Consider the following 56994-nt stretch of genomic DNA (forward strand, 5'->3'; position numbering starts at 1 on the left):
CGCGTCGCTGGCGACGGGTCTGTCGATGATGGTGTCGAGCAGCGTGATGCTGGCGTATCACTTCGTGTTCGCGAAGCAGGTCGTGCCAGCGCGTCGCGCGTTCGGTGCAGGCGAGTCGTACGTGGGGCGCGTGATGTACAACGGTGCGTCGGAGTTTCTCGGCGCCATCGCCCCGGCGATCACGGTGTTTGCGTTCAACCGCGTGATTCTGTCTAACTTCGGCGAGTCTGGTCTGGCGGCGTATGCGATTCTCGAATACATGACGCTGGGCGCGACGGTCACGATGGTGGCGCTGGTGCAGAGCATGCAGCCGATGATCAGCTACTATCGCGGCGCTCGCGATATGGCGGCCCTGAAGGGATCGTTCAAGCTTGGCGTAATCGCGGTGATGGGCTTTTCGGTGCTGGTGGCCATTGCCATGGCGACACTCTCGCGCCCGCTCACGTTCCTGTTTCTGCCGGAAGGCGGCAATGCGTGGTCGATTCTGGAGCACGCGGTGCTGTGGTACGCGCTGGCGTTTCTACCGGCAGCGGGCAACCTGATCGTCGCGGGCTTTCTGACGGCGATCGAGGCCCCCGGCCCGTCGGCTGCGATTGCTACGTTGCGTAGCTGGGTGTTGCTGCTGGGCCTGCTGTGGTTCCTGAACGTCTGGTTCGGTGGCGCGGCCATCTGGTACACGCTGCTGATCACGGAAATACTGACGTTGGGCGTGAGCGCGTGGCTGTACTGGCGCACGGTCAACGGCGGTGAAATGCTCGCCCCGCAGATGCAGGCTTGATGCCGGATCGGTAGCATCCATTGGCAAGACAAATAAGAACGGCGTGACTTGAGTCACGCCGTTTTTTCATGCCGCGCTGGTTATCCGATGGCCTGCGTTCAGGACGGCATCTTGAGCTTGAAGGTCTGCGCAAGCGACTGCACGGTGCCCGGCTCGGTCGCCCCGGGCACGCCATCGGGCGGCACGGCCAACGGCGGCAGCCCGGTCGGGGTATCCGGCACGGTGGCGGCCCACTGCGGCTCGGGCAGTTCGTCGAACACCTGACGCAGGCGCTCGCCCCACGTGTCGTGAATCATCTTGTAGTAGACGTTCTCGTCGTTGAGCGACGCGAAGCGCGTCACGCGCAGCGAATTCTCTTCATACACGAGCAGATCGAGCGGCAGCCCCACCGACACGTTGGAGCGCAGCGTGGAATCCATGGAGATCAGCGCGCACTTGGCACCGTCGTCGAGCGACGTGGCGGGCGTGACAAGCCGGTCGATGATCGGCTTGCCGTACTTCGATTCGCCGATCTGGAAATACGGGTTCACGGACGACGCTTCGATGAAGTTGCCCGCCGAATACAGTTGAAACAGGCGGCTCGGCGCCCCGGCAATCTGGCCGCCCAGCAGGAAGCTGCAATTGAAGTCGACGCCGAACGCTTCGAGCGCCTTGGCATCTCGTTCGTACACGTCGCGAATGGCCTGCCCCACGACGCGCGCCACGTCGGTCATGGTTTTGGCATTCCAGAGGGTGTTGGCATCGCGCGCTTCGACGAGGTGCTGGCGCACGGCCTGTGTGACGGCGAGGTTACCCGCCGAGAGCAACACGAGCACGCGCTCGCCCGGGCGCTCGAACACCAGCATTTTGCGGAAGGTGCTCACGTGATCGACACCCGCGTTGGTGCGGGTATCGGAGAGAAAGACCAGCCCGGCATCGAGCTTCATGGCCACGCAATACGTCATGTCGTTCCTGTCTTGCAAAGCAGGGGCACCGTCCAATTCGGTGCCCCTGCGAGTGAATCTTGTGAGGGTACTGCCAGTGACTGATAGTGACTACTGGTCGAGCGGCGCCGCATCGACTTTCACGGACACATGCAGCGCTTCGGTCGCCCCGCCGCTGCGCATACCGCGCACCGGGGCGGCGGACTCGTAGTCGCGCCCCACGGCCAGCCGGCAATAGTTGCCGCTGGCGAAGCACGCGTGCGTGACGTCGATGCTAACCCATCCCGCCCCGTCGACCCAGACGTCGACCCATGCATGGCTTGCCGCATGGGGCACGTCGCCCGGATCGATGTAGCCGCTAACGTACCGCGCAGGCACGCCGCGCGCCCGGCAGATGGCCAGCATCAGATGCGCATGATCCTGACACACGCCCCGCCCTAGCGCCAACGCTTGCGCGGCGGTGCTGGTCACAGCGGTGATACCCGATTCGTATTCGACGTTGTTGCAGATGATCGCTGCCAGTGCCAGCAGTTCATCAGGCGTGGTGAGTCCGGTGTCTGCGGCCATGGAGTCGATGGCCTCGCTACGGGCGGTCAGCGGCGTCGGGCTGGCGAAGGATAACACCGGTACGGTGTGGGCCGTCTCGCCGAGCCGCCCGTCGACCAGCGGCGTGGTTTCGATTTCTCCTTCGGCGAGCAGGTGGATTTCGCTATGCGGCTGGTGCAGCACGAGGGTGTGCATGTCGTTGCCGTAGGCATCGCGCGCGGCGGTGAGCTTGCCGGGCGCGTTGAGCCGCCAGTGCACGACGCGCTGCACTTCCGATGACGGCGGCGTGAGCCGCAGTTGCTGGATGGTGTAACGCACCGGCGTGTCGTAGCGGTAGGTTGTCTCGTGACGAATAGTCAGGCGCATGGCATCAGGCCGCGAGCGGGATCAGGAACGTCTGGCTGATCTTGTTGCCGAGCACGGACACGCGCTCGAGAAACTCGGTCAGGACCGGGTGCAAGCCTTGCTGCTGAATCTGCTGGATATCGGTGTATTTGAGTTCGGCGTGCAGTTTGCCGGCGTATCGTTCGACGTCGCCGGATTGCGCGTTGGACAGGGTGGCGAGGTTTTCGCAAACGCCCGTGAGTGAAGCGAGCAGCGAGCGCGGCATATGAGCGTTGAGCATGAGCAATTCGACGACGCGCTCGGGGGTAATCACGTCGCGATAGACCTTCCGGTAAATTTCGAAACCGGACACGCTGCGCAGCACGGCCGACCAGTAGTAAAAATCGGTCGGATGCGACGCGTCGGGGCCCGCCCGGTCGGTGCGCACGGCCTCGTGAAAGCGCACGTCGAGGATACGGGCGGTGTTGTCGGCGCGCTCGAGAAAGAGGCCGAGCCGGGTGAAGTAAAACGCGTCGTCCTGAAACAGGGTGCCGAAGCTGACGCCGCGCGAGAGATGCGAGCGCACTTTGACCCACTCGAAGAGGTGCGCCGGGTCATGCTCGAGCAGGTCGATCATGCGGGGGAATTCGAGCCACGTGCTGTTGACGGTTTCCCACAGTTCGGTAGTGAGCGTGCCGCGCACGGCGCGGGCGTTTTCGCGGGCGGCCGCGAGGCAACACGCGATACTCGACGGGTTGTCGCGATCGCGCACAACAAAGTCGAGCACGTTGGCACGCGTGGCGCGGCTGTGTTTGCGATTGAAAGCAGGTTCGAGTTCTGAAATTCGCAACGTGGCGCGCCAGCCGGCTTCGTCGTTGAGACCGGCCAGCGAGATGGGAGCGTTGTCGTCTTCGTCGTCGATGACGTCTTGCGGGAGCAGCAGGTTCTGCAAGTTGACGTCGAGCAGACGCGCGGTATTTTCGGCCCGCTCCATGTAGCGGGCCATCCAGAACAGGTGGTCGGCGGTACGGCTGAGCATGATCTCTTCCCGAGTTTGATGACGTAGTTCTGGCTGTCGATTCGGTTACTTCTCAAGCACCCACGTGTCTTTGGTGCCACCGCCCTGCGATGAGTTGACGACGAGCGAGCCCTCGGTGAGCGCCACGCGCGTGAGGCCGCCCGGCACCATGGTGATGTTCTTGCCGGACGACAGCACGAACGGCCGCAGATCGATGTGTCTCGGGGCGATGCCGGCTTCGACGAAGGTCGGACAAGCGGACAGCGCCAGCGTGGGCTGGGCGATGTAGCCGTCGGGCTTGGCAAGCAAGCGTTGCCGGAAGGCTTCGATCTCCGCCTTGGTGGACGCGGGCCCGACGAGCATGCCGTAGCCGCCGGCGCCGTGCACTTCCTTGACGACAAGCTCGCCGAGGTTATCGAGGGTGTACGCAAGATCGTCGGCGCGCCGGCATTGGTAGGTCGGCACGTTGTTCAAAATCGGCTTTTCGCCGAGATAGAACTCGATCATGTCGGGCACGAACGGGTAGATGGACTTGTCATCGGCGACGCCAGTGCCGATGGCGTTGGCCAGCGTGACGCGGCCCGCACGGTAGACGCTCAGCAAACCCGGCACGCCCAGCGTGGAGTCGGCACGGAACGCCAGCGGATCAAGAAAGTCGTCGTCGATACGACGGTAAATGACGTCAACGCGCTTGGGACCGTTGGTGGTGCGCATGTAGACAAGATTGTCTTCGACGAACAAGTCCTGCCCTTCGACCAACTCGATGCCCATCTGCTGGGCCAGAAACGCATGCTCGAAGTACGCTGAGTTATAAATACCCGGGGTCATGACGACGACGGTCGGGTCGTCAACGCCCATCGGCGCGACGGCGCGCAGGTTGTCGAGCAACATATCGGGGTAATGCTCGACCGGTGCGATGCGGTTCCGGGCGAACAGCTCCGGGAACAGCCGCATCATCATCTTTCGGTTTTCTAGCATGTATGACACGCCGGACGGTACGCGCAGGTTGTCCTCCAGCACGTAGAACACACCATCGTCACCGGTTCCCGCTCTGACGACGTCGACCCCTGCGATATGCGCGTAGATGTTGCCGGGCACGTCGACACCCTGCATCTCCGGCCGATACTGAGCGTTCATCAACACCTGCTCAGCCGGGATGACGCCCGCGCGCAAAATGTCCTGATCGTGATAAACGTCGTGAATGAACCGGTTCAGCGCATCGACCCGCTGACGCAAACCAGTCTGCAAGGTCTGCCACTCATGCGCTGGAATGATTCTCGGGATGAGGTCGAAAGGTATGAGCCGCTCGGTACCCGCCTCGTTGCCATAGACGGCAAAGGTGATCCCCACCCGTCGGAACGCAAGGTCAGCCTCGGTCCGCTTATGGTGCAAAACATCGTCGGACTGACACTTGAGCCAATCGTCAAATCGACGGTAGTGCGAGCGAGTCGTGCCTGTGATGCTCGCCATCTCGTTATAGCTCTCGACCATACGCTTCTCCGCAGATTGCTGTGTCGAGATCGAGCAATATCCATGCCCGAGCTTTTTTGATCACTTTCGGCACGATTTCGGTGCGGTTTCCTCCACTACGCACCATGCCGGTGATTTTGAGTATAGGTCGGCGCGTTCGTTGGCACAGGATTTAGCCTTTTAGACCTCCTCGCTGGACACACCGAAACCTCCCCGCTGGACACGCCGAAACCTCCCCGCTGGACACGCCGAAACCTCCCCGCTGGACAGACCGAAGCCCCTTCCCGCTGCTCAGACAGTGTTCAACTCGCCTCGGGAAGGGGCTCCGGTCTATCCCTACCCACGTCGCTGGTCCCTCCGGCGACACCGCCCCCTCCGCTCTTCGTTTCCTCTTCCCGCCAAACAAAAACGCCAGACATCGTCTGGCGTTCTTGTTTGATTCCCTGCAAGGCTGCCTGTTATGCAGCTTTCTGCCCGCCCTGCACTTTGTCCAACTCGGCCTGCGTCAACCAATACGATCCCGGCAAATCCTGCTCGTCACAGTTGTGACCCTCACCACCCCGGTCCACCACGATGAAGTCACTCACCTCGTGCAATGCAAGTAATGGGTGATGCCACACGCCTCTCGCATAATTCACGCCCTGCCAACCATCCGAGACGAACGCTCGCATCTGGCCCACGTCCAACTCGCCCGCCGGAGCGACCACCACCAAATACGGCAAGGTCTTCAACGGGATGAACGCCTGACTGCCCAACGGGTGACGCTCCAACATCTTCACCTCGTACGGCAACGTGCGCGGTTGACCACGGAACACGTTCACCAACGTGCGGCCACCCTCGGGCCCCAGATCGACCGTCGCCAGATCGTGATACCGCTCGGTGGTCCCGCCATTGATCGCGAAATGCTTCGCCCCCGCCAACTCGATCACGTCGCCAAACGCCGCAAACGACTCACGCGTCAATCGCTCAATCTTCAATGCCGGACCCGCCATATCACGCTCTCCTTCTTGTTTTATCCACTCGCACACTCGCCGCCCGACGCTCCGGGCGGCAGTTGCACGCTGTCTTTTGCTTACTGCTTCCCGCCCAACCGACCCCACAGGCGCAGGCGCGACACGCCTCCGTCCGGGATGATGTTGAACCGGATGTGCGTGATCGCACCCAGCTTCTGAATCTGCTCTTCAAAGAAGAACTGCTTGTCCATCGCCAACTTCTGCTCAGGCAACAACACGGGCCAGAACATGGACTGCGTAATCAACGACTGCTCGGTGCCGCCCGTGACGTACGCGCCCTGAATGGAGCAGCGGTCCGGGAAGTTGCCCTTGAAGTGCGCGGTATCGACTTCGATCTTGCCGATCTCGCCCGGCTGCGCCAGCGCGATGATGGCCCAGTCGTTACCCGGCTCGCGACGACGGCGCGTCTCCCAGCCATCGCCCATGTTCACGCCACGGCCCGGCATCAACAGGTTCGAGGCCAAACCGAAGTGCTGGTTGTTGGCCGCGACGACGTAGCCGCCGTTTTCCATCGCGATCAGGTCGATCAGTTCGTCACGCGAGCGATTGTTCCAGTCGCTCTGCGGCAAGCCGTACAGGCGCAGGCGCGCCAGTCCGCCGTCCGGATACAGGTTCACGCGCACGTGCGTGGCCGGGCGCTGGCTGGTGATGTCGTGGTAATGGTGCGAGTTGCCTTGCAGCGTGGTCGAGGCGAGCAGTTCGAACCACTCGGCGTTGTCGGCCGGCGCACCGTCGGGGCTGTAGCAGCCTTCCAACGACGCGGCCGGCGGGAAGTTGCCGGTGAAGTGGCTGGTGTCGAGATCGACGCCGAACAACACGCCCGGACGCGCCAGCTTGACGATGCACCAGTCGTACCCGTTGACGCGCTTGCGGCGCGTCTCCCAACCGTCCATCCACTTGCCGTTGTCGTCGTACTTGCCGGGGATGAACACGGCAGGGTCGGGGTTGAGCATGCGCTCTTTGGCCGCGAAGAATTCGTCGCTGGCCACCAGTGCCTGTGCACCCAGACGCGGGTCAGCCAGATTGACGTAACGGCGCACGAATTCCGGTGCGTTCGGGTCTTGCGGGGCGAGGGCCATGCCAACTCCTTAATGCGCTTTAGTGTCTGAAACGGTAATGCGGATGGTGCTTAAACCTGCTGGCTGGCGGCTCAGTCGCTCACCAGATCCTGCAAGCGGAAACCCGCGATGCGGAAGATCTGACGCAGGCACTCTTCGATCTCGTCGGCACGGCTGTTTTCCAGTCGCGTCGCGAAGTTCTCGATGATGCTGCTGCGCGTATGTCCACGCACCGCCAGGATGTACGGGAAACCGAATTTGGCCTTGTAGGCGTCGTTCAACTGCGTCAGCTGCGCAAACTCTTCGGCGCTGCATTGGTCGAGACCGGCACCGGCCTGCTCACGCGTGGATTCGGCCGTCAATTCGCCACGGACTGCTGCCTTACCCGCCAATTCCGGGTGGGCACGGATGAGGTCGAGTTGCGGGCCTTCGCCGGCATCGATGACGGCCTGACACATCGCATCGCGCAAGGCGGCAACGGTGGCGAACGGACGATCTTCCCAGGCGGCTTCGGCCACCCACGGGGAATGCTCGAAAATGCCATCGAGTGCGGCGATGAATTCTGCGCGCGGCAGCGCCGACAACGCGGCAACGGTACGTTGGGTCATAGGCAACGGGGCGTTCATTTACTGCTCTCCTGGAGAACAAGGGTGGCGCCCCGCCGCGCTCCCTCGCGCAGCCCGATGACGCCTGTCGGTTTCAAGATTAGGTGATGAACTCAAGCGGCCACGAACGGGTGGCGCTCCTGCCAATGGCGTGCCACGTCGATACGTCGGCACACCCACACCCGGTCATGCTTTTCGATGTGATCGAGGAATCGCTGCAACGCCGCAAAGCGCCCCGGACGACCCAACAACCGGCAGTGCATGCCGATCGACAACATCTTCGGTGCTTCGTCACCCTCGGCGTACAAGACGTCGAACGCGTCGCGCAGGTAATGGAAGAAGTGGTCGGCGGTGTTGAAACCCTGCGGCGCGGCAAAGCGCATGTCGTTGGTATCGAGGGTGTACGGCACGACCAGATGCGGCTTCACTTCGCCACTGCTGGTTTCCACCTGCGTCCAGAACGGCAGGTCGTCGCCGTAGTTGTCGGAGTCGTAGACAAACCCGCCCTGCTCGACCACGAGCCGGCGCGTGTTGGGGCTATCGCGCCCGGTGTACCAACCCAGCGGCGCGCTGCCGGTCATTTCCTTGAAGATGTCGATGGCGATGCGCATGTGCTCGCGCTCGGTCGCCTCGTCCATGTTCTGATAGTGAATCCAGCGCCAGCCGTGACACGCAATCTCATGCCCCAGCTCCTGAAACGCGGCGGTCACTTCCGGGTGACGCTGCATGGCCATGGCCACGCCGAAGACGGTCAGCGGCAATCCACGGCGCTCGAATTCACGCAGAATTCGCCACACCCCGGCACGTGAACCGTATTCGTAAATGGACTCCATGCTCATATGACGGGCTTCGTACGCGGCCGCGCCAATGATCTCGGAGAGGAACTGCTCGGACGCACGGTCACCGTGCAGCACGCAGTTCTCGCCACCTTCTTCGTAGTTCAGAACGAACTGGACGGCGACGCGCGCGCGGCCCGGCCAATCGGCAAACGGCACGTGGCGGCCATAGCCGATCAGGTCACGGGGATAATCCTTGGAGCTTGCGGTGTTGCTGGCTGGGCTGCTGGCCATGATGTCTTGGCATCCTTGTGACGGCGAAACGATCGAAGCAGTGTAGCCAAATCCACTCCGGCAAAACATAGCCGTACACAGATATTCAAGCTGTGCCGTGACATATAGTCGCCCTTCACCGCACCCGCTCGGCAATGCTCAGGCCGCCCCATCCGGCGCACTGGCGGCCCTGAAGGCCCTGCCCGTTCTCCGGCGAACTGACAGCGATTTCCCCTGCAAATCCCCCAAAGCGCCCCGGATCTGCACGAAACCCAAAAAACAACGCCGGGCGCGAAATTCGGCCCGGCGTGGTTGTTCAAACGATGCGGCGGCGGTGATTTACGGCGTCAGACCGCCTTATAGGGATATCCCGTAAGCGTGAGCGTGACGCGCTCACCCGACGTCTGCAACCTCGCCTGACCGCCCACGGGCAAGGTCAGCTTGTCGGGGCAATGGCCGAACGGCAAACCCGTGACGATAGGAATACCGACGACTTTGCGCATGCTGGCAATCATGGTGTCCATGTCGTAGCCGTTGTCGTACTCGCTCAGCCGGTATTCGGAGAAGTCGCCCAGCACGAGCGCACGCTGCCGCCCGAGAATGCCGGTCTGATGCAACTGATACAACATGCGCTCAACCCGGTAAGGCGGTTCGTTCACATCTTCGACAAACAACACGCCACCGTCGATCTGCGGCAGATAAGGCGTGCCGATCAGGCTGCACACCATCGCCAGATTGCCGCCCCACAACGTGCCCGCGACGTCGATGTCCTTGCCGCCCCCGTCACCGGTCCATTCGGCCACGTGCTCGGGCGCGCTCAGAATCGACTGGAAATGCGAAAGCGTGAAGTCGCTCAGGGTCTCGGCCCCGAAGTCGGCGGTCAGCATCGGCCCGGAGAAGGTCGTCAGGTGCGAACGCGCCAGCAAGGCGAGTTGCAACGCGGTGAAGTCGCTATGACCGACGATCGCCGCCGGCGTGCCGGACAGGCGTCGATGCAGTCCCTCGTAATCGAGTTGGTCGAGCAGATGCACCGCGCCGTATCCGCCGCGCACGGCCAGAATGACGTCGGGCACCGGATGGTCGCGCCCGGCGAGACGGTTGATCTCGGCAATGCGCTCGGCGTCGGTGCCGGCAAAACGCAGGTATTGGCGCTCGAGGGCTTCGCGGTTGTCCACGGCATAACCAAGGCGCTCGAGCGTCTCGATGCCGCGCGCGGCGACTTCAAGACTGGCCGGATAGCCGGAAGGCGCAATCAGTTCAAGCAGCTTCGTCTGGGTCAATTGGGTTGTCCCGGGTAGGCGTTGGGGGAGTTGTTTCAGGGGGTGCCGGGCGCTTTGCCGGTGGCTTCGGCCGCAGTGGCAAGCCGTCGTGCCCGTGCAGCGGCACGACGTTCACTGAAGAACCGTTGCAGTATGCCGACGCACTCGTCGCGACGAACCCCGCCGACGACTTCGGCATGGTGATTGAGCCGCGGTTCCGCAAACAGATCGACGACGCTGCCACAAGCGCCCGTCTTGGGGTCTGCCGCGCCGTACACGACACGCTTGATGCGCGCATGCATGATCGCGCCCGCACACATCACGCACGGCTCCAACGTCACGTACAACTCGCAGTCGGGCAGCCGGTAGTTGCCTAGTGTCTGAGCGGCCGCACGCAAGGCCTGCATTTCGGCGTGAGCCGACGGGTCATGGCCACCCACCGGACAGTTGTGCCCAACGGCAACGACCTGCCCGTCGCACACGACCACGGCCCCCACGGGGACCTCGCCTTGCAACATGGCGGCGCGCGCCTGCTCAAGCGCCAGCCCCATATAGGTCGCGTCTGCGGTCGCTTCGGGAGTGCCGTGGAGGGCCGGATCGGTGTCGCCCGGCGGAACGTCGGGATGGTCGTCGGAGGCGGGTAAATCTCGATTCATGTAACGCTGACGGAAAGCCGCCACGCAACGCCCCGCCCTTTGGCGAGACGCCACGCAGCGCAATGGGCCGCTTTGGCAATGCGATATTCTCGCACGGCCGCGCCGTCAGGCCATCGCCGCCGTGGCCGCGCCGCGTTTTCGATACAGCACGAGGGTGGCGATCAGGCCGCACACGGCCGCGAAGGTCATCCACCAGCCGGGCGCAGCCTTGTTGCCGGTCAGCCCGATCAGCCCGGTCGCGACCGCAGGCGTGAAGCCGCCGAACAACGCCGTCGCCAGACTGTAGGCTAACGAGAACCCGGCCGTGCGCACGTCCACCGGCATGATCTCGGTCAGCGCGACCACCATGGCCCCGTTATAGCTGGCGTACAGGAACGAGAGCCACAGTTCGACGACGAGCATCTTGCTGAAGGTCGGCTGCACGACCAGCCACGCCATCGCCGGATACGCGGTGAGAATGGTCAGGACGGTGAACACGATCAACAACGGCCGCCGCCCGATCCGGTCGGACAACGCCCCCATGATCGGCAGCCAGATGAAGTTGGACACGCCCACGCAGAAGGTGACGACCAACGCATCGGTGGTCGACAGTTTCAGCACGGATTTGCCGAAGGTCGGCGTGTAGACGGTGATGAGGTAGAACGACACGGTGGTCATGGCCACCAGCATCGTGCCCGCCACCACGAGGCCCCAGTTTTCCAGCATGGAGCGGAAGATTTCGCGAGTGCTCGGACGATGCTTGCGTGCGAGAAACGCTTCGGTTTCCTGCAACGAACGCCGGATGTAGAAGAGCACCGGCACGATCATGCAACCGATGAAGAACGGAATGCGCCAGCCCCAGTCGGCCACCTGCCCCGGCGTCAGCCACTTGTTGAGCAAGTACCCCAGCAACGCAGCCACGATGATCGCGACCTGCTGACTCGCCGACTGCCAGCTCACATAGAAGCCCTTGTGCCCCGGCGTCGCCATCTCGGACAAATAAACGGACACGCCACCCAGTTCGACGCCTGCCGAAAAACCCTGCAACAACCGGCCAATCAGCACGAGCAGCGGCGCGGCGTAGCCAATGGCGGCGAAGCCCGGCACGAAGGCGATGAGGATGGTCCCCATGGCCATCACGGACAAGGTGACGATCAGCCCGCGCCGCCGCCCGATCCGGTCGACGTACGCGCCCAGGATGATGGCGCCCAACGGCCGCATCAGGAACCCTGCGCCAAACGTCATGAAGGTGAGCATCAGCGACGCAAATTCGTCGCCCGACGGGAAGAACGTCGCGGAGATGTAGGTGGCGTAAAAACCGAACAGGAAGAAGTCGAACATCTCCATGAAATTGCCACTGGTGACGCGAATCACCGTGGCAAATTTCGAGGAAGGCTTTTGGGACACGGAAGCGGAATCAGCAGGACTGGCAGCCATGATGCGTGCACCTCACCGGGGACGATGTCACTCAAGATAGCACTTGGCGCGACACTTGACATCATGGCTTTCACTTCTGCCGGCGCGACCGTATTACAGGTCGTTGGCCGCCGTCTGGCTTAGTCCCAAGCCGGGGCCAGCGAGGCCGGGTTGGCCTGACGGTCGTTGCGGTCGAGCGTCGCGACTTGCTGCATGTCGTCGTCGCTCAGACGCAGGTCACAGGCCTTCATATTACTGGCCAGATTCTCGCGCTTGGTCGACGACGGAATGACGGCATAACCCTGCTGCATCGCCCACGCCAACGCCACCTGCGCGGTCGTCGCGCCGTGCGCCTGCGCAATCTTCACCAGCACCGGGTCGTTGAGCACCTTGCCGTAGGCCAGCGTCATGTACGACGTCACCGGCACGCCTTGCGCGCGGGCGAATTCGGCCAGCTTGCGGTTTTGCAGATACGGGCTCAGCTCAATCTGGTTGGTCGCCAGTTGGTCCGGCCCGGCAATGGCAATCGCCTGCTGCAACAACGCGATGGTGAAGTTGGACACGCCGATCGCCCGGGTCAGCCCCTGCGCGCGGGCTTCCAGCAATGCGCCGAGATACTCGTCCATGGACACGGCGTTGGCGGGCGACGGCCAGTGAATCAGCGTCAGATCCACGCGGTCGGTGCCCAGCTTCGACAGGCTGTCCTTGAGGCTCGGAATTAGCTTGTCGCGGGAAAAGTTGTCGACCCAGATTTTGGTGGTGAGGTACAGATCGTCACGCTTGACGCCGGAGGCTGCCAGCGCACGGCCGATATCGGCTTCGTTCTCGTAAATCTGCGCGGTGTCGATGGCGCGATAGCCCAGATCGAGCGCGTTGGTCACGGTGTCGAATACGGTTTGGCCCTTGAGGCGGAAAGTCCCCAGACCGAATGCGGGAAGCGTCATGAATGCCATCTCCTGTCAAAACGTCGCGCCGAAAAAATCAACAACGGTTGAATGGCGCGACAAAGAACGACAGTGTGGCCCAATCGCCCGATCCCCAAAAGTCCCCGCAGTCGCACAAGATTCGTGACGTAGATTCACAAATCTGTGCAACTCAGGCTGCGGCGTTCGGGAATCGAAAGACTCAGACGGCGGCGTAATTGAGGAAACCGCCGTCCTCGCGCGCCATCGCCTTGATTTCATTGCGCGTGGCGAGGATGTGCGCTTCGAGCAGCGACACGACGGCACTCACGTCGCGACGACGGCATGCCGCCAGGATTTCGTAGTGATCTTGCTGCGGCTTCTCTTTGCCGGTGGCCTGCGACATCGCGAGATGCGAGTGACGCTCGGTGTTGAGACAGTACTCTTCGATGAGCATGCGCAACCGCCGGTTGTTGGCCGGCGCACAGAGCGCCAGATGGAATCGCCGGTTGAATTCGGCCCACTCCGACACCACTTCAGACGCGGCGTACTCGGTGAGAATCTGCTCCATCACCTGAAAGTCGCGCTCGGCCATGTTCGGCACGGCCAGCTTGGCGGCGTGGCATTCGAGCGCCACACGAATGTCGAGCAACTCGCACAACTGTTCGAGATTCATGCTCGCCACGGTCGCGCCACGGTTGAGATGGTGCGTGACCAGCCCCTCCGCTTCCAGTTGGCGCAACGCTTCGCGCACGGGCACCCGGCTCGCGTGGAATCGCTCAGCCAAGGCCTCTTGGCGCAATTGATAACCACCCGGGAGCACGCCACTCAAGATCTCGTCTCGTAGCGTGTCGCGAATAGCCTGATGAAGTGCTTGGGGTCCGGGGGGGCGCATGGCGCGATTAGAGCACATTTCCTACGGTTTTTGCGATTATGGATCCAATTCCGATTTATTGGATCCAATATACGAAATAATATTTTTATCGATATATGTCACGCATCGACGCTTGCGAATCGATGCGTGGCTTGGCGACAGGTGTTACTTCCCAGCGCGCGCTTCAGCGAGGGCGATCGTCAGGTGGGCCACCTTCTTCTTGAGTGCATCGCGCTCGGTGGTCATGGCCTTGAGCTCGTTCCCCAGACGCGTCAGCTCGTCCGGATACTGCGACGGATCGATGCTGGTGTCCCACGGCGGCGTGCCGTCGTCTTCCATCTCGTTCTCGTCTTCGCCCTTCTTCTTGCGCGGCTTGACCGGGCGCGCTTCGCGCACCTGACGGGCCAACTCGCGCAACTCCTGCTTGCCCGCCACCACGGCCGCGACCTGCGCCGCTTGGGGCAGCGTCGAGACTGCCGCCGCTGCATTGATCGACACTTCGCCGCGCTTCACGGCATCGACCAGTTCCGGTGCCGCTGCGTTATGGATCTGTTCGATCTGTCCCAGCGTATTGCTCGACAGTTTGGCCGCACGAGCCAGCGCCGCACGCGTGAGCGCCATGGTGTGCGCCGGAATGCCCGAAGCGGCCGCAGCAGCGGCGCCGTCCTGCGCTGCCTCGCCGGATGCCGAAGACGCGGCCGGGGCCTCGTCCGCCGTCGCCAGCACGGCCGTGCGGGCTTCGATAATCGTCTTCTTGCGCAGGGCCAGCACGCCGCGCTGGTAGTCGGACACGCTGCGGCGGCCCAGATGGTTGTCGATCATCCACAGGCGCACGTCGTCCATCGACTGGAACGACGGGTTCTGCGTCGTGCGGAATTCGATGTCGTGCTTGCAGCAGATTTCGTAGCGGTTGTGGCCGTCGACCAGCACGTCGCCCCACAGGACGAGCGCATCGCGGCACCCTTCGGCAAGCAGGCTCTGTTCGAGCGCCGCGTATTCGTCTGCCGTGAGCGGATCGATGTACGCCTTGAGTTCTTGGTTGATCTGGACTGTCATGGATTTTTCGTTACGGTCGCGCCGCGCGGAACATCGCCCCGGCGGGATTCACGGGACGACGCGGCGACGTGAGAGGAGAACTTTGCAGGCGGCATTATCGCCGATCAGCGAGGATGGCGACGCAAGAGAATGCCGTGATGGCGTCAGGACAACACGCCGTGATCGGTCAGAAACGCCTGAATACGGGCCAGACGGGCGACCGGATCGTCGATGCCGAGCAGCGTTTCTTTTTCGTGCGCCGGCAGCGGCAGCAACTCCGCCCAGCGATCGGCCACCCAGCCGCATTCGTCCAGCCGGTAAGGCGGCGCGAGCGGCAATTTGGCCGCACGGGCCGGGTCGCGCTGCAAGCCGGAGATCAGCTTGCCGAGCGTATCGGCGCTGACTTGCAGAGTGTCGGGAATGGCCGTAGGCGTATCGTCGGGCAGCATCTCGGCCTCGCCCATCCACAAGCCGTATTTGGCCAGTTCGACGGACGAGAGGCGAAATTTCGTCGTTCCCCGGCAGACCAGTTCGAGCAGCGCGGGCATCGGCGCGCGCCAGTCATCGATGCGCGCCAGGGTGCCGATCATCGCAGGCTCTTCCTGCGAATCGGGCAGGCGCACTTCACTGCCTTGCCGCAGCACGACGACACCGAACTCGGTCCCCTCGCTCAGGCAGCGCTTGATCATGTCGAGATAGCGCACCTCGAAGATGCGCAAATGCAGCACCCCTGCGGGAAACAGGGCGTTACCGAGCGGAAAAAGAGGGATCTTTGCCATGCCGTATGATGACATGAAGTCAAACTTGGCACCGGTCGACATTCGGCCAGCGTGCGGTCTCCTGCGCGAAGCGTTCGATCAGAAAATCGAGCAGCGCGCGCACCCTCGGCACCATGTAGCGCGTGCGATGCCGCACAGCGTACACGCCCGGTTCCTTCGCAATGTAATCCGTCAGCAGAATCTTCAATCGCCCTGCCCGTACGTCGTCCGCCGCGTCCCATAGCGTCTTGCGCACGATGCCCCGACCGTCCAGTGCCCAGCGCCTCGCCAGCGTGCCGTCGTTCGTCTCCCATGCCTGCGCCATCGGCACCGTGAACTGCCACGTGGCCTCGTGCTTGCGGAAGTGAAATTCGTTCAGCGGACCGGACGACGTCACCAGCACGATGAATTGATGCGCGGCCAGCGCCTCGGGCGCCTGTGGCTCGCCATGCCGGGCCAGATACTCGGGCGACGCGCAAAGCACGCGGCACATCGGTGCGAGACGACGGGCCACCAGCGCACCGTCATCGGGTTCGCTGAAGCGAATGGCCAAATCGACGTCGTCCTGCACGAGATGCGAGATGGAATCGGTTAGCGTCATCGACAACCGGACCTCGGGATGGCGCGCCGTGAATTCGTCCAGCCACGGCGTGAGGGTGTGCAGCCCGAAATCCGTCGACGCCGAGAGCCGGATCTTGCCGCGAATGGCGGCGCAACCCGCTTGCAGCGCCGCCTCGCCGTCGTCGATGGCCTGCAACGCCACCAGACAATGTTCGAGATACACACGCCCCTCGTCCGTGAGGCGCAACTGACGCGTCGTGCGCACGAACAGCCGCGTCTGCAACGACGCTTCGAGCTTCATCAGCCGCGCGCTCGCCGCCGCCGGAGAGAGCCCCAGCTTGCGACCGGCCGCCGACAGACTCCCGAGCGTCGCCGCTGTCGTGAACAGGCGCATATCGCCCAGCTTGTCAGTGGCCATCTGCCCGCATCCCCTGCGTTCGATTGACGCGATCTAGTTGATCTAATCGATCCATTTGCCTGTCAGATTTGAAAGTCATTCAATTATTCGCCGAATTATCAAATGTAACTCGCATCGGCAGACTTCGTCATGTTGTCCCTGCCGGGGACGTTTCGATGCCGATGATTGACCATGTCCTCTCCTTCCCCCGCGACCAGTGGCGGCCGTGCCGCACCTGTCCGCCCTGCTGACGTCCCCATCACCCCGGTCCACGCCGCCGACGCCACACCGTGGGCGTCGATGGTGGCGCTGATGCTTGCCACGTTCGTTGCCGCCGCCAACGAAACCGTACCAGCCGGCTTACTGCCGCAACTGGCCGAAGGCTTCCATGTGTCCGAAGCGTGGGCCGGTCAGTGGGTGACGCTCTGTGCGTTGGGCGCCGGGCTCGGCGCAGTGCCGCTCACGACGCTGCTCCAGCGCTGGCCGCGCCGCCGGGTGCTGACCACCGCGCTGCTCGGCTTTTTCGCCTGCAATCTAGTCACGGCGGTGTCGACGCACTTCGCACTCTCGTTGGCTGCGCGCTTCGTCGTTGGGATGGCCACCGGGCTGGCGTGGAGCGAGATCGCCACCTATGCGCGCCGTCTCGTGCCGCCGTCGCGTCAGGGCCGGGCGCTGGCGATTGCCATGCTGGGCGTGCCGTTAGCGTTGGCGCTCGGCGTGCCGATGGCCACGTGGCTCGGCCACCTGATCGGCTGGCGCTGGGTGTTCGGCGGTCTGTCGGCGTTCGCGCTGATTCTGGTCGGCTGGGTGCAACTCATCGTGCCCGACGTACATGCCGAGACAGTCGGCGAGCGCGCCCGCATCGGTGACGTGCTGCGATTACCGGGCGTGCGGCCGGTGTTGGCCGTCGTGATGCTGTGGGTCATTGCGCACTACACGCTCTACACCTACATCGCACCGTTTTTGGCATCGGTCGGCCGGGAAGACCGTCTGGCGACCGTGCTGTCGACGTTCGGCATTTGCACGCTCATCGGCCTGTGGGGCGTGGGCATGTGGGTGGATCGCTGGTTGCGCCGGCTCGTACTGGTGGCGCTGGGCACATTTGCGCTGGTGATTGTCGCGTTCAGCGGATGGGGCGAGTCGTGGCCAGTGCTCTGCCTCGGTGCCGTGTTCTGGGGCTTGAGCTTCAGCGGCGCCCCCACACTGCTGCAAACCGCACTGGGCGATGCTGCGGGGGAACACGAACACGTGGCGCAGTCGATGCTCGTGACTGTGTTCAATCTGTCGTTCGCCGTCAGCGGCGTGCTCGGGGGGGCCGTGCTCGAAACGCTCGGGGCGAAGGCCGTGCCTTGGGTGTTGCTCGGACTGGTGCTGGCGGCGTGGCTTGTCGCCTTCGCCGCGCGACGGCACGGCTTTGCGCCGCGACGCCGTCACTAAGTCGCACTTGAGGTGAACCCCGCCGAAGGGCCCGGCAGATCGCGTGAATCAGGCGCTGCCGGTGTCACTTCGGCGTGCCGGTCGCGCCGTCGCGTCAGTCCGCGGCGGCGACCGCACGGTCCAGTGTGGCGATATCGATCTTCTGCATTTGCATCATGGCTTCCATGGCGCGCCGCCCGGCGACGGGATCGCTGCCGCCGATGAGATCGAGCAGACGCTGCGGCGTGATTTGCCACGAAAAGCCCCAGCGATCCTTGCACCAGCCGCAATCCATGGCCGCCCCGCCGTTGCCGATAATGGCGTTCCAGTAACGATCGGTCTCTGCCTGATCGCCGGTCACCACCATGAAGCTTACGGCTTCATTCGGCTTGAAATTCGGGCCACCGTTCAGCCCGACGAAACGGCGGCCGACCACGGTGAAATCGACGGTCAATTCCGGCCCCACGCCGATGCCCGGGATGGGCGAAACATTTCTGGCGTCGACATGACTATCGGGAAACGTTGCCGCATAGAACTCAGCGGCCTCGCGGGCCTGACCCTGATCGAACCAAAGCATGGTGACGAGTTGTGTCATCGCTATCTCCTGTCAGACGCACGCAACCGCGTGCGCGCCCATCATAGTCCTGTCGCTGGCAGCAAACGTTCGCTATCCCAAGCCTGACGCGCTGGACTACCCCAACCTTATTTGTCGGATTCAGCGAGCGACGCCAGAAACGCATCGACTTGCCGGACATCCGTCGCCCACGATGTCACCAACCGAACCAGTGAACGGCTGGCATCGGCGCGCTCCCAGACGTAGAAGTCAAAGTCGCGCTTCATCGCTTCGATGACGGTGTCGGGCAGTATCGCGAACACCAGATTCGTGGCCGTATCCGAAGCCAGTTGATGCCCGTTGGCGACGATGCCTGCCGCTAGTCTCGCGGCCATGGCATTGGCGTGGCGTGCGTTCTGGAAGAACAGATCGTTGTCGCCGAACAGCGCCTGAAACTGAATGCCCAGCAAGCGCCCCTTGGCAAGCATCGCGCCGCGCTGCTTGAGATGGAACGCAAAGTCCACCGCCAGTTCGGGATGGCAAACGACAATGGCCTCGCCGATCAGTGCGCCCGCCTTGGTGCCGCCGATCCAGAAGATATCCGCCAGCGACGCGATATCGGCCAGCGTCGCGTCGTTCTGGTCCGAGGCCAGCGCCGCTCCCAAGCGCGCACCGTCGACGAACAACAAGAGCCCGCGTTGCCGGGCCAGTGTGGATATCGCGCGCAGTTCCGCCAGCGTGTAGACCGTTCCCGTCTCCGTGGCATTCGAGAGATAAATGAGCCGTGGCTTCGCCATGTGCGGAAAATGCGCGTTGCTGGCCAGCGCCGCTTCGATGCTCTGCGGCGTGAGTTTCCCGTCAACGGGCGGCACGATGATCAACTTGTGGCCGGTCGCCTCGATGGCCCCCGCCTCGCGCGTCACGATATGCCCGGAGGTCGCTGCGATCACGGCTTCGTGTGGCCGCAGGCAAGCGGCAATCGACACGATATTGGCAAGCGTGCCGCTGGCGACATAGTGGATCGCGCCTTGGAAGCGATCGCCCAGACGCGCCTTGATACGCGCCGTCGCGTCGGCACAGTAGTCGTCGTCGCCGTACGGGCGCTGTTGTTCGAGGTTGGATGCCGTGAGCGCGCTGAGGATGTCGGGGTGTGCACCCTCGCTGTAATCGTCGAGAAAGCTGAAAGTCGTCATACCGGGCTTCTGCCTTGGAAGAGGAACGCCCGGACGAGGGTCCGGCCGGGCACTGGACAGAAGACTACCGGCAGTTATCCAAATCGCCTTGTAAAAAATTGATCGGGGTGCCCATTGGGCATCAGAATCGCGCGGGCGTCACCCCGTAGGCCTGCCGAAAGGCCCGCGTGAAATGACTTTGATCGAAGAACCCAACGGCGTGCGCGACATCCGTCATGGGCATCTCGCGATTCGCATGCATCAGCGCCACGGCCTTTTCGAGCCGCATTCGCAGCAGCCACGCGTGCGGTGTCATGCCGATGGCGTGCTTGAACAACTTGAGAAACCGGAACCGGTCAAGGCCGACCAGACCCGACAAGTCCTCCAGCACGATCTTCTCCGCGACATGTGCCTCCACATAATCGCGCACGCGCTGCAATTGTTGTGACGACAGCGCTCCCGCGACCGCCAGCGGTGCCGGCCGCCGCATGCGGGCAAACAGCGATTCAAGTACGGAAAGCACTTGGGTTTCGCTACGCATGACGTCGCCACAAGGCTGGCGCAAGGCCGCATGGATGCCCAGCAGTTGTTCGGCAAGGCTCGCGTCCTGAAGCACGACGGCGGCCTGCGACGGGAAATAGTGTTTGCCCGTGATTTCTTCACCGAGACCCTCGAGCAAGGCCGGCGCGAGCCGAAACGTCTGGAGCGTGTACGAGGCTTCGGCGCCTGCCGTGCCGTCATGAACTTCGCCCGGCGGCATGAGCTGGATCGTGCCTCGGGTCAGCACCAGCGACTCACCCCGCATGGTTTGCCGTTGCACGCCGCTGGCGATCAGCGCGATATGACAGTCGAGATGGTAGTGAGGCGCAAAACGGAACTCGGCGAAACGCGCCGTGCCCAGCGTCAAGCCCGGAATGTCGCTCGAATGACTGTAATGCACCTCTTCTGACACCACCCGCCTCCTGCCCGCAGCCGGCCGTCCGCCATGCGCAAGCCTGCATTATGTCAGGCGCTGGACCAGCGCGAGCGCCTCCTCTCGTGTCGCAACCGCTTCATGGGCGATGCCGAACGCCTTGACCGCCGTCTCGCCCATTGCCTTGACCATGGCGCGCTGCGCGTCGTCGGGCTCGATGCTCACGAGCGCCTTGCACACTTCGGCCAGCGCCGCCTTGTTGTGCTTGAGCCAGACGGCGCGCTGCTTGCGGTCTTCGTGCGATTCGTCGCCCTTCAACTGATCGTAGACCACCACGAACGGTTCGCCGTTGTTCACGAGCGCGACCATTTCTGCTTCCCATTGGCGGGCATAGCCGGGCTCGGCGGCGTGCTGATTGAAAAGGACAAACGGCAACTCGCGAATGTCGTGGATCGAAAACATCTGTGGATCGAGTGGCATGGTCGGTAACTCCTGTTGCGTGTTGAATGAAATGCGTGAATCGAATGCATGAATGATTGCGGTATGCGGGGCGGTCAATTCACCGCCTCGCCCCATCCCGCCCCGAGCGACTTGTAGAGCGCGATCGCGCTGCGCACCTCGCCGCCCTGACTCAACGCGAGCGCATCGCGCGCATGATTTGCCGTTCGTTGCGCGGTGAGCACCGGCAAATAGCCGCTCAGTCCACGGCGATACAAGCGCGTCGCCCGGTCGAGGGCCTGCTGGCTGTCGCTCACCGCCGCCGCCAATGAAATCTGCCGCGCGCGTTCGCTGTTCAGCCCGGTGAGCGCATCTTCGACGTCGCGTAACGCCAGCCGCACGTCGCGCGCATAGGCCAGCCGTGCCGCGTCCGCCTGCGCTTGTGCTGCCGTAACACCCGCACGTGAGCGCCCGCCGTCGTAGAGCGTCTGGCTCGCTTGCAACGCTACGGACCACGCGAGACTCGCGCCCGAGAACAGGTCACTCAGCAGACTGGCCGTCGTACCAAGGCTCAGCGGAATGCTGAAGTGAGGAAAGCGCGCGGCCTCCGCGACACCGATCCGTGCCGTCGCGGCAGCCAACCTGCGCTCGGCGGCGCGCACGTCCGGGCGCTGACGCATCACCTCCGACGGCATCGACAACGGCAACGACGGCGCGACAGGCAATCGTGGCGACGGCTGCGCCAGCACCTCTCGCCAGTCCCCAGAGAAGCCGCCCGTCAGCACACCGATGGCATGGCTCAGCCGAGCGACTTCGGCGTCCAGTTGTGGCGGCAACGCTTGCGCCGTCTCGCGCTCGGCGCGCGCCTGCGCCACGTCGGCCGACGTGCCGAGGCCATGCGCCAGCGCCCGTTCGGCAAGCTGCTCCCCTTGGCTCAGGTTGCGGATGTTTTCCTGCGCAATGGCGAGCCGCGCCTGCACCGTGCGCAACATGGCGTAGTCGGCGGCGAGCTCAGCAAGCAAGCTCACCTGTACCGCGTGCGCGTCGTCGGCCACCGCATCGATTTGCGCGTCGGCGGCTTCCACCGCGCGGCGCGTGCCGCCGAAGATATCGAGCTCCCAACTGGCGTCGAAGCCTGCTCGCCATGTGCGCGATCCACCAATGCCGGGCGGCCAGTCGAGGCGTTCGCTGGAACGCAGCGCTTGCCCGACACCGCCGACCGAGACTGTCGGCCCAAGTCCGGCGGCGATCTGAATGCGCTCGGCTCTCGCTTGGGTCAGCCGTGTTCGGGCAATCGCGAGATCCTGATTGCCTGCCAGCGCGGCATCGACCAGCCGGTCAAGTATCGGATCGTTGAACGATCGCCACCACGTGCGCAGTTGATCCTGCTGGGCAGCACTGAATGCGCCGCGCCCATCGTGCCCCTGTTGCGCTTCATGCCATTGCGACGGCACATCGATATGAGGGCTGCGGTAGTCGGGACCGAGTGTCGTGCAGCCTGTCGCCAGCACGGCAAGTGATGTGGCAAGGACCCTCGCGCGCAGCGGCGGAGGGCGCCGGGAGCCGTTCGAAATCAAGACAGCGCTCATGACATCCACCGCATCAGCAGACTGGCCAGCGCGCCTTTCGGTGCGGCGCCCTGCCCTGACGAGCCAACATCGACGCTGCATGTCATGCCAGCGGCCAGTACGATCCCCGGCGGCACGCGGTCGATGGCGACGCGCACAGGAATGCGCTGCGCCAGACGCACCCAACTGAACGTGGGCTCAACACTCGGCAGTCCCTGCGAATCCGGACGCTCGTTAGCATCGGTGATGCCGCGCCCGATGCTCGCAACGTGGCCGTCAATCAGATCATCGAAGCCCATCAGCCGGATGCGTGCCGGTGCGCCCGGGCGAATGCCCCGCAGTTTCGTCTCTTCGAAATAGCCCGTGACCCAGAAGCTGTGGGCGTCGAGCAACGCAATGCTGGCGTGTCCGGCAACAGCGTAATCGCCCGGCCGCAAACGCAAGTGAGTGACGTAACCGTCGACCGGCGCGCGCAATTCGGTGCGCGCAAGATCGAGTCGCGCGACGTCGAGCGCAACCTGTGCCCGGCGTTGATCCGCCACGGCAATCGCCACCGCCTGACCCGCGCGCTGAATCTCTTCGCCGGGCACGAGATCGTCCATCCCGCGCCGGCGTCGAGCGTCTTGTTGCTTCTGCTGCAAGACGGCGCTCGCCGCGCCCAACTGCGCCTCGGCCTGCGCGACGGCAAGTCGAAAACGCTCGGGATCGACGCGATACAACACGTCACCGCGCTGCACAAACTGATTGTCGACGACGGCCACGTCCTGCACGGTGCCGGAGATTTCCGGCGCAATGCGCACGACTTCGGCACTGACGCGCCCGTCGCGCGTCCATGGCGCGAGAACGTAAGCGCGCCACAGTGCAACGACAAGAACCACCGCCAGACAAAGCGCGACCAAGGTGCCCGCCGCTTTCGCGACCGGACGGAACCACAACGCACGATTAGACATAAAGCATCAAGACAGAAACCAGACAGAGGGAAATGGCGAACTCGAAGAGCGCCGGATGCCAAACGCGCCGCAACACGCCGGTGCGCGCAAGGACGAAGCGCACACCGAGGAAAAGCGGCACCGCAACGCAGGCATAAACAAAGAACGGCGGCAAATAGATGCCCGCCACGGCAACTTCACTGAGCATGGGTACGCCCCGGAGGCAACGTTGAGAAATATCTGGCGTGAGCGTCGAGCAAGTCGGCAATATCGGTCAGCGCGGCTCGCTCGCCGGCGACACTTGCCGCGTCTGCCTGCGCCACGCAAAGACGTCGAGCGGCATTACGTGCGTGACGTGCAGCCCGTGACGGATCGTCTGCGCGGCGCGCCATGCGCGCGAGGGCCGTCGCGATGATCTGGCGACACAAGGCATCACCACCGTTGCGTTGCAACCACGCGCGCAGGCGATGAATTTCGCGCCCGAGATGCAGGCTGGCCAGCGCATCCGCAATCGCCCGGTCCATGGCGTCCGGCTGCGTCTTGAGCAACGCCCCCAACTGCGCAATCCGATGCTGTTGCCGGCGTTGCCAGACGTGTGAATTGTGTGAGGCGGCCGCATGACTTCCCACGCGCAACAACTTCACGGCCTCATCTCGAATGCGCGCTCGCAGGCGTGCGATGTCGCGAGGCAACTGTCGCGGCAGGAACAGCCGGAAGCCCATCCATGCGAAGAGCGTGCCCAGCACCCACGCAATCGACCAATTCAGAAACAACGCGACGTCGTAGTGCATTGGGTTGTCGGCCCCCGTCAACGTGTTGAAGCCAACGAGGTACGCCAGCGCGGCAAGACCATGCTGCGGCATCGTCGTCGCGTAAATACCGGGCAGCCAGAACAAGGCCAGCACGACGAGCAACAGCGGCAGGCCTTCGATGTGCGGCAGTACGACGAACGCGCAGACAAACGCCGCCGGCACCGCGATCACCGTGCCCTTGACGAACTGGAACGCCCCGGCCGCCGGGTTGGGTGCCGTCGCAAGCAACGCACAGTAAGGTGCAACGATCAGCAGCATCATGTCGCCGTGCGGCCAGCCCGTGACGATCCAGAACGCGCCGGTGCAGACCAGTGTCAGCATGGCGCGCAGGCCGTTTTGCCACGCGGCGCGAAGGTCGCGATGGAAATGCACGGGGCGTACGAGGGACATGAGGGGCACGGATGTCCCCGGACGCGTTCGACGCAGCGACGTGAGGCCATCCAACGCGGCCAGATAGTCGTCAATCTGTTCGATCAGCCGGTCGACGGCGATGTGAAGCGCCGGGGGCGTCGATGACGTGACGCTCGACGGCGCATCTCGCGTTGCCGATAGACGCGCCCGCGCAGTGCGCAGGATGTCCACCGCTTTTGGCAGGCCGGTTTCACTCGCTGCCACGGCCTGCCCGGCTTCGCGCCACGTGGTGGCGAGCATGGACTGCATGCCGCGCCAATGCTGCGAGTGCTGCCAGTGCCGCGATTGATCGCGCTCGCGCTCCGTCGATGGCGCACCACCCGCCAGCGCCGCAAAAAGCGAGGCCATCGCGTGTCGCACGGCGTCCGCGCGATGGGCAAGATCGGACGATTCGGCCTTGCCGAGCGACAGCAAGTCGTCGACGCCGTAAATTTCCGCCATCAGTTGCCGACGGGCCGGTGCGATCCGTGACGTCGTTGCGCCGCTCGCGTCTGCGCTGCCAGCGTCATGCTGGGTGGCCAGCGCCTCGGCAACATTGGCCGACAAGCGGCCCAGCAACGCGTCCAGCTTGCTGCGCACACTGCGTCGGCTGAACAATGCCGACACCAGCCCCAGACACACGACGCCGACCATGACGGTCGAGCCCCGGCCGATCACATGCTCAAAAGTCAGTTGCGGATGTTGAAGTGCGCCGAACGTTGCCAGCCCGACCGTGTAGCCTGCGACCACCACGCCTGATGCCCGGAAGTGCCGGAGCAGCGTCATGCCCGCCACACAAAGCCCGAGCCACAGGCCGAAGCCCAGCAGAAACAGCCATGGCATCTGCCCGAACGCGCTCATGAGCAGCACCGACACGACCATGCCCCCAAGCGTGCCGAGCACACGCCACGTCCCCTTGCCGATGACGGCGCCCTGAATGGGATTGATGACGAGCAAGACCGTCGATGCCGCCGAATACGGCATCTCCAGTTCCAGCGCATAAGCGACGACGAGCGCGAGCCACGCGGCGAGGATGGACCGTAAGACGTAGGTGGCGCGCGGCGAACTGAGATCGAACCGCCCGAGCAAAACCAGTAATCGGCCGGTCAGGCGGCCGGGCAGTGTTGCCACGGCATTAGTCGCCGTCTGCGATGACGCGGATTGCACGATGACCCTTTACCGAAGTGATGTTGATCACCACTGTAGGGGTCACCGCCATGCTGCGAAAAGTGACTTGATTGGAATTGACGAGTGCATCAGACGCAATGATTCTCAGACGGCAGCGGGCAGATCCCCGCATAGCTCGCGAATCGTGCGGCGCAGCCACTGATGCGCCGGATCCGCCTGAAAGCGCGGGTGCCACGCCTGCGTGAGCACCACGGTCTCCAGCGGCACCGGCAGATCGAACGCGCGAATGCGCATGCCCGCCGAGACGGCGCTCTGGGCAAGATCGGACGGCAACGCCAGCAACAAGTCCGAGTCTTGCAGCGCAAACAGTGCCGTGAACGGCGTCGAGACCACTAGCGCCACATGACGGCGAAGGCCGAGCCCGTCGAGTGCCGTATCGATCGGCCCCGCAAACTTCCCTCGCCGCGATACCCCGATATGCCCCCAGCGAGTGATTCGCTCGGGCGTAATGTCCTCGTCGAAGATCGGGTGATCGTCGCGCGCGATGCCCACAAAGCGCGTGGTGAACAGCGATTGCACCCGGATTTCCGGTCCGAGCTGGCGCGAGGCGCTGATGAAGAGATCGATGCGTCCACTGCGCAACGCTTCGTCGTCGATGTCGTCCTCTTCGGGGGCGAAACGCAGCATCGCGCGTGGCATTTCGTTGGACATCGCTTCGAGCAGGCGGCCCGAATGCATGCCGACGAAGATATCGTTGGCGCGCACGTTGAAGCGCCGCTCCAGCGTTTTCAGATCGACTTCCGCACTCGGCGAAAGGACCTGTGTTGCCTGCTCGACGGCCAGCCGGACCTGCTCACGCAACGCCAGCGCGCGTGGCGTCGGTACCAGCTTGCGACCGGCCTGCACGAATACCGGGTCGCCCAGCGTTTCGCGGATACGACTGAGCGTGCGGCTCATCGCCGGCGGGCTCAGATGCATGCGCCGGGCGGCGCCCACGACGCTCCCTTCCTCCAGCAGAATGTCGAGCGCGTGAAGCAAATTCAGATCGGGGTAGGCCATGGCAGGTGAGTGTTTTCGATTGCGTTTGGCGAAATCCTAACCCGCGAAGCGTGTCTCCTGCAAAAGCCAATCGCGCACATTCGCCACCTGCCCCGCGTGACGCTGGCGACGCGGCGACACGATGTAGAAGCCCGCGCCCGTGCGCAATTCGGTATCGAAGAGGCGTACGAGCCGCCCGGCCGCGACGTCCGGGGCAACAAAGTCCATGTGAGCGAGGGCCAGCCCCTGCCCGGTGACAGCGGCGTCGATCGCGAGTGCGGTCTGGTTGAATCGGATGTTTTTCGCGACCGAGGGAAGTGACTTCGGCATCGCCTGATCGAGGAACTGCGGCCACGCGTTGTGCGCATCGTGCAGCAAGGCGTGGCCGTGAAGCGTGCCCGCAGGTCCGGGATGCCCGGCGGTAGCGAGCAATTGCGGGCTGGCGACGGCGACCTGCACTTCTTCGAACAGCAACTCCACACTCACGCCGCCACCGAACGGCGGCCGGCCATAGCGCACGGCGAGGTCGACGGCGTCGGCCTGAAAATGCGACAGCCGGTCGGTCGCGAGAATGCGCAGATCAATGTCGGGATGCGTGGCGAGAAACGCCGGAAGCCTCGGAATCAGCCACTTGGCCGCGAACGTCGGCGTCACGCTGATCGTCAGCCGAAGCGGCTCCGGCCGCAACGCCTGCGTCGCTTCGCTGAGCACTTCGAACGCTCGGCGCACGCTGCTGGAATAGCGTCGGCCATTCTCCGTGAGCGAGAGTGTGCGCGGATGGCGCTCGAACAACTTCATGCCCAACTCGGCTTCCAGTCCCCGAATCTGTTGCGCGACGGCGCCCTGCGTCACGCCCAATTCCTCGGCGGCAATACGAAAATTCAGATGCCGGCTCGCGGCCTCGAAGGCGCGCAAGGCATTGAGCGATGGGAGACGGCCAAACGCTTCGGACATGGTGTAGTTTTTCTACTGTATCAAGCGTTGAAATCTGGTGCATCGACCAGGACGTGGGATGTTACGCTTTCACCCGTGGATTTCGTGAATTTCTTGGGTTATGAGCGTCGGGACGCCATGATGGCTGCCGCCGATGCATCTGGAGGATAGCAGCATGACTGTAGAAAAAGTGGCGTTGGTGACCGCCGGCGGTAGCGGCATGGGTGCAGCGGCAGCGCGCCGGTTGGCGGCAGACGGTTACAAGGTCGGCATTCTGTCGTCGTCCGGCAAGGGCGAGGCGCTGGCCGCCGAGTTGGGCGGCGTGGGGGTCACGGGCTCAAACCAGTCGGTGGAGTCGCTACAGCAACTGGTCGATGCCGCCGTCTCGCGTTGGGGCCGTATCGACGTGCTGGTCAACAGCGCCGGGCACGGTCCGCGCGCGCCGATTCTCGAGATCAGCGACGACGACTGGCATCGCGGGATGGATACGTATCTGATGAACGTGATTCGTCCGACGCGGCTGGTGACGCCGATCATGCAGAAGCAGCAGGCGGGCGCGATCATCAATATCTCGACGGCTTGGGCCTTCGAGCCGAGCGACATGTTCCCGACATCGGCCGTGTTCCGGGCGGGGCTCGCATCGTTCACGAAGCTGTTTGCCGACAAGTACGCGAAGGACAACGTGCGCATGAACAACATCCTGCCCGGCTGGATCGACAGCCTGCCGCAACAGGACACGCGCCGCGACAGCGTGCCGATGCAGCGCTACGGCAAGGCCGAGGAAATTGCCGCAACGGTGGCGTTTCTGGCGTCGGAAGGCGGCGGCTATATCACCGGCCAGAACCTTCGCGTGGATGGCGGACTGACGCGCTCGGTGTAAGCCTCCCTCGTGCGCACGAAAAAGCCCCGCCATGTCTTGTCATGGCGGGGCTTTCTTTATGAGGCGGCGTATTGACGTTCCCGATAGGCGCTATGCCCGGTCGCCCAGCACTGTGGCACGCGTGAATTCCTCGATGTTGTCCAGCAGCGCGTCGAGCGCTTCACCCGCCCGCTTCACTTCTCCGGCGGCAATCGCTTCGGCCACTTCGGCGTGCAGACGCGCCATCGTCGGCAAATCGGCCGCTTCCTTGTAGTGGTAGTACCAGAAACGGCGTGACAGGCCGTGCAGCAAACGCATCGCACCTTCGGCGAATTCGTTGCGCGCAGCAACCAGACACAACTCATTGAAGTCGCGGTCGGCCCGGACGAACTCCACATCCTTGCCGCTGCGTGCAGAACTCTTGAATTCCTTCGCCAGACGCGTGAAATGCTCGCGCTGTTCGGCAGTCGCCTTCTTCGCGGCGCTTCTGGCGATCAGCCGTTCCACTTCGCGCCGTGTTTCCAACAGCCGCAACTGCTTGCCCACATCCATCGGCGGCACGAGCAGCCCGCGCTGCGGCAGCACCACGATCAGATGTTCGCGGGCCAGCCGCTGAATCGCCTCGCGAATCGGCGTGCGGCCAAAGCCCGTCATTTCGCTCAACTGCAACTCCGACATGGTCGAGCCCGGCGCGAGCCGCAGCGTCACGATCGCCTCTTCAATCCATTCGTAAGCGCGATCGACCATGTGACCGCGAGGGATCGCTTCCACGCGCGGATCCGGCGTTGCCGCTTCTGCTTTTTCCTTACGTGGTGTCGCTTTTTTTGTCGCCATTGGGTCGGGGTTCAGAGCAAATATTAATTGTATATCACTTGCTTCTACGTCCTCTCCCGACGCCCCTCCCCTGCGCTACTCCGGGCTTTCCCGGTGTTCGTACTGCTTGCTCGATCAAGCTGATATGCTATTATTCATCAACTAATATATTACTCAAACAAAAGGCTTGTCATGGAGATTCGGCGTGTAGGAACGCCCGACGGCTTTCCGGTGGTGGCCCTGCACGGTATTCAGGGGACGAACGATTCCTGGGTGCCGCTGGCGACCGCGCTCGGCGACGCTTTCGAGTTCATTCTCCCGAATCTGCCCGGTAGAGGTGATGCGGCATTTCCGACTTCTGCAAAGGCGTGCAGCGCGGACGCGTTCGCGCAGCTCGCCGGTGACGTCATCGCACAGGAAATCGGCGCTCGCCCCTACGTGCTGGCCGGCTGGAGCATGGGCGTGTCCGTCATCTTCGAACTGATGGCACAACTGGCGAATGGCACAGCACGACACGCGCCGCCGGTGGCCGTCATGCTGATGTCCGGCACCGCGCAATTGAATGAAGTGCGCTGGTTCGAGGCGTCCGAAGAGAGCGCGCTACGCGACGAGATACGGCAGCGGGAGATCCGTCTGGGGCTCAAACGCGCGGCTCACCCGCAGGTGGTGGCGTGGACGTGGCAGGCGCTCAAACCTGTCTCGCATCTCGCGCATCTGGCATACGTCACCATGCCCGCGCTCATCGTGCATGGCAGCGAAGACGAAGACTGCCCCGTCGCGCATGCCTATCGCATGCACGAGGGTATCCGCGACGCGACGCTGCACGTGATCCCCGGCGCGCGCCATTCCCTCCTGACACAGAACACGCAAGCCGTCGGTGCCGCCGCGCGAGCCTTTTTGACCGGGCACAGTGCGGCATCGCAGCCGTCGGCCAACCAAGAGGAAAATTCATGAGAATCGATGACTGCATCCACTTTTGCGCGCCCTCCCGGCTCATCATCGAACTGGGCTATCGCCGCAAGCTTCCCCAACTGCTGCACAGTCTTGGCTACCGCCGGGGCCTGCTCGTCACCGACCGCTTCTTCGCCGACAAAACGTCTTGGGTGAGCGAATACGTGGCAGCGTGCGAACGCCTTGGGGTCCACATGGATGTCTACGCCGGCGGCCAACCGGACCCCACCACCGACCTATGCGATCAGGCAACCGTTGAACTGCGCCGTATGCTCGACGGGCTATGCCCCGACCATGTGGTATCGCTGGGCGGCGGCAGCAACATCGATCTGGCCAAAGCGTTGTGCGTCACGCTCCCCGACGGGCGCCCCATTCGCGGCTTCGGCGCGGGTGTCACCAGTGACTCGCCTGTCATCGACCATATCTCGGTGCCGACCACCGCCGGCACCGGCTCGGAGCTCACGCCGGGCACCATTCTGTTCGACCCGGCGACCGGCATCAAGACGGCCGTGATGGACAACCGCCTGCGCCCCGTCATCGCCGCCGTCGACCCCGAACTGACGTTCACCTGTCCGCCCAAGGTCACGGCCGAGTCCGGCATCGACGCCCTGACGCATGCGCTCGAATCGTTCGTCACGATCGACTCCAGCCGGTTCGACCGCAACGGCAGCGCCGACCCGGGTTACAGCGGCCGCAGCGGCCTCACGATGCTCTTTGCCCGTGAGTCGATCCGGCTGGCGGCCGCGTATTTGCTGCGCTGCTATGAGAATGGCAACGACGTGGAGGCGCGCGTCGGCATGTGCTACGCGAGCGTCTATGCCGCGATGTCTTACGGCAGTGCGGGGCTCAACGCGGTCCACGGCATTGCTTACGGGGTTGCAGCCCTCACACACAAGTCTCACGGCGCCACGAACGCGGTGGTGCTGCCATATGCCATCGATCTCTTGCGCGAATCGCGCCACGCCGAGTTGCTGGAAGTCGCCCGAATGTTCGGCATCGACGACGCCGATGACGTGCAAGCCGTTCGCGCGCTGCCCCGCCTGCTGCGCGATCTCGTCGGCAAGTTGGGCATCCCCACCGATCTCAACGCATTCGGCATCGCGCGTGCATCACTGAAAGACCTGCTCTCCGATTCACTCGGCGTGACTCGGTTGGCCAAAGCATTCCCCATCGGGAATATCGAAGAAGGCTATGCGCAAATCATCGACAACGCATGGCAAGGAGCGCTTCGAGACGAGAAGGCAGAGAGACTGACAGCCGCCTGATTTCGACGAATCGACTCGATTCGCGCTTTCACGGCTGCCCCCGCAAAGACACTACACATCAACGACCCGACCACCGGCCGCTTTGCGTCTCGATGTCTAATATGTTAGTTGATTATCAGCAACATGTATTGGAGGAGACACCCCTATGAATATGTCCGCAGCCGCGTCGCGGCTAGGTGTTGACGTGGTCGCCCGGCTTGAGCGGCTACCGATGACCCGTTATCAGCGCAGTCTTTTCTCGATCATTGCCACGGCTTGGTTTTTCGACTCGATGGATCTCGGATTGATGACGTTCGTGCTTGGCTCGATCAAGGCAGAGTTCGGTCTGTCCGCGTCGCAAGCCGGGCTGCTTGCCAGTTCAAGCTTCCTCGGGATGTTTGTGGGTGCTGCGACAGCGGGCTTGCTGGCCGACAAGTTCGGCAGAAAACCGATCTTCCAGATCAGCATGATTTTCTGGGGTGTCGGCAGCCTGATGTGCGGCTTCGCGCACAACGTCGATTCGCTGATGTTGTACCGCGTGCTGCTCGGCTTCGGCATGGGCATGGAGTTCCCGATCGGCCTGTCAATGGTGTCGGAGATCGTGCCGGCCAAGAGCCGTGGCAAGTATGTGGCCATTCTGGAGGGCTTCTGGCCCATCGGCTTCATTGCTGCGGGCGTATTCGCCTACTTCATGCTGCCCGTGATCGGCTGGCGCGGCATCTTCATCGCGTTGGCGGTCCCGGCGGTCTTCGTGTTCGTCATCCGGCGCATGGTGCCGGAGTCGCCCCGCTGGCTGGAAGACACCGGGCGCATGAAAGAAGCGGCCGACGTCATGAATCTCATCGAAGCCAAGGTGGAAAAGGCCTACGGGCACAAGCTGCCCGAGCCGGTCATCACCGCAAGCGCGCCGCGCGTTCAGTCTGATCGCAAGGCGCTCTTCGCCGAGATCTGGCGCGGCATCTATGCCAAACGCACGGTCATGCTGTGGACCACTTGGTTCTTCTCCCTGCTCGGTTACTACGGGCTGACGACGTGGCTCGGCGCGCTGCTGCAACAAGCCGGTTACGAGATCACCAAGTCGGTGCTCTATACCGTCTACATCTCGCTCGCCGGCATTCCGGGCTTCCTCTTTTCTGCATGGTTGCTGGAGAAATGGGGACGCAAGCCGACGTGTGCCCTGATGTTGCTGGGCAGTGCCGTGGCGGCCTATCTGTATGGGCAGGCAGCGGGCCACAAAGCGCCCATCGAGCAGTTGATCGCTGCGGGTCTCATGATGCAGTTCTTCCTCTTCGGCATGTGGTCCGTGCTGTACGCCTACACGCCCGAGCTCTACCCCACCCGCATGCGCGCCACCGGTTCCGGCTTCGCGTCTTCCATCGGACGCGTCGGGTCGCTGGCCGGCCCCTTCGCCATCGGTGTGCTGCTGCCGACGTGGGGCCAGACGGGCGTATTCACCATGGGCGCCCTCTCCTTCGTCATCGCCGCGCTGGCCGTGCTGTTGCTCGGCGTCGAAACCAAGGGGCGATCGCTGGAGGACGTGTCGCATTAGTCGCGCACTTGTTAATTTTTCATCGTTCAAACGCAGGAGACTCGCCGTGATTACCGAGCGTCAATTGAAGTTCAGAGAGCAGTACAAGTCCGATATCAGCCCGATGTACAACGGTCTCCTGCACATCGTCGTGATGTACATCGTGGCCATTGGTGCAGTGACTTACGCGGTAAGCCGGTTGCAGCAGCCGACGTGGGAATGGTTGTTGATCGTGCCGGTGTTTTTGGCGGGCAACTTCGTCGAGTGGTTCATGCACCGGTTCGTGATGCATCGGCGCGTGGATGTCTGGGGTTTGCGCGAGATCTACAACCGCCATACGCGGCAGCACCACCAGTACTTCACCGATCAGTTGTCGACGATCGACACTACGCGCGAATTCCGGATCGTGTTTTTTCCGTGGCGTGTGCTGATTACGCTCGGGGTGGGCGGCGGCGTCTTCGGCTACGTGACTTCGCTGATTCTGAACACGAATGCGGGCTGGATGGTTTTCCTGACGATGGTCGGCCAGTATGTGATCTATGAGACCTTTCACTATTGCTGCCACTGTCACGAGAACTGGTTCGTGCGCAACATGCCGTTCATCAATACCATTCGCCGCCATCACACCGCTCATCACAACATGGGCATCATGATGAAATACAACATGAACCTGACGTTTCCGATTGCCGACTGGTACATGGGAAGCAGCGATTTGCGGCGCGGTTTGCTCGGCCATCTGTTCAACGGCTATAGCGAGAAGCACATTAAGGCGGAGCTCAAACCCATCATCGCGAAGTTCAGGGACGATCACTCTCAGGTCACGCTCGATGGCCCGATCCTTACGGAGGAAGAGCGCAAGGCGATGACAGCTTTCTGAGCGCACGGCTTTGGTAGAATCTGGCGCACACCGAGCGCTAGATAAGAGACCTTCATGATCGATCGACGTCAGTTCGTCCGCTATGGGTTGGGTGCCATGGCCGCCACATCGCTGTCCCGATTCGCCTACGCGGACGATACCGAAAAGAAGGTCTTTCTCGATTACACGCAGAAGCAGTTGGACGACGCCTACACGCAGACCGTGTGGGCGCCCAACGCCAAGCAGGTGATCGACGGCTATGCACGGACCAGCGAGGAAGTGCGTCAGAAATTGCCGCCGGCGACTTATTCGTACGGCAGCAAAGCGTCGGAAAATCTCGATGTGTTCGCCCCGCCGGGCGCGCGCAATCTGCCCGTCATGGTGTTCATCCACGGTGGCGCGTGGCAGATGCTCTCCAAAGACGACAGTTCTGGCCCGGCGCCGACGTTTGTTGGTGCGGGAGCGATCTATGTCGCGATCAATTTCGACAATATGCCGGGCAACACGCTGCCCGGCATGGTCGATCAGTGCCGCCGGGCGCTGGCATGGGTCGGTGCCAACGCGCGGCGCTTCGGGGGCGACCCTGAGCGCGTTTATGTTTCGGGGCATTCGTCCGGCGGTCATCTCACGGCAGTGATGCTCACCACTGACTGGAAGGCGCATGGTGCGCCTGCGCAGTTGCTCAAGGGTGGCGTTGTGATGAGCGGGATGGGCGACCTCGCGCCGGTCGTCATGTCGGTGCGCGGGAAGTACGTGACGCTGAGCCCGGCACAGGTGATTGAATTCAGCCCGATGAAGCAACTGGACAAGGCCAATTGTCCGGCGCTGGTGGCGTGGGGGACATTGGAGAGTCCGGAGTTCAAACGCCAGAACCGGGAGCTTGCCGATGCACTGGCCGATCGTGCGCGGCTCGCTGGGGTGTTCCGGGTGCGAGGCGCAAACCACTTCGAAGTGGTTAATGAGTTGAATCGACCCGATTCGGAGTTATCGCGAGCGACGTTGGCGTTGATGAATATTTGATGCCGGCGGTCGCCAAGCGCCGAGCCCCCTAGTGCCAAGTTTTTAGTCGTTCAGTAATGCTGTAATTCTGTGATTCTTGATTTAGAGACGTATGCAAACTGTTGCCGTGCTTGACTTCGAAACGACGGGCCTGTCGCCCACGCAAGGTGACCGGGCCACCGAAATTGCCGTGGTGCTGTGGCGTGACGGGCAAATCGTCGACCGCTATCAGAGCCTGATGAACGCGGGACGACGCATTCCGTCCGACGTCGTGGCACTTACCGGCATCACGAACGACATGATCGCGTCAGCGCCGCCCGTGTCGAAGGTCATGCGCGAGGCGGTCGCGTTCGTGGGCAACTGTCCTGTCGTTGCGCACAATGCCGGGTTCGACAAGCGGTTCTGGCAGGCGGAGCTTGCGTTGCTCGGCACCCCGGCGAATCACGCGTTCGCGTGCACGATGCTGACGGCGCGCCGGATCTATCCCAATGCAGTGAATCACCGGCTCTCGAGCTTGGCGGCGATGCTGCAACTGCCACAAACCGGACGCGCTCACCGGGCGATGGTTGATGCGGAAATGACGACGCATCTCTGGCAACGGATGCAGAACGATATCTCGCGCACTTATGGCCTTGCCCGCGTCGATCACGCACTGATTTCTCGCGTGCAAGTCACGAGCAAGGACAAGGTGTCGATGTTGTTGAGGACGTTGGCGGCGGGAGGGTGAGGTTCAGCGTCTTGCTGAATGGGTGAGGCCGATACCGGGCAGCAAAGCTTCGAGGTTGACGTTCTCTGCCATTGCACGATTTCCCTCGTCACCCGGGTGCAGGTGATCCCCGGAATCGAACCGTGCGGCCATCCGGGACGGGTGCGCTGGGTCGCGCAGTGCTGCGTCGAAATCGACGACGGCATCGAAAGCGCCGCCGTGACGAATCCACACGTTCACTCGCTGACGTAGCGCGTCCTTTTCAGGCTGGTAGTAGTTATCAAGCGGCGTGCCGGGCAACGCGCCCTCGAACGGCGTGAGCGTCGCGCCAATCACGCGAATGCCTCGGTCGTGTGCCTGCGCGATCAGTTGGCGGTAGCCCGCCGTCAAGGCATCGAATGTCGGTAGCGCACTGGTTGGCGCGAAAGCCGTCCCCGGCCATGAGATGTCGTTGATGCCCAGCATGACGACGACGCTCTTCACACCCGGCTGCGCGAGCACGTCGCGGTCGATTCTCGCCAACGCATTCATCCCCATACCGTCGGACAACAGTCGAGCGCCCGAGATACCGGCGTTGACGACGCCCACGCCATACGGTGCCAATCGGGTAGCGAGGAAATCGGGCCACCGACTGTCCTTGTCGAGGCTGGCGGTAGCGCCATCTGTGATGGAGTCGCCGATTACGGCAATCGTTTGCGTGGTCGATGGCGCTTCGACGAGTACCCCGCTCAGCAGCGTGCGCGTTGTGATGCTTTCGGTTTTCGGCCGAGACGCAGGCGGCGTCGCCACCGTCGTCTGGTCGCCGGCAACGATCCAGCCGGTTTGGCGGCCGTCCCAATGGAAGGTGGTCACCGGGGTGTTCTCCGGCAAATACACGCTGACCGTCACCTGCCGGAGTGCGGGCACAGACAACGCAACAGGGTCGCTGACCAACGATGCGCCGGGCAGGATCGTGGCCGTTTCGCGCCCGCCGAAGGTGGTGGTACGCAGGCTGTCATTGATAAATGCACCATCCCCATTCGCCACAGACAACGCGATCGTGGCCTTGCCCACGACGATCGGCTGCTTTCCGTACGCATTGGACAAGACGATGCGTGCCCGCTTCCCGCCCAGACTGACACGAGCTACCTGACGTACGGTCTGATCACGCAGTGTTGCCGGGATGTTGGTGGGAAACAGGAAGTCAGCGCCCCATACGGGCTGCGGGCTGGCGGTCCATGTGGTGATCCAAGTTGCGTCGGCAGCGCTTGCATGCCCAGAGGAAACCGCTGCGCCAGCCGTTAGCGCCAAGGCCAGCATCGCGTTGGTCGAGGATTTTGAGACGATTTTCATATTGGTGAATTCAATGTCAACACAAGTGTTAATCATGAATTCAACGACACCTATGGACTAGACTGTCTCCGGTACAAATATTCATGAGTTGAATTCACCGAGGAGGTCGTCGTGGCACGTCTTGAGGTCAACCGGTCCGGCGAGTTGGAAGTGTTCGTTCGCGTCATCAAGCTTGGCGGCTTCGCGGCGGCGGCGCGTGCCAGCGGGATGACGCCGTCTGCCGTCAGCAAGCTCGTGGGGAGACTGGAAGGTCGTCTCGGGACTCGGCTGATCAACCGGTCTACCCGGCAGCTTCAACTGACGCCGGAAGGCTGTGCATTCTATGAGCGCGGCATTCAGGTGTTGGCCGATCTGGACGAAGCCGAACGTTACGCCAGTGCGCAAGTCACGCCTCGCGGCAGATTGCGGGTCAACGCGAATGTGCCGTTTGCGCATCATTTTCTGCTGCCACTCGTTCCCGAATTCCTTGAGCGCTATCCCGATGTCTCGCTGGATATCGTGCTGACCGATGAAGTCATCGACATCCTCGAGCAGCGTACCGATGTCGCAGTTCGTGCCGGTCCGCTCAAGAGTTCCAGTCTCATGGCGCGCAGGCTCGGTCAAACGCGCATGGTGATTGTTGGTGCGCCCAGTTATCTGGCGCGTCGCGGGACGCCGATGATGCCGGACGAATTGCAGCAACACAATCTGCTCGGGGCGAATTACGTGCGGGCGCAACCGGGGTGGCCGTTTCGGGCTGATGGTGTGGACACTGTGTTCCCCGTCACTGGCAATGCGCAAGCCAGCGATGGTGAGGCGTTGCACCGTTTGGCCGTCACGGGGCTGGGTTTAGCACGCCTTGCCGCATTTCAGGTGCGAGAGGACATCGCCGCCGGAAGGCTGGTGCCGATACTCGAAGCGTTCAATCCGGGCGAGGTGGAGGAAGTCCATGCAGTGTTTGTTGGGCAAGGTGGACACCTGCCCTTGCGCGTGCGTGCACTTCTGGATTTTCTTGCCGAGCGGGTCAGTATTAGTGAGCGGTATTGAGGGGAACGGATAAAAAAACGGCTTGGCAATTCGATTGCCAAGCCGTTTCTCATTCGCTACCGAGCTAATCTCCTAACTGCGTGGAGATTTTTACTCCCACTCAATCGTCGCCGGCGGCTTACCCGAGATGTCATAAACAACCCGGTTCAAACCACGCACTTCATTAATAATGCGGTTCGAGACCTTGCCGAGCAGGTCGTGCGGCAAGTGGGCCCAATGCGCCGTCATGAAGTCTTGCGTCTGCACCGCGCGCAGTGCCACCACCCACTCATACGTGCGGCCATCGCCCATCACGCCCACGCTCTTCACCGGCAGGAACACCGCGAACGCCTGGCTCGTCAGTTCATACCAAGTCTTGCCGCTGTTCGGCTCGACCGTGTTGCGCAGCTCTTCGATGAAGATCGCATCGGCACGGCGCAGCAGGTCGGCGTACTCCGACTTCACTTCGCCCAGAATACGAACGCCCAGACCCGGGCCCGGGAACGGGTGGCGATACACCATATCGTGCGGCAGACCCAGCGCCACACCCAACTCGCGCACTTCGTCCTTGAACAGATCGCGCAGCGGTTCCAGCAGCTTCAGACCCAGCGTTTCCGGCAGGCCACCCACGTTGTGGTGGCTCTTGATCGTCGTCGCCTTCTTCGTCTTCGCACCGCCCGACTCGATCACGTCCGGATAGATCGTGCCCTGTGCCAGCCACTTCGCGTTCTTCAGCTTCTTCGCTTCCGCCTGGAACACTTCCACGAACTCGCGGCCAATGATCTTGCGCTTCTGCTCCGGATCGGTCACGCCCTTCAGGTGACCCATGAACTGCGCCGACGCGTCCACATGCACCACCTTCGCGTGCAGACGGCCCTGGAACATTTCCATCACCATCTGGCCTTCGTTCAGGCGCAGCAGACCGTGGTCAACGAACACGCACGTCAGTTGATCGCCAATCGCGCGGTGAATCAGCGCCGCCGCGACGCTCGAATCGACACCGCCCGACAGACCCAGAATCACTTCCTCGTCACCCACTTGCTCGCGAATGGCCTTCACAGCCTCTTCGATGTGGTCGCGCATGATCCAGTCCGGCTTGGCACCCGCGATCTGGAGCACAAAGCGCTCCAGCAACTCACGGCCCTTCACGGTGTGCGTGACTTCCGGGTGGAACTGCACCGCGTAGTAGTTGCGCGCCACGTCGGCGATGCCGGCGATCGGGCAGCTCGGCGTCGATGCCATCAGCTCGAAGCCCGGCGGCAGTTGCGTCACCTTGTCGCCATGGCTCATCCACACCTTGAGCATGCCGTGGCCTTCGGCGGTACGGAAATCCTCAATACCTTCGAGCAGCGGCGTATGCGCATGCGCACGCACTTCGGCATAGCCGAACTCGCGATGGTCGCTGGCCTCGACCTGACCGCCCAACTGCACCGTCATCGCGAACATGCCGTAGCAAATGCCCAGCACCGGCACACCCAGTTCCCAGACGGCCTGCGGTGCGCGCAGGTCCTTATCTTCGTACGTGCTCGCGTGGCTGCCCGACAGAATGACGGCCTTCGGGTTGAATTCGCGGATGAATTCGTCCGAAACGTCGTTCGGATGGATCTCGCAGTAGACGTGCGCTTCGCGAACGCGGCGTCCAATGAGCTGGGTGACTTGCGAGCCGAAGTCAAGAATGAGGATTTTGTCGTGCATCGTGAGGTACGGATGAAGTGGATTCGTTGGACGTCGGCGCCGTGGCGGAAGGCACGGGCGTGACAATGCCGGTGGCGCCTACAGGCTCGACCGGCGTAGCGGGTGCGGAGCCGCCGCGAGGCGTCTCCATGCGCGGCTCAGCGCGCGTGCCGCGGGCCTCGTCGGCCCGGGCATCGGGGTAGTCGTACTGAACGGTGTCGCGTGCATCGCGTGAATCACGTGAGGCCCGGCCTGCGCCATCAGTCACGACGCCGCCACGCACCCGCTCAGTGGACTGCTGTGCCGCCTTCACACGCTCTTTCGTGCGTACGCTGGAGGCCAGCTTGACGAGTATTGCGCCAATCACGAGCAACACGCCACCGAGCGCCGGCATCAACAACTTGCCGCCGCCCGTGACCGGCAATTGCCCGGAAATCAGCCACCCCAGCACGAACGCACCAATGACCCAGTTGATGTGCCCCGTCACTTTCGCAACGGTCGACGTCAACTGGCCATTCACGGTGGCGTGCCATTGCAGCCAGGCCACACCGATGAATGCCACCCCCAACGCCTGCGCATAAAGCACAGGCGATGGCGCAGGCACCTCGATGGCTGCATACAGCGAGGACCAGAACGACGCAATCAACAGCACACCGAGTGCCAGATTCAACGCCGCATCGAGGAACAGTACCGTACGCAACATGGCCTTCATGGGCAATTACTCCACGTGGTAGTTGGGGGCTTCCTTCATGATCTGAACATCGTGAACATGCGACTCGCGCATGCCGGCTGACGTGATTTCCACAAACTCGGCACGGTTGTGCAGGTCTTCAATCGACGGGCAACCCAGATAGCCCATCGACGAGCGAATACCGCCAGTCAACTGGTGAATGATCGCCAGCACACTACCCTTATACGCCACTCGACCCTCGATGCCTTCCGGCACGAGCTTGTCGGCGTTGTTGGCCGGGTCCTGGAAGTAACGGTCAGCCGCGCCATCCTTCATTGCGCCCACCGAACCCATGCCGCGGTAGCTCTTGTACGAACGGCCCTGATACAGGAACACTTCGCCCGGGGCTTCTTCCGTGCCCGAGAACATGCTGCCCATCATCACGGTGTGTGCACCGGCCGCCAGCGCCTTGGCGATGTCACCCGAGTAACGGATACCACCGTCCGCGATCAGCGGCACGCCAGTGTCCTTCAATGCCTTGGCCACATTGGCAATCGCCGTGATCTGCGGCACGCCAACGCCTGCCACGATACGCGTCGTGCAGATCGAACCCGGGCCGATACCGACCTTGACGGCGTCTGCGCCATGTTCGACCAGCGCCAGTGCGGCACTCGCCGTGGCAATGTTGCCGCCGACAACTTCGATTTGCGGGAAATGCTTCTTGACCCATTGCACGCGGTCCAGCACGCCTTGGCTGTGGCCGTGTGCCGTGTCGACCACGATGACGTCAACGCCGGCGGCTACCAGCAGTTCGACGCGCTCTTCGTTGTCCGGGCCCACGCCGACCGCCGCGCCAACGCGCAGCTTGCCGTGTTCGTCCTTGTTCGCGAGCGGGTGCTCGGTTGCCTTGGTGATGTCCTTGACGGTCATCAGGCCGCGCAGCTCGAACGCATCGTTCACGACCAGCACGCGCTCAAGGCGGTGGCTGTGCATCAGATGCTCGGCGTCGGCCGGCGAGGCGCCTTCAGGCACCGTGATCAGCTTGTCCTTCGGCGTCATGATCGCGCGCACCGGCTCGTCCAGACGCTTCTCGAAACGCAAGTCGCGGTTGGTAACGATACCGATCAGTTGGGCGCCTTCGACCACCGGGAAACCGGAAATGCCATGCTGGTTCGACAGCGCAATCACGTCGCGCACCTTCATGTGCGGCGGAATCGTGATCGGGTCGCGCACCACACCAGACTCGAAACGCTTGACCTTGGCGACTTCGCGCGCCTGCTCGGCCGGCTTCAGGTTCTTGTGAATAATGCCGATACCGCCCTGCTGGGCCATGGCAATCGCCAGGCGAGCTTCGGTCACCGTATCCATGGCGGCCGACAGCAACGGCATATTCAAAGTGATGTTGCGCGTGAGCTTGGTTTTCAGGCTGGTGTCGCGCGGGAGAACGACCGAGTGGGCCGGGACGAGGAGCACGTCATCGAAAGTGAGTGCTTTTTGGATCAGACGCATGGCAAATCCTATAGGCGCAAAACCGAATTATACAGAAATCGCGCGATCGATGGCACGTCTACCCCATATGTCAAGGGGCTTTTTCCCCGATCAATTTCTCAACAGGGCCGGGTGCCGGATTCCACAATTAACGCCCACGGGGCCCATGCTATTCTTGCGCCCTCCCGGATGACACTGATTGTCGGCACGACCGGCCCGTCAGCCTCACCGGCTAACACCCCCGCACACCCCACCCTTTTACGGACAACAAGCGCGAACGTCATGGGCCAAGGCATTTCTTTCGGACTGGCAGCAGGCGCCCTCTGGGGACTGGTATTTCTCGCCCCACGTCTGCTTCCCGGCTTTTCGCCCCTCGAATTGTCCGCCGCGCGCTACGTGCTCTACGGCCTCGTGTCAGCCCTGCTGCTCGCCCCGCTGTGGTCGCGCCTGCGACATTCGGTCACAGGCAATGACTGGCGCGCGCTTTTCCGGCTGAGTCTGGTCGGGAATCTGATTTATTACCTGTTTCTCGCCGGCGCCGTCCAGATGGCCGGCATTGCGCCCGCGTCGCTGATCGTCGGCGTGCTGCCCGTGACCGTCACGCTGGTCGGCAGCCGGGACCACGGCGCCCTGCCCCTGTCGCGGCTGGCTGGGCCGCTGGCGCTGGTGGCGGCTGGCATCGTCTGCATCAATGTGGATGTCTTTGCGCACGCCACGGCCAACGGTGGCGACTGGCGGCTGACGCTGCTCGGCATTCTCTGCGCCGTCGGGGCGTTGGTGAGCTGGACCTGGTATGCGGTCGCGAATGCACGCTATCTGGCGCGCTTCGGCCACTTCACGAGTCAGGAATGGTCGCTGCTGACGGGGGTCGCGACGGGCGTGCTCGCCCTAGTCTTGGCAGTGCCCGCCGTCTTGCTGCCGCATCCGGTGGCGGCCGATGTGCCGCGTGACTGGCAGATGTTCATTCTGGTGAACATTGCCGTGGCCGTCGGCGCATCGACCATCGGCAACGCGTTCTGGAATGCTGCCAGCCGGCGCCTGCCGCTGACGCTGTCGGGTCAGATGATCGTGTTTGAAACGCTGTTCGCGCTGGTCTACGGGTTCATTTACGAACACCGGTTGCCGCGCCTATTGGAAGTGGCCGCCGTCGTGCTGCTACTGGCCGGGGTGAGCGCCTCGGTGCGGTTGCATGCGCGTGGCTCCGCGCACTGACGGCGTTGAGTTCTCTAGATTTTCGAAGTATCTGAAGCCGGGGCCGCCCTCACGCACGGCCACAGCGACTGTGATCAGCTGCCGCGACGGCTGCCGAGCCACTTCTGGCCCTCCCGGCTGCCTTCGTTGCGAACCTTGTCGACGCGACGCTGGCGGGCGAGTTTCGGATCCGCCTTGAGGGGGCGGTAGATTTCCACGCGATCGCCCGCCTCTACGGCCGCGTCGAGCGCCCGCACCTTGCCGAACACGCCCGCTTTCATGCGAGCCAGATCCAGTTCGGGGAATTGTTTCAGCAGACCGCTACGCTCGATGGCATCGCCCACGGTCGCGCCTTGCGGCAGCGTGAGCGCGACGATGGCCTGCGAATTGGGCAGCGCGTAGCAAACTTCGATGGCAAGCTCAGCGGACATAAACCGCCTCCGCGCGCTTGACGAAGGCGTCGACGAACGTATTCGCGATATGGCTGAACACGGGACCGATGACCTTTTCGAGCAGAAAATTCGCAAATTCGTAGTGCAGGCCGAATTCGATCTTGCAGGCGTTCTCGCGCAGCGGCGTGAACTTCCACGTGCCATGGAAACGCTTGAAAGGCCCTTCGACGAAGGTCATCTGGATGGAGTGCGGACGCTCCTGAATATTGCGCGTCGCAAACGAATGCTTCAGGCCCTTGAAGTCGATGAGCAGCGACGCCTCCATGCTGTGCTCGTCCTGGTGCCGAATATCGACACCGCCGCACCAAGGCAGAAATTTGGGGTAATCGGCGACATTGGTCACCAGATCGTACATTTGCTCGGCAGAGAAATGCACGAGAACGGTTTTGCTGACTTCGGCCATCGTCTGTCGGGCAAGGTGGGCGTTTGCGCGTGAGCGCATCGATCAAGAATCGACACGCCTGCGTCGTGGGCCGCCCCTTGCCGAGACTCTTTGTTAAAATCAGCATTTTACCCGAGCCCGACTCACCGGGTCCGACCAAGTTACCCGCCAAGGATCCATGAGCATCATTGACAACAAGAAAGCCTTCTTCGACTACTTCATCGAGGAGCGATACGAAGCCGGGATCGTGCTCGAAGGATGGGAAGTCAAGGCGATTCGCGCCGGGCGGGCGCAGATCAAGGAAGGCTACGTCGTCGTCAAACACGGTGAAATCTTTCTGATCGGCGCAAATATCAGCCCGTTACAGACAGCGTCGACTCACATCAAGCCCGACCCGGTCCGCACGCGCAAGCTCCTGCTCAAGGCCGACGAAATCAAGAAACTGATCGGCAAGGTCGAGCAGCGCGGCTACACGCTCGTGCCCCTGAACTTCCACTACAGCAAAGGTCTCGTGAAATGCGAGATCGGACTGGGCAAGGGCAAGAAGCAGCACGACAAGCGCGAAACCGAAAAGCAACGCGACTGGGATCGCGAGAAAGCCCGCCTGATGCGCACACCGACGCCGGCGGCGGACTGACGACGTCCGTGATGCCGTCTGCGATGGCAAGTGCAGCGCTCTTGCAGTTCCCTCTCAGCACCCGCAGTGTCGCCAACGCGGCACCATAGAAAAACGGCCCCTCGGGGCCGTTTTGCTTTTCAACCACGCAATCGATCAGCGCCGAACGCTGGAGCCACCGAAGCCCGCTACGCCGCCAGTGCCGCCAGCACCCGCACCCGCACCCGCACCTCCACCGCCTGCGCCGCCACCCGAGCCGCCCTCCGTGCCACGCACGATCTTGAGTGCCGACGCGATCATGCCGCTCATGTCCGTCAGATTGCCCGGCACGATCAACGTGTTGCCGGCCTTCGCGAGCTTGCTGAACGCGTCGACATACTGCTCGGCCACCTTCAAGTTGACGGCTTCCATACCGCCCTGCGTCTGAATGGCCGTCGCAATCTTGTGAATGGCCTCGGCGTTGGCTTCCGCCACCGCGAGAATCGCCGACGCTTCACCCTGTGCCTGATTGATCTGCGCCTGACGCTCGCCCTCCGACTTCTGGATCGCCGCTTCGCGCGCGCCAGAAGCAAGGTTGATCTGCTCCTGACGCTTGCCTTCCGATGCCGCAATCAATGCGCGCTTTTCACGCTCAGCCGTGATCTGCGCCTGCATGGCGTGCAGAATTTCCTTCGGCGGCGTGAGGTCCTTGATCTCGTAACGCAGCACCTTCACCCCCCAGTTCGATGCCGCTTCATCCAGCGCATTGACCACACTGTGATTGATGTAGCCGCGCTCTTCGAACGTCTTGTCGAGCTCCAGCTTGCCGATCACGCTACGCAGCGTCGTCTGCGCCAATTGCGTGATGGCCACGATGAAATTGCTCGAACCGTACGATGCCTTCATCGGGTCGGTGACCTGGAAGTACAGAATGCCGTCGACCTGCAACTGCGTGTTGTCCTTGGTGATACAGATCTGGCTCGGCACATCGAGCGGAATTTCCTTGAGCAGATGCTTGTAGGCCACACGATCGACGAACGGTACGACGATCGACAGACCCGGCGTAAGCGTGGCGTGATACTTGCCGAGACGCTCAACCACCCAGGCGTGCTGCTGCGGCACGATCTTGATCGAGCGCGCCGCGATGATGATCGCAATGATGAACAGAATGAACGCGACGTTGGATAGAGCGAACATGGTTTCCCCTGAAGCGCCGGCGAATACTGCCGGCTAGTTCCCCGTTGCGTAAAAACACGGGGCGTATATCGTAACGGTCACTGCAACGCGTTTGCCCGGCGCGCTAACCAATCAGTGACTTTTCCTATGCAGACGAATGCAGCCCTAGGCGACCTCGTGCACCACGAACAACCGGCTGCCGCGCACTTCGCGAATCACGAACCAACCGGCACTCGGTGCCTCCCCCGGCAACAACTCGACATCCCACTCCGCGCCACGATACTTGGTGCGCGCGCTGCCGTCGGCCTGCCAGGCTTCGACATGCAAACGCTCGCCGATATCCAGATTGGCATTCGGATCGGCCGTCACGTCGACCTTGATGCGACGACGCCCGAACCTACTACGCCGCAACAGCCAGACCGCCACGGCAGCTACCACGGCGGCCGCGACCAACTGACCGGGCCAGCTGACGCCCAACAGCGCCGCCACACCGCCGGCGAACATACCCAGCGCAACCATCAGCAGATAGAACGTGCCGCTGGCAAGCTCCAGCACTACAGTCAATCCGGCAACGCCGAACCACAGCCAAGCCTGCTCCATTGCGATCCCCAAAAAACAAAAAACCCCGGTGTATTACCGGGGTTTATAGCATGAAACCGTGGCCATCAGCGCACGCGTCCCATGGGGCTAGCGGCCATTTGGGCGACGTCCGACACGTGGACCGGACGCTTCCCAAACGGGCGCCGACGCCGTTACATCACTTCAACACCTTGGCGAGTTGCTGCCACGTCTCGACAACCGTATCCGGGTTGAGTGACATGGACGCAATGCCTTCCTTCGCCAGCCATTCGGCCAGATCCGGATGGTCCGACGGACCCTGACCGCAAATGCCGACGTACTTGCCCTTCGCCAGACATGCCTTGATGGCACGGCTGAGCATGAAGGTCACCGCCGGGTCGCGTTCGTCGAAGTCCTTGGCCAGCAGTTCCATGCCCGAGTCGCGGTCCAGACCCAGCGTGAGCTGCGTCAGGTCGTTCGAGCCGATCGAGAAGCCGTCGAAGTATTCGAGGAACTCGTCGGCCAGAATGGCGTTCGACGGCACTTCGCACATCATCACCAGCTTCAGACCGTTGTCGCCACGCTTCAGGCCATGGCCTGCGAGCATGTTGACCACGCGCTCGGCCTGACCCAGCGTACGCACGAACGGCACCATGATTTCGACGTTCGTCAGACCCATTTCGTCACGCACGCGCTTGAGTGCACGGCACTCCATCGCGAACGCTTCGGCGAAGTCTTCCGAGATGTAGCGCGAGGCGCCACGGAAACCCAGCATGGGGTTTTCTTCATCCGGCTCGTAACGCGAACCGCCGACCAGCTTCTTGTACTCGTTGGACTTGAAGTCCGACAGACGCACGATCACGCTCTTCGGGTAGAACGCCGCCGCGATGGTGGCAATCCCTTCGGCCAGCTTGTCGACGTAGAACGCCTTCGGCGACGCGTGACCGCGAGCGACCGACTCGACGGCCTTCTTCAGGTCCGCGTCGATGTTCGGGTACTCGAGAATCGCGCGCGGGTGCACGCCGATGTTGTTGTTGATGATGAATTCCAGACGCGCCAGACCCACGCCTTCGTTCGGCAGTTGCGCGAAATCGAAAGCGAGTTGCGGGTTGCCCACGTTCATCATGATCTTCACCGGGATCTTCGGCATTTCGCCGCGCTGGATCTCGGTCACTTCGGTCTCGAGCAGACCGTCGTAAATCTTGCCTTCGTCGCCCTCGGCACACGACACCGTCACCAGTGCGCCTTCCTTGAGCACGTCGGTCGCGTCGCCGCAACCGACCACGGCCGGCACACCCAGCTCACGCGCGATGATGGCTGCGTGGCACGTACGGCCGCCACGGTTCGTCACGATGGCCGCAGCGCGCTTCATCACCGGCTCCCAGTTCGGGTCGGTCATGTCGGCCACGAGCACGTCGCCCGGCTGCACACGTTCCATCTCGCTCGGGTCCATGATCACGCGCACGGGACCGGCGCCGATCTTCTGACCAATGGCACGGCCCGTAGCCAGCACCGGGGCATCGCCCTTGAGCTTGAAGCGTTGTTCGATCTTGCCGGCCGACTGGCTCTTCACCGTTTCCGGGCGTGCTTGCAGGATGTAGATCTTGCCATCCTTGCCGTCCTTGCCCCACTCGATGTCCATCGGACGGCCGTAGTGCTTTTCGATGATCAGCGCGTACTTGGCCAGCTCGACGCAATCGTCGTCGGTGATCGAGTAACGGTTGCGCAGTTCCATCGGCACGTCGACGGTCTTCACACGGCCCGGTTCGCCCGGCTGCGTGAATTCCATCTTCAGGAGCTTGGAGCCCAGCGTGCGGCGAATGATCGGGTACTTGCCGGCCTTGAGCGTCGGCTTGAAGACGTAGAACTCATCCGGGTTCACGGCGCCCTGCACCACCGTCTCGCCCAGACCGTAGCTCGACGTGATGAACACCACGTCCTGGAAGCCCGATTCGGTGTCGATGGTGAACATCACGCCCGATGCGCCGGTGTCCGAGCGGACCATGCGCTGCACGCCAGCCGACAGTGCGACCTCGGCGTGCGTGAAGCCCTTGTGCACGCGGTACGAGATAGCGCGGTCGTTATAGAGCGACGCGAAAACGTGCTTCATGCGATCGAGCACGCTGTCGATGCCGACCACGTTCAGGTAGCTTTCCTGCTGACCGGCGAACGAGGCATCGGGCAGATCTTCGGCGGTGGCGGACGAACGCACGGCAAACGACGCGTCCGGCTGGTCTGCCGTGATGCGTGCGAACTGCTCGCGAATGTCTTTTTCGAGCTGCGGTTGCAGCGGCGCGTCGACGATCCATTGACGGATGTCGGCACCGGCTTCTGCGAGCGCCTTGACGTTATCGACGTCCAGACCCTCGAGACGCTTGGCAACGCGTTCGGTGAGATTGTTGTGCTGGAGGAACTCGCGGAAAGCGAAGGCGGTCGTGGCGAAACCACCCGGCACGCGCACGCCGGCGCTGTCCAGTTGGCTGATCATTTCACCAAGCGATGCATTCTTGCCGCCGACCGACTCGACGTCGGTCATGCGCAGATGCTCAAACGGCACCACGTAGGCGCCGTCGTGTGCTGCGTTAGTCATAAAAGCCCCTAAGGTAAGAAAAAAAATTCTCGGCGAATCGGCTGGGACTGACGTGGGCCGACTGACCTGTTGGATAAGAAATCGCGCCATGGCGATGTCGGCGGCCAGGGGCTAGCTCCCGACAACTTGCCTCGACCGTCCGAATTTCCCGGAGCGCCGCACCGGGCGGGCCTCTGACAGGAACTCGCGCGACGCTCGCGCAATTGCTTATCCAACAAGTTGCCGCTATTCTACCGTGCAATGCACCATTTTGCGATTCTGCGCATGAGCGAAGCCTCTACTCCCCCGAATTCCCCGGCAAGCCCCGCCGTTGCTGCCGATACGTCTGCCGCAGCGGTCAAACCCGTGAGCGTGCGCCCGGTCTTTATCGTGTCCGACGGCACGGGCATCACGGCGGAAACCTTTGCGCATTCGATCCTCGCGCAATTTGAGATGCGTTTTCGTCAGATTCGCGTTCCGTTCGTGGATTCCGTCGATAAAGCCTATGAGACGGCGCAACGGATCAATGAAATGTATCGGGTCGACAATGTCCGCCCGATTATTTTCAGCACGCTCGTCGATGCGCGTGCCAATGAGATTCTGCGCAACACGCAGGGCGTGATTCTCGACATGTTCCAGACATTCATCGAGCCGCTCGAACTGGAACTCGGGCTCAAGTCGATGCACGCCATCGGCCGCGTGCACCAGAACGCGGACAGCGAGGCGTACAAGAACCGGATCGAAGCGGTGAATTTCTCGCTCGCGCACGACGATGGTCAGTCGAACAAGAATCTGAAGAGTGCGGATGTGATTCTGGTGGGGGTTTCGCGCAGCGGCAAGACGCCGACGACGCTGTATCTCGCCATGCAGTACGGCGTGAAAGCGGCCAACTACCCGCTGATTCCGGACGATTTCGAGCGCGAGAAACTGCCCTCCACGCTGGATCAGTTCAAGGACAAGATCTTCGGCCTGTCCATCGACCCGATCCGCCTGTCGGAAATTCGTAATGAGCGCCGCCCGGGCAGCAAGTACGCTTCGCTGGAGAATTGCCGTTACGAGGTCAACGAAGCGGAAGCCATGATGCGCCGCGAAGGCATCAAGTGGCTGTCGTCGACCCACAAGTCGATCGAAGAAATTGCCACGACGATCCTTCAGGAAATCAAACTCGAACGCGACGTTTATTGATAGTCAACTCAGCCGCTGACGCACTGCCTCGAACAGACAAATGGCAGCGCACGCGGCGACATTGAGCGACTCCATGCCGCCCGGTTGCGGGATCCGCACGGGCGTCTGCACGCGCTCCAGCCAATGCGGCGATACGCCCGCCCCTTCATTGCCGAAGATCCAGGCGACCGGCTGCCGCAAATCCTCCTGATACAGCGATGTCTTCGCCTGCAAGCTCGTTGCCAGCAGCGGCACCGCCAATCGCGGCGCCAGCGAATCGGGCGTGCAATGTTCGACGATATTCAGCGAGAAATGCGCGCCCATGCCGGCGCGCAGCACCTTGCTCGACCACGCTAGTGCCGTCCCCGACATGCAATACACGTCGCGCACCCCGGCCGCCGCTGCGCTGCGCAGAATCGACCCGACGTTACCGGCATCTTGTACCGCATCGAGAATCACGCAATCCGCCGTTTGCGACGCCGGCAGGTGGCCATTCGGCATCTCCACCACGAACAGCAGCGGCACGCCGTTCACCAGCGTCGAGAGCGGCTCGAAAAGCGCATGCGGCAGGCTGACCCGGCGATCGGGATCGACGCGCGCCCAGATGGCAGCCACTTCGTCGTTATCGAGCGCCTCTTCCGCCGCCACGCAAACGAGCGGCTGACCCAGCGCGCCGAGATACGCGTCGGCCAGATGCACGCCTTCGAGCAGCGTCTGCCCGAGCTTGCGGCGTTGCTGATTCGACTGCGCGAGTTGCTTCAGTCGCTTGTAGAACGGGTTGTCTTTGGAACTAATCAGTTTCATGAGGACAGGGCCACGCGTGAGATCGTGAGCGCACCGAATTTCTCGAACGCCTCACGCACCGGGGCAAACGATTGGCGGTGATGCGGGCTCGGTCCGTGTGTACGCAAAGCTTCCAGATGGCGCGGCGTGCCATATCCCGCGTGCTCGTCGAAACCATACTGCGGGAACGCCTCGTGCAGTTCGACCAGTTGACGGTCGCGCGTCACCTTTGCAAGGATCGACGCAGCGGAAATGGCCGGCACCTTGTCATCGCCCTTGACGATGGCTTCGGCACGCATGGGCAGCACCGGGCAGCGATTCCCGTCGATCAGCGCCAGCGACGGCACGCGCGGCAGTCCGATCACGGCTCGCTGCATCGCCAGCATGGTCGCGTGCAGAATATTGAGCGAATCGATCTCGGCAACACTTGCTTCGGCGATGTAATACGCCAGCGAGCGCTCGATGATCTCTTCATAGAGCGCTTCGCGGCGCTTCGCCGTCAGCTTCTTCGAGTCGGCGAGCCCTTTGATGGGACGCGACGGATCGAGAATGACCGCCGCCGTAACCACCGGCCCCGCAAGCGGGCCACGACCCACTTCGTCGACACCGCAGATCAGATCGGCTGCAATTTCGCCGAACAGATCCAGCGACATTTGCGGCACTGCGGCCTTGGCAGCCCGTGTACGCGGCTTCACGACCGGTGACGATACTTCGGCCGCATTTTGCTCACGCGACGCGCTACGACTCGCCCTGCGTCCTTTGACGATGTCTTCGCTCATAGGCGCCCTTTCTCGCGCAACACACGCTCGATCACTTCTGCCGCACGTGCGGCCGTGTTCTGGCGCAACTGCTCGTGAATTTTGGTGAAGCGCGCCTGTAACGACTCGCGCAACGCCGGGTCGGTCAGTTGCTTCCACACGGCATCGGCCAGCGCTTCCGGCGTGGCGAAATGCTGCAACAACTCCGGCACGACAAACTCCCCGGACAGGATGTTGGGCAACCCGACATACGGCAGATAGCCCTGCCGCTTCATGATCTGCGCCGTCAGCCAAGGCACCTTGTACGAGATCACCATCGGCTTCTTGTACAGCGCCGCTTCCAGCGTCGCCGTGCCACTCGCCAGCAAGACGCTGTCCGACGCTTCGAGTGCCAACGGCGCTTTACCGTCTGTCACCGTCAGATTCAGGTCGCTATGCGCGTCGAAAATCGGTTGCATCAAGGTACGCAGACGCGGCGTCGCGGCGGGCAAGACGAAGCGGATCGACGGATCGCGCTGTGCAAGCAGGCGCATCGCTGCGAAGAATACCGGCGTCAGGCGCTGCACCTCGGAGGTCCGGCTGCCGGGCAGGATCGCCACGACCGGCGCGTCGCCGGTCAGGCCCAGCTTGGCGCGAGCCCCTGCCACATCGGGCACCATCGGAATCTTGTCGGCCATGGGGTGCCCGACAAACGTCGCATCGATTCCCGCGCGATGGTAGATCTCCGGCTCGAACGGAAACAGGCAGAGCATGTGATCGACGGCGCGCTTGATCTTCTTGATACGTCCGCCGCGCCACGCCCAGATCGACGGGCTCACGAAGTGAATCGTCGGGACGCCCGCCTCACGCAGCTTGATTTCGAGATCGAAGTTGAAATCCGGCGCGTCGAAACCGACGAACGCCATTGGCTTGTCAGCTAGCCAGTGCTCGCGCAGTTGCTTGCGGATCGAGAGAATTTCGCGCAGATGCTTGATGACTTCCACATAGCCCATGACCGACAGCTTGTCGATCGGCCAATAGGCGTTGAAGCCCTCTTCGGCCATATGCGGGCCACCGACACCTGCATACGCGATGTCGGCGGGAAGACTCTGCTTGAGACCGGCAAGCACGTTGCCGGCAATGAGATCGCCAGACAACTCCCCGGCCACCATCGCCAGGGTTCGCTGGCCGGTACCGGGAAGGGTCGGCGGCATAGGTCAGCGCACGATACCGCGCGTGCTGGTATTGAGGAAGTCGAGCAGTGCAAGCACCGAGCCGTGAACGTCGGCAGCTTCGGTGGCGGATGCAGCCGCCGAGTTGGCCTTGTCGAATGCGTCGATCTGCGCCTTGGCTTCGTCGAGCGTCAGGCCACTCTTGTAGAGCAGCTTGTACGCATCGCGCAACGCCTTGATCGCATCGGCGGAGAAGCCACGGCGACGCAGCCCTTCGACGTTGATGCCGTACGGCACTGCGCGGTCACCCGAGGCGATCACGAACGGCGGCACGTCCTGCACGAGGACAGACGCGCCACCGACCATCGAATGCGCACCGATGCGCACGAACTGATGCACGCCGGTCATGCCGCCGATGATGGCCCAATCGCCAACGTGGACGTGCCCTGCCAACTGCGCATTGCTCGAGAACACCGTGTGATTGGCCACGTGGCAATCGTGCGCGATATGCACGTAAGCCATGATCCAGTTGTCGTTACCGACGCTGGTCAGGCCGCCGTCCTGCACCGTACCGGTGTGGATGGTCGTGAACTCGCGAATCGTGTTGCGATCGCCGATCACGAGCCGGGTGGGCTCGCCAGCGTATTTCATGTCTTGCGGCGTGCCGCCAATCGACGCGAACGGGCCGATCTTGTTGCCCTCGCCCAGCGTCGTGTGACCGTCGATGACCGTGTGCGACAGGATCTGCGAGCCCGCACCGATCGTCACGTTCGGCCCGACGATGGCGTACGGACCGACGACAACGTCGTCAGCCAGTTGCGCCTTGGGATCGACAACTGCGGTGGGATGAATATTCGTCATGGACGTCTCGGTTCCGGTTATTCGCCGTTCTTCTTGACCATGCACGTAAACTCGGCCTCGGCGGCAACATTGCCATCAACGAGTGCCTGCCCCTTGAACCAGTAGATGGAACGCTTGTGCTTCACGAAGTCGACGTCGAGCACGAGCTGGTCACCCGGTTCGACCGGACGCCGGAAGCGAACGTTCTCGATACCCACGAAATAGTAGAGCGTGTTCTCGTCATGCACGGCTTCTTCCGAGAACGTGAGCAGCGCCGCGGCCTGGGCCAGCGCTTCGACGATCAGCACGCCCGGCATCACCGGGCGCTGCGGATAGTGCCCCGTGAAGTACGGCTCGTTGATCGTGACGTTCTTGATGACCTTGATGTTCTTGTGCGGCTCGAGAGCGATCACGCGGTCCACCATCAGCATCGGATAGCGATGGGGCAACAGCTTCATGATCTTATGGATGTCGAGCTTGCTGACGTCGACGATATTGGTATTGGTCTCGCTCATTTGTCTTGCAGGTCCTTGACCTTCGCTTCAAGTTGACGCACGCGGTCGCGCATCTTGTCCAGATTGCGCATGATCGCCGCGTTTTTATTCCATTCGGCGTTCGGAATTGCCGGAAACGCGCTGGTGTAGGTACCCGGCCCCGGAATCGACTTCGACACGCCCGATTTGGCCGTGACGATGACACGATCGCCGATGGTCACATGGCCCGCTACGCCGACGGCCCCGCCCAACATACAGAACTTCCCGATGGTACTGCTGCCGGCAATGCCCGTGCAGGCGGCGATGACGGTATAGGCACCGACCCGCACGTTGTGCGCGATCTGTACTTGATTGTCGATCTTGCAACCGCGCTCGATCACCGTATCCGCCATTGCACCGCGGTCGATCGAGGTCGACGCGCCAATCTCAACGTCGTCTTCGATCACTGCCCGGCCGACTTGCGGAATCTTCACCCACTCCCCGCCTGCGGCGGAAAAGTCGGGAGCAAAACCGAAACCGTCGGAACCGATCACCGCACCCGCGTGAATCACGCAGCGCGCACCGATCACGCTCGTGTGGTACAGCGTCGCATTCGGATACACATACACGTCGTCGCCCAGCGTCGTGCCACGGCCGACAAACACGTTCGCCACCAGTTGCACACGCTCGCCAAGGCGAACGCCGGCTTCGATCACCACGTTCGGGCCGATCACGCACGACGCCGGTACCACCGCCGTCGCATCGACCACAGCGCTCGGGTGAATGCCTGCGACCGGCGCCGGCGTGGCAGCGTCGGCGAACATCTGCGCAACCCGTGCAAAGTACGCATACGGGTTGGGCGCGATGATCCACGCACGGCCGTCGTGCGACGGCAGTTTGTCGAAATCGGCTTGGGAGAGAATCACGGCCGCCGCGCCCGAATCGGGCACTTCGGCGAGATATTTCGGATTGGACAGAAACGCGAGTTCACGCGCGCCGGCACGATCGAGCGGCGCCAGACCTTCGACGGCGACCTCGGCGTTGCCGACGAGCGTGCCACCGAAGCGGGCAACCAACTGAGCGAGCGAGACCGACATGGAGCGCGCCCCCGTCACTTGCCGCCAGCGGTGCCGTTGCCCGAACTTGCGTTCAGCGTCTTGAGCACCTTGTCAGTGATATCGATGCGCGGGCTCACGTAGACCGCTTCTTGCACGATCAGATCGTACTTTTCCGCCTCGGCAATCGACTTGATCACGCGGTTTGCGCGATCGAGCACGGCCGCGAGTTCTTCATTGCGACGCTGGTTCAAGTCTTCACGGAATTCGCGCTGCTTGCGCTGGAATTCCGTGTCGGCCGCGGCCAGATCGCGTTGACGCTTGGCGCGCTCGGCGTCGGACAACGTGGCGTTGTCCTTGTCGAGCTTGTCCGACATCGCCTTGAGGCGTGCAGCCATGGCCTGAAGGTCCTGATCTCGCTTGGAGAACTCGGCTTCGAGCTTGGCTTGTGCGGCCTTGGCCGGTGCTGAATCGCGCAAGATGCGATCCGAATTGACAGCGGCGATGCGCGCATCCTGAGCCGAAGCGGCAAATGCCGCACCAGCCAGCAACGCCGCGGCCACGCCGCGCAGGCAATGCTTACGGATACCGTTCAATGTATTACCCCTTACAACGATGAAACATTCGGAACCGGTCGATGTGCCGTCGTTAGAACGACGTACCGACCTGGAACTGGAATTTCTGATACTGGTCGCCCGTCTTCTTGACGAGCGGGAAGCCCATCGAGAGCTTGAGCGGGCCAATCGGCGAAATCCACGACAGGCCGAAACCGTAAGAATAGCGCAGGTTATTCAGCGTAATCGCCTGGCCGTTATCGAACACGTTACCGCCGTCCATGAACGTGAAGATACGCAGCGTACGGTCATAACCGGTGCCCGGCAGCGGGAACGTCAGTTCGATGTTACCGATCAGCTTCGACGCACCACCCAACGGTTCGCCGTTGGTGTCCTTCGGGCCCAGCGAGCTCGGTTCAAAACCACGCACCGAGCCGATACCGCCGGCGAAGTAGTTCTTGAAAATCGGGAACGGCTGACCGCCCATCCCGTGGCCGTAGCCCACTTCACCATTCAGTGCCAGCGTGAAGCCGCGGCTCACCGGGTAGTAGTACTGGTGCTGGTAGTACGCACGGAAGTACTTGGTCGTCCCGATCGGCGTACCAACTTCGATGTTGGCCTGTTGATAGTGACCGCGATTCGGGATCAGCGCGCTGTCACGCGAGTCGCGCGACCAACCCACCGTCAGCGGGTAGTTGTTGCTGACGTAACCGAACTGGTTCGCGTAGTCGATGTAGCGTTGCGGCGTCGTGCCGTCGCTGGTCAGGTGCAGACGCGTCTGTTCGAAACCGATGCCGAAGAACACGGTATCGACTTCCGAGAACGGCACACCGAACTTCAGGTTGCCGCCCAGCGTGTTGATACGGAAATCGGAGTCGCTCGTGAGCAGCAGCGGCTGATACGTACGGTAGTACACGTCGGTAATACGGCTCACGCCGTCGACGGTGAAGTACGGATCGACCTGCGTCACGGCCAACGTACGGTAGGTCTTACCGGTATTCACGTTCACCGACAGCGACGTACCCGAACCGAACACGTTGTCCTGGCTGATACCCGCTTGCAGCACGACCTTGTCGGTCGACGAGAAGCCGGCACCGACGTTGATCGTACCGGTCGGCTTTTCTTCCACCTTCACCTGAAGGTCGACCTGGTCGTTCGAACCAGCCACCGGCTCGGTCGTCACGTTCACGTCGGTGAAGTAGCCCAGACGGTTGATACGGTCTTGCGAGAGCTTCAGGCGGTCGGCGTCGTACCACG

Annotated in this window: 56 protein-coding genes and 1 pseudogene (2 of these 57 only partly in view); 13 read left to right on the plus strand and 44 right to left on the minus strand. The window is 62.5% G+C overall.

Annotated features, from left to right (window positions below):
• Positions 1–778: the 3' portion of an MATE family efflux transporter gene (locus CDV44_RS16930; protein WP_087689128.1), read on the plus strand. Its footprint begins 614 nt before the window's first position; the window shows 778 of its 1392 coding nt (coding positions 615–1392); the start codon falls outside the window, past its left edge; it ends in the stop codon at positions 776–778.
• A gap of 98 nt (positions 779–876) precedes the next feature.
• Here CDV44_RS16930 and CDV44_RS16935 read toward each other — a convergent pair whose 3' ends face one another.
• The 16 genes from CDV44_RS16935 to CDV44_RS17010 all read right to left on the minus strand — a co-directional run bounded on the left by CDV44_RS16935 (position 877) and on the right by CDV44_RS17010 (position 16642).
• Positions 877–1722 (minus strand): proteasome-type protease, encoded by an 846-nt coding sequence (locus tag CDV44_RS16935; protein WP_058378927.1) that lies wholly within the window; start codon positions 1720–1722, stop codon positions 877–879.
• 90 nt (positions 1723–1812) lie between these two features.
• Complete coding sequence (locus CDV44_RS16940) at positions 1813–2613, minus strand: transglutaminase family protein (protein ID WP_087689062.1); 801 nt, start codon at positions 2611–2613, stop codon at positions 1813–1815.
• Between the two features lie 4 nt (positions 2614–2617).
• Positions 2618–3610 carry an alpha-E domain-containing protein gene (locus CDV44_RS16945; protein WP_058378929.1) on the minus strand — a complete coding sequence of 331 codons (993 nt, stop codon included), beginning with the start codon at positions 3608–3610 and terminating at the stop codon, positions 2618–2620.
• A 45-nt stretch (positions 3611–3655) separates the two neighbouring features.
• Complete coding sequence (locus CDV44_RS16950) at positions 3656–5080, minus strand: circularly permuted type 2 ATP-grasp protein (RefSeq protein ID WP_170936023.1); 1425 nt, start codon at positions 5078–5080, stop codon at positions 3656–3658.
• A 437-nt stretch (positions 5081–5517) separates the two neighbouring features.
• Positions 5518–6051 carry an ureidoglycolate lyase gene (locus CDV44_RS16955; protein ID WP_087689063.1) on the minus strand — a complete coding sequence of 178 codons (534 nt, stop codon included), beginning with the start codon at positions 6049–6051 and terminating at the stop codon, positions 5518–5520.
• An 80-nt stretch (positions 6052–6131) separates the two neighbouring features.
• Positions 6132–7151 carry an allantoicase gene (gene alc / locus CDV44_RS16960; RefSeq protein ID WP_087689064.1) on the minus strand — a complete coding sequence of 340 codons (1020 nt, stop codon included), beginning with the start codon at positions 7149–7151 and terminating at the stop codon, positions 6132–6134.
• A gap of 71 nt (positions 7152–7222) precedes the next feature.
• Positions 7223–7756 (minus strand): 2-oxo-4-hydroxy-4-carboxy-5-ureidoimidazoline decarboxylase, encoded by a 534-nt coding sequence (uraD, locus tag CDV44_RS16965; protein ID WP_371328780.1) that lies wholly within the window; start codon positions 7754–7756, stop codon positions 7223–7225.
• Positions 7757–7848: 92 nt separating this feature from the next.
• On the minus strand, positions 7849–8805 hold the full coding sequence (puuE, locus tag CDV44_RS16970) for an allantoinase PuuE (protein WP_087689065.1): 957 nt from the start codon (positions 8803–8805) through the stop codon (positions 7849–7851).
• A 326-nt stretch (positions 8806–9131) separates the two neighbouring features.
• Positions 9132–10064 carry a muramoyltetrapeptide carboxypeptidase gene (gene ldcA, locus CDV44_RS16975; protein ID WP_087689066.1) on the minus strand — a complete coding sequence of 311 codons (933 nt, stop codon included), beginning with the start codon at positions 10062–10064 and terminating at the stop codon, positions 9132–9134.
• Between the two features lie 35 nt (positions 10065–10099).
• A complete protein-coding gene (gene tadA / locus CDV44_RS16980) occupies positions 10100–10699 on the minus strand; it encodes a tRNA adenosine(34) deaminase TadA (protein ID WP_087689067.1) in 600 nt (199 codons plus the stop codon).
• A gap of 105 nt (positions 10700–10804) precedes the next feature.
• Complete coding sequence (locus CDV44_RS16985) at positions 10805–12115, minus strand: MFS transporter (RefSeq protein WP_087689068.1); 1311 nt, start codon at positions 12113–12115, stop codon at positions 10805–10807.
• A gap of 119 nt (positions 12116–12234) precedes the next feature.
• On the minus strand, positions 12235–13038 hold the full coding sequence (gene dkgB / locus CDV44_RS16990) for a 2,5-didehydrogluconate reductase DkgB (RefSeq protein ID WP_087689069.1): 804 nt from the start codon (positions 13036–13038) through the stop codon (positions 12235–12237).
• A 181-nt stretch (positions 13039–13219) separates the two neighbouring features.
• On the minus strand, positions 13220–13909 hold the full coding sequence (locus tag CDV44_RS16995) for a GntR family transcriptional regulator (protein ID WP_170936024.1): 690 nt from the start codon (positions 13907–13909) through the stop codon (positions 13220–13222).
• 126 nt (positions 13910–14035) lie between these two features.
• On the minus strand, positions 14036–14926 hold the full coding sequence (locus CDV44_RS17000; RefSeq protein ID WP_087689071.1) for a hypothetical protein: 891 nt from the start codon (positions 14924–14926) through the stop codon (positions 14036–14038).
• Between the two features lie 143 nt (positions 14927–15069).
• The gene (locus tag CDV44_RS17005) at positions 15070–15684 is read right to left on the minus strand and encodes an LON peptidase substrate-binding domain-containing protein (protein ID WP_087689131.1); all 615 of its coding nucleotides are present in this window, start codon (positions 15682–15684) and stop codon (positions 15070–15072) included.
• A 19-nt stretch (positions 15685–15703) separates the two neighbouring features.
• Positions 15704–16642 carry a LysR family transcriptional regulator gene (locus tag CDV44_RS17010; protein WP_087689072.1) on the minus strand — a complete coding sequence of 313 codons (939 nt, stop codon included), beginning with the start codon at positions 16640–16642 and terminating at the stop codon, positions 15704–15706.
• Positions 16643–16813: 171 nt separating this feature from the next.
• Here CDV44_RS17010 and CDV44_RS17015 point away from each other — a divergent pair, with 171 nt between their 5' ends.
• Entirely contained in the window at positions 16814–18058 is a 1245-nt protein-coding gene (locus tag CDV44_RS17015) for an MFS transporter (protein ID WP_087689073.1), read from the plus strand.
• Between the two features lie 94 nt (positions 18059–18152).
• Here CDV44_RS17015 and CDV44_RS17020 read toward each other — a convergent pair whose 3' ends face one another.
• The 10 genes from CDV44_RS17020 to gcvA all read right to left on the minus strand — a co-directional run bounded on the left by CDV44_RS17020 (position 18153) and on the right by gcvA (position 27932).
• Complete coding sequence (locus CDV44_RS17020; protein ID WP_087689074.1) at positions 18153–18632, minus strand: VOC family protein; 480 nt, start codon at positions 18630–18632, stop codon at positions 18153–18155.
• Between the two features lie 107 nt (positions 18633–18739).
• Positions 18740–19783 carry a low specificity L-threonine aldolase gene (locus CDV44_RS17025; RefSeq protein WP_087689075.1) on the minus strand — a complete coding sequence of 348 codons (1044 nt, stop codon included), beginning with the start codon at positions 19781–19783 and terminating at the stop codon, positions 18740–18742.
• 121 nt (positions 19784–19904) lie between these two features.
• Positions 19905–20714 (minus strand): AraC family transcriptional regulator, encoded by an 810-nt coding sequence (locus CDV44_RS17030; protein ID WP_087689076.1) that lies wholly within the window; start codon positions 20712–20714, stop codon positions 19905–19907.
• A gap of 48 nt (positions 20715–20762) precedes the next feature.
• A complete protein-coding gene (locus CDV44_RS17035; protein ID WP_087689132.1) occupies positions 20763–21155 on the minus strand; it encodes a hypothetical protein in 393 nt (130 codons plus the stop codon).
• Between the two features lie 74 nt (positions 21156–21229).
• Positions 21230–22702 (minus strand): efflux transporter outer membrane subunit, encoded by a 1473-nt coding sequence (locus tag CDV44_RS17040; RefSeq protein ID WP_087689077.1) that lies wholly within the window; start codon positions 22700–22702, stop codon positions 21230–21232.
• Entirely contained in the window at positions 22699–23631 is a 933-nt protein-coding gene (locus CDV44_RS17045; protein WP_087689078.1) for an HlyD family secretion protein, read from the minus strand. The genes CDV44_RS17040 and CDV44_RS17045 overlap by 4 nt, the downstream gene beginning before the upstream one ends.
• A complete protein-coding gene (locus CDV44_RS17050; RefSeq protein ID WP_087689079.1) occupies positions 23624–23818 on the minus strand; it encodes a DUF1656 domain-containing protein in 195 nt (64 codons plus the stop codon). Before CDV44_RS17050 ends, CDV44_RS17045 begins: the two co-directional genes overlap by 8 nt.
• On the minus strand, positions 23808–25943 hold the full coding sequence (locus CDV44_RS17055) for an FUSC family protein (RefSeq protein WP_249277596.1): 2136 nt from the start codon (positions 25941–25943) through the stop codon (positions 23808–23810). Before CDV44_RS17055 ends, CDV44_RS17050 begins: the two co-directional genes overlap by 11 nt.
• Before the next feature lie 141 nt (positions 25944–26084).
• A complete protein-coding gene (locus CDV44_RS17060; protein ID WP_087689081.1) occupies positions 26085–26999 on the minus strand; it encodes a LysR family transcriptional regulator in 915 nt (304 codons plus the stop codon).
• Between the two features lie 36 nt (positions 27000–27035).
• Complete coding sequence (gene gcvA, locus CDV44_RS17065; RefSeq protein ID WP_087689082.1) at positions 27036–27932, minus strand: transcriptional regulator GcvA; 897 nt, start codon at positions 27930–27932, stop codon at positions 27036–27038.
• A gap of 154 nt (positions 27933–28086) precedes the next feature.
• Here gcvA and CDV44_RS17070 point away from each other — a divergent pair, with 154 nt between their 5' ends.
• Positions 28087–28791: an SDR family oxidoreductase gene (locus tag CDV44_RS17070; protein WP_087689083.1), complete on the plus strand. Its 705-nt coding sequence runs from the start codon at positions 28087–28089 to the stop codon at positions 28789–28791.
• A 90-nt stretch (positions 28792–28881) separates the two neighbouring features.
• On the opposite strand, the gene CDV44_RS17075 is transcribed toward CDV44_RS17070, so the two are convergent.
• Positions 28882–29604 carry a GntR family transcriptional regulator gene (locus CDV44_RS17075; RefSeq protein WP_087689084.1) on the minus strand — a complete coding sequence of 241 codons (723 nt, stop codon included), beginning with the start codon at positions 29602–29604 and terminating at the stop codon, positions 28882–28884.
• A 171-nt stretch (positions 29605–29775) separates the two neighbouring features.
• On the opposite strand from CDV44_RS17075, the gene CDV44_RS17080 reads away from it, so the two are divergent.
• The 6 genes from CDV44_RS17080 (at position 29776) to CDV44_RS17105 (ending at position 35888) form a co-directional block, all read left to right on the plus strand.
• Positions 29776–30537: an alpha/beta fold hydrolase gene (locus tag CDV44_RS17080; RefSeq protein ID WP_087689085.1), complete on the plus strand. Its 762-nt coding sequence runs from the start codon at positions 29776–29778 to the stop codon at positions 30535–30537.
• On the plus strand, positions 30534–31799 hold the full coding sequence (locus CDV44_RS17085; RefSeq protein ID WP_087689086.1) for an iron-containing alcohol dehydrogenase: 1266 nt from the start codon (positions 30534–30536) through the stop codon (positions 31797–31799). Before CDV44_RS17080 ends, CDV44_RS17085 begins: the two co-directional genes overlap by 4 nt.
• 145 nt (positions 31800–31944) lie before the next feature.
• A complete protein-coding gene (locus tag CDV44_RS17090) occupies positions 31945–33327 on the plus strand; it encodes an MFS transporter (protein WP_087689087.1) in 1383 nt (460 codons plus the stop codon).
• A gap of 46 nt (positions 33328–33373) precedes the next feature.
• On the plus strand, positions 33374–34183 hold the full coding sequence (locus CDV44_RS17095; RefSeq protein ID WP_087689088.1) for a fatty acid hydroxylase: 810 nt from the start codon (positions 33374–33376) through the stop codon (positions 34181–34183).
• Between the two features lie 54 nt (positions 34184–34237).
• Complete coding sequence (locus CDV44_RS17100) at positions 34238–35182, plus strand: alpha/beta hydrolase (protein WP_212677124.1); 945 nt, start codon at positions 34238–34240, stop codon at positions 35180–35182.
• A 91-nt stretch (positions 35183–35273) separates the two neighbouring features.
• Positions 35274–35888, plus strand: a complete 615-nt coding sequence (locus tag CDV44_RS17105) for a PolC-type DNA polymerase III (RefSeq protein WP_087689089.1) — start codon at positions 35274–35276, stop codon at positions 35886–35888.
• 3 nt (positions 35889–35891) lie between these two features.
• On the opposite strand, the gene CDV44_RS17110 is transcribed toward CDV44_RS17105, so the two are convergent.
• Positions 35892–37199, minus strand: coding sequence for an SGNH/GDSL hydrolase family protein (locus tag CDV44_RS17110; protein ID WP_249277597.1), 1308 nt, complete (start codon positions 37197–37199; stop codon positions 35892–35894).
• Positions 37200–37310: 111 nt separating this feature from the next.
• Between CDV44_RS17110 and CDV44_RS17115 the strand changes: the two genes are divergently transcribed.
• Positions 37311–38225: a LysR family transcriptional regulator gene (locus CDV44_RS17115; protein WP_087689090.1), complete on the plus strand. Its 915-nt coding sequence runs from the start codon at positions 37311–37313 to the stop codon at positions 38223–38225.
• 90 nt (positions 38226–38315) lie between these two features.
• Here CDV44_RS17115 and guaA read toward each other — a convergent pair whose 3' ends face one another.
• From guaA to guaB, 3 genes are read right to left on the minus strand one after another with little or no spacing between them, the layout of a single operon-like run.
• Positions 38316–39899, minus strand: a complete 1584-nt coding sequence (guaA, locus tag CDV44_RS17120) for a glutamine-hydrolyzing GMP synthase (RefSeq protein ID WP_058378957.1) — start codon at positions 39897–39899, stop codon at positions 38316–38318.
• On the minus strand, positions 39874–40590 hold the full coding sequence (locus CDV44_RS17125) for a hypothetical protein (RefSeq protein WP_087689091.1): 717 nt from the start codon (positions 40588–40590) through the stop codon (positions 39874–39876). Before CDV44_RS17125 ends, guaA begins: the two co-directional genes overlap by 26 nt.
• 6 nt (positions 40591–40596) lie before the next feature.
• Entirely contained in the window at positions 40597–42057 is a 1461-nt protein-coding gene (gene guaB, locus CDV44_RS17130) for an IMP dehydrogenase (protein WP_058378959.1), read from the minus strand.
• 261 nt (positions 42058–42318) lie between these two features.
• On the opposite strand from guaB, the gene CDV44_RS17135 reads away from it, so the two are divergent.
• Positions 42319–43248 carry a DMT family transporter gene (locus CDV44_RS17135; protein ID WP_087689092.1) on the plus strand — a complete coding sequence of 310 codons (930 nt, stop codon included), beginning with the start codon at positions 42319–42321 and terminating at the stop codon, positions 43246–43248.
• A gap of 74 nt (positions 43249–43322) precedes the next feature.
• Here CDV44_RS17135 and CDV44_RS17140 read toward each other — a convergent pair whose 3' ends face one another.
• Together CDV44_RS17140 and CDV44_RS17145 are read right to left on the minus strand one after the other, a co-directional pair.
• Positions 43323–43658, minus strand: coding sequence for an RnfH family protein (locus CDV44_RS17140; RefSeq protein WP_087689093.1), 336 nt, complete (start codon positions 43656–43658; stop codon positions 43323–43325).
• Positions 43648–44082, minus strand: a complete 435-nt coding sequence (locus CDV44_RS17145) for a type II toxin-antitoxin system RatA family toxin (RefSeq protein WP_058378962.1) — start codon at positions 44080–44082, stop codon at positions 43648–43650. The genes CDV44_RS17140 and CDV44_RS17145 overlap by 11 nt, the downstream gene beginning before the upstream one ends.
• 154 nt (positions 44083–44236) lie before the next feature.
• Here CDV44_RS17145 and smpB point away from each other — a divergent pair.
• A pseudogene (gene smpB / locus CDV44_RS17150) lies at positions 44237–44698 on the plus strand (SsrA-binding protein SmpB); the annotation flags it as partial.
• Positions 44699–44833: 135 nt separating this feature from the next.
• Here smpB and CDV44_RS17155 read toward each other — a convergent pair.
• From CDV44_RS17155 to ppsA, 3 genes are all read right to left on the minus strand, one after another.
• Positions 44834–45853 carry an SPFH domain-containing protein gene (locus CDV44_RS17155; RefSeq protein WP_249277598.1) on the minus strand — a complete coding sequence of 340 codons (1020 nt, stop codon included), beginning with the start codon at positions 45851–45853 and terminating at the stop codon, positions 44834–44836.
• A gap of 144 nt (positions 45854–45997) precedes the next feature.
• Complete coding sequence (locus CDV44_RS17160) at positions 45998–46432, minus strand: NfeD family protein (protein ID WP_087689094.1); 435 nt, start codon at positions 46430–46432, stop codon at positions 45998–46000.
• 157 nt (positions 46433–46589) lie between these two features.
• Complete coding sequence (gene ppsA / locus CDV44_RS17165) at positions 46590–48980, minus strand: phosphoenolpyruvate synthase (protein ID WP_087689095.1); 2391 nt, start codon at positions 48978–48980, stop codon at positions 46590–46592.
• Between the two features lie 264 nt (positions 48981–49244).
• Here ppsA and CDV44_RS17170 point away from each other — a divergent pair, with 264 nt between their 5' ends.
• Positions 49245–50144 (plus strand): pyruvate, water dikinase regulatory protein, encoded by a 900-nt coding sequence (locus tag CDV44_RS17170; RefSeq protein ID WP_084656603.1) that lies wholly within the window; start codon positions 49245–49247, stop codon positions 50142–50144.
• A 3-nt stretch (positions 50145–50147) separates the two neighbouring features.
• Here the strand turns inward: CDV44_RS17170 and CDV44_RS17175 are convergent, their stop codons facing one another.
• From CDV44_RS17175 to bamA, 8 genes are all read right to left on the minus strand, one after another.
• Positions 50148–50927 (minus strand): RNA methyltransferase, encoded by a 780-nt coding sequence (locus CDV44_RS17175; protein WP_087689096.1) that lies wholly within the window; start codon positions 50925–50927, stop codon positions 50148–50150.
• The gene (gene rnhB, locus CDV44_RS17180; RefSeq protein WP_170936030.1) at positions 50924–51559 is read right to left on the minus strand and encodes a ribonuclease HII; all 636 of its coding nucleotides are present in this window, start codon (positions 51557–51559) and stop codon (positions 50924–50926) included. Before rnhB ends, CDV44_RS17175 begins: the two co-directional genes overlap by 4 nt.
• Before the next feature lie 122 nt (positions 51560–51681).
• Positions 51682–52857, minus strand: coding sequence for a lipid-A-disaccharide synthase (lpxB, locus tag CDV44_RS17185; RefSeq protein ID WP_058378968.1), 1176 nt, complete (start codon positions 52855–52857; stop codon positions 51682–51684).
• A gap of 3 nt (positions 52858–52860) precedes the next feature.
• Positions 52861–53676: an acyl-ACP--UDP-N-acetylglucosamine O-acyltransferase gene (lpxA, locus tag CDV44_RS17190; protein WP_087689099.1), complete on the minus strand. Its 816-nt coding sequence runs from the start codon at positions 53674–53676 to the stop codon at positions 52861–52863.
• 17 nt (positions 53677–53693) lie between these two features.
• Positions 53694–54170: a 3-hydroxyacyl-ACP dehydratase FabZ gene (gene fabZ, locus CDV44_RS17195; protein WP_058378970.1), complete on the minus strand. Its 477-nt coding sequence runs from the start codon at positions 54168–54170 to the stop codon at positions 53694–53696.
• Complete coding sequence (gene lpxD, locus CDV44_RS17200; protein ID WP_087689100.1) at positions 54167–55225, minus strand: UDP-3-O-(3-hydroxymyristoyl)glucosamine N-acyltransferase; 1059 nt, start codon at positions 55223–55225, stop codon at positions 54167–54169. The genes fabZ and lpxD overlap by 4 nt, the downstream gene beginning before the upstream one ends.
• Positions 55226–55239: 14 nt before the next feature.
• The gene (locus CDV44_RS17205) at positions 55240–55779 is read right to left on the minus strand and encodes an OmpH family outer membrane protein (protein WP_058378972.1); all 540 of its coding nucleotides are present in this window, start codon (positions 55777–55779) and stop codon (positions 55240–55242) included.
• A gap of 52 nt (positions 55780–55831) precedes the next feature.
• Positions 55832–56994, minus strand: the 3' portion of a protein-coding gene (gene bamA / locus CDV44_RS17210; RefSeq protein ID WP_170936025.1) for an outer membrane protein assembly factor BamA. The gene runs 1141 nt beyond the window's last position; the window shows 1163 of its 2304 coding nt (coding positions 1142–2304); its start codon lies beyond the right edge, outside the window; the stop codon is at positions 55832–55834.

Origin of the sequence: Pandoraea sp. PE-S2R-1, from assembly GCF_002179865.1 — a bacterium.
Classification (GTDB): domain Bacteria; phylum Pseudomonadota; class Gammaproteobacteria; order Burkholderiales; family Burkholderiaceae; genus Pandoraea.

What these genes read in the sequence shown, in the direction of transcription:
- CDV44_RS16985 (WP_087689068.1), bottom strand. Translation starts at nt 12,115, where the DNA reads ATGGCTGCCAGTCCTGCTGATTCCGCTTCCGTGTCCCAAAAGCCTTCC.
- CDV44_RS17070 (WP_087689083.1), top strand. Translation starts at nt 28,087, where the DNA reads ATGACTGTAGAAAAAGTGGCGTTGGTGACCGCCGGCGGTAGCGGCATG.
- CDV44_RS17025 (WP_087689075.1), bottom strand. Translation starts at nt 19,783, where the DNA reads ATGACGACTTTCAGCTTTCTCGACGATTACAGCGAGGGTGCACACCCC.
- CDV44_RS17010 (WP_087689072.1), bottom strand. Translation starts at nt 16,642, where the DNA reads ATGGCCACTGACAAGCTGGGCGATATGCGCCTGTTCACGACAGCGGCG.
- CDV44_RS17175 (WP_087689096.1), bottom strand. Translation starts at nt 50,927, where the DNA reads ATGAAACTGATTAGTTCCAAAGACAACCCGTTCTACAAGCGACTGAAG.
- CDV44_RS17145 (WP_058378962.1), bottom strand. Translation starts at nt 44,082, where the DNA reads ATGGCCGAAGTCAGCAAAACCGTTCTCGTGCATTTCTCTGCCGAGCAA.
- CDV44_RS17080 (WP_087689085.1), top strand. Translation starts at nt 29,776, where the DNA reads ATGGAGATTCGGCGTGTAGGAACGCCCGACGGCTTTCCGGTGGTGGCC.
- CDV44_RS17100 (WP_212677124.1), top strand. Translation starts at nt 34,238, where the DNA reads ATGATCGATCGACGTCAGTTCGTCCGCTATGGGTTGGGTGCCATGGCC.
- lpxA (WP_087689099.1), bottom strand. Translation starts at nt 53,676, where the DNA reads ATGACGAATATTCATCCCACCGCAGTTGTCGATCCCAAGGCGCAACTG.
- CDV44_RS17050 (WP_087689079.1), bottom strand. Translation starts at nt 23,818, where the DNA reads ATGCTCAGTGAAGTTGCCGTGGCGGGCATCTATTTGCCGCCGTTCTTT.
- CDV44_RS17000 (WP_087689071.1), bottom strand. Translation starts at nt 14,926, where the DNA reads ATGACAGTCCAGATCAACCAAGAACTCAAGGCGTACATCGATCCGCTC.
- uraD (WP_371328780.1), bottom strand. Translation starts at nt 7,756, where the DNA reads ATGAACGCCCCGTTGCCTATGACCCAACGTACCGTTGCCGCGTTGTCG.
- CDV44_RS16945 (WP_058378929.1), bottom strand. Translation starts at nt 3,610, where the DNA reads ATGCTCAGCCGTACCGCCGACCACCTGTTCTGGATGGCCCGCTACATG.
- CDV44_RS16950 (WP_170936023.1), bottom strand. Translation starts at nt 5,080, where the DNA reads ATGGTCGAGAGCTATAACGAGATGGCGAGCATCACAGGCACGACTCGC.
- ppsA (WP_087689095.1), bottom strand. Translation starts at nt 48,980, where the DNA reads ATGACTAACGCAGCACACGACGGCGCCTACGTGGTGCCGTTTGAGCAT.
- lpxB (WP_058378968.1), bottom strand. Translation starts at nt 52,857, where the DNA reads ATGCCGCCGACCCTTCCCGGTACCGGCCAGCGAACCCTGGCGATGGTG.
- CDV44_RS17170 (WP_084656603.1), top strand. Translation starts at nt 49,245, where the DNA reads ATGAGCGAAGCCTCTACTCCCCCGAATTCCCCGGCAAGCCCCGCCGTT.
- CDV44_RS17020 (WP_087689074.1), bottom strand. Translation starts at nt 18,632, where the DNA reads ATGACACAACTCGTCACCATGCTTTGGTTCGATCAGGGTCAGGCCCGC.
- gcvA (WP_087689082.1), bottom strand. Translation starts at nt 27,932, where the DNA reads ATGTCCGAAGCGTTTGGCCGTCTCCCATCGCTCAATGCCTTGCGCGCC.
- CDV44_RS17135 (WP_087689092.1), top strand. Translation starts at nt 42,319, where the DNA reads ATGGGCCAAGGCATTTCTTTCGGACTGGCAGCAGGCGCCCTCTGGGGA.
- CDV44_RS16995 (WP_170936024.1), bottom strand. Translation starts at nt 13,909, where the DNA reads ATGTGCTCTAATCGCGCCATGCGCCCCCCCGGACCCCAAGCACTTCAT.
- CDV44_RS17155 (WP_249277598.1), bottom strand. Translation starts at nt 45,853, where the DNA reads ATGTTCGCTCTATCCAACGTCGCGTTCATTCTGTTCATCATTGCGATC.
- guaA (WP_058378957.1), bottom strand. Translation starts at nt 39,899, where the DNA reads ATGCACGACAAAATCCTCATTCTTGACTTCGGCTCGCAAGTCACCCAG.
- CDV44_RS17085 (WP_087689086.1), top strand. Translation starts at nt 30,534, where the DNA reads ATGAGAATCGATGACTGCATCCACTTTTGCGCGCCCTCCCGGCTCATC.
- CDV44_RS17140 (WP_087689093.1), bottom strand. Translation starts at nt 43,658, where the DNA reads ATGTCCGCTGAGCTTGCCATCGAAGTTTGCTACGCGCTGCCCAATTCG.
- CDV44_RS17015 (WP_087689073.1), top strand. Translation starts at nt 16,814, where the DNA reads ATGTCCTCTCCTTCCCCCGCGACCAGTGGCGGCCGTGCCGCACCTGTC.
- CDV44_RS17040 (WP_087689077.1), bottom strand. Translation starts at nt 22,702, where the DNA reads ATGAGCGCTGTCTTGATTTCGAACGGCTCCCGGCGCCCTCCGCCGCTG.
- CDV44_RS16935 (WP_058378927.1), bottom strand. Translation starts at nt 1,722, where the DNA reads ATGACGTATTGCGTGGCCATGAAGCTCGATGCCGGGCTGGTCTTTCTC.
- CDV44_RS17090 (WP_087689087.1), top strand. Translation starts at nt 31,945, where the DNA reads ATGAATATGTCCGCAGCCGCGTCGCGGCTAGGTGTTGACGTGGTCGCC.
- CDV44_RS17035 (WP_087689132.1), bottom strand. Translation starts at nt 21,155, where the DNA reads ATGCCACTCGATCCACAGATGTTTTCGATCCACGACATTCGCGAGTTG.
- dkgB (WP_087689069.1), bottom strand. Translation starts at nt 13,038, where the DNA reads ATGACGCTTCCCGCATTCGGTCTGGGGACTTTCCGCCTCAAGGGCCAA.
- CDV44_RS17060 (WP_087689081.1), bottom strand. Translation starts at nt 26,999, where the DNA reads ATGGCCTACCCCGATCTGAATTTGCTTCACGCGCTCGACATTCTGCTG.
- tadA (WP_087689067.1), bottom strand. Translation starts at nt 10,699, where the DNA reads ATGAATCGAGATTTACCCGCCTCCGACGACCATCCCGACGTTCCGCCG.
- CDV44_RS16940 (WP_087689062.1), bottom strand. Translation starts at nt 2,613, where the DNA reads ATGCGCCTGACTATTCGTCACGAGACAACCTACCGCTACGACACGCCG.
- fabZ (WP_058378970.1), bottom strand. Translation starts at nt 54,170, where the DNA reads ATGAGCGAGACCAATACCAATATCGTCGACGTCAGCAAGCTCGACATC.
- CDV44_RS16955 (WP_087689063.1), bottom strand. Translation starts at nt 6,051, where the DNA reads ATGGCGGGTCCGGCATTGAAGATTGAGCGATTGACGCGTGAGTCGTTT.
- CDV44_RS17005 (WP_087689131.1), bottom strand. Translation starts at nt 15,684, where the DNA reads ATGGCAAAGATCCCTCTTTTTCCGCTCGGTAACGCCCTGTTTCCCGCA.
- CDV44_RS17045 (WP_087689078.1), bottom strand. Translation starts at nt 23,631, where the DNA reads ATGTCTAATCGTGCGTTGTGGTTCCGTCCGGTCGCGAAAGCGGCGGGC.
- puuE (WP_087689065.1), bottom strand. Translation starts at nt 8,805, where the DNA reads ATGGCCAGCAGCCCAGCCAGCAACACCGCAAGCTCCAAGGATTATCCC.
- lpxD (WP_087689100.1), bottom strand. Translation starts at nt 55,225, where the DNA reads ATGTCGGTCTCGCTCGCTCAGTTGGTTGCCCGCTTCGGTGGCACGCTC.
- CDV44_RS17110 (WP_249277597.1), bottom strand. Translation starts at nt 37,199, where the DNA reads ATGAAAATCGTCTCAAAATCCTCGACCAACGCGATGCTGGCCTTGGCG.
- alc (WP_087689064.1), bottom strand. Translation starts at nt 7,151, where the DNA reads ATGGCCCTCGCCCCGCAAGACCCGAACGCACCGGAATTCGTGCGCCGT.
- rnhB (WP_170936030.1), bottom strand. Translation starts at nt 51,559, where the DNA reads ATGTCGCTGGATCTGTTCGGCGAAATTGCAGCCGATCTGATCTGCGGT.
- CDV44_RS17160 (WP_087689094.1), bottom strand. Translation starts at nt 46,432, where the DNA reads ATGGAGCAGGCTTGGCTGTGGTTCGGCGTTGCCGGATTGACTGTAGTG.
- guaB (WP_058378959.1), bottom strand. Translation starts at nt 42,057, where the DNA reads ATGCGTCTGATCCAAAAAGCACTCACTTTCGATGACGTGCTCCTCGTC.
- CDV44_RS17125 (WP_087689091.1), bottom strand. Translation starts at nt 40,590, where the DNA reads ATGAAGGCCATGTTGCGTACGGTACTGTTCCTCGATGCGGCGTTGAAT.
- CDV44_RS17075 (WP_087689084.1), bottom strand. Translation starts at nt 29,604, where the DNA reads ATGGCGACAAAAAAAGCGACACCACGTAAGGAAAAAGCAGAAGCGGCA.
- CDV44_RS17105 (WP_087689089.1), top strand. Translation starts at nt 35,274, where the DNA reads ATGCAAACTGTTGCCGTGCTTGACTTCGAAACGACGGGCCTGTCGCCC.